General features: G+C 73.6%; 65 protein-coding genes and 1 tRNA gene (1 of these 66 only partly in view). 39 read left to right on the top strand and 27 right to left on the bottom strand.

What is annotated here, in order from left to right:
- From F8568_RS26545 to F8568_RS26555, 3 genes are all read right to left on the bottom strand, one after another.
- A partial coding sequence (locus tag F8568_RS26545) for a DUF222 domain-containing protein (RefSeq protein WP_151596427.1) occupies window positions 1-349 on the bottom strand: 349 nt, incomplete at its 3' end.
- A gap of 1035 nt (window positions 350-1384) precedes the next feature.
- Complete coding sequence (nucS, locus tag F8568_RS26550) at window positions 1385-2065, bottom strand: endonuclease NucS (protein ID WP_151596428.1); 681 nt, start codon at window positions 2063-2065, stop codon at window positions 1385-1387.
- A gap of 40 nt (window positions 2066-2105) precedes the next feature.
- A complete protein-coding gene (locus F8568_RS26555) occupies window positions 2106-3314 on the bottom strand; it encodes a HEAT repeat domain-containing protein (RefSeq protein WP_151596429.1) in 1209 nt (402 codons plus the stop codon).
- A gap of 168 nt (window positions 3315-3482) precedes the next feature.
- Between F8568_RS26555 and F8568_RS26560 the strand changes: the two genes are divergently transcribed.
- Together F8568_RS26560 and F8568_RS26565 are read left to right on the top strand one after the other, a co-directional pair.
- Window positions 3483-3671, top strand: a complete 189-nt coding sequence (locus tag F8568_RS26560; protein WP_151596430.1) for a hypothetical protein — start codon at window positions 3483-3485, stop codon at window positions 3669-3671.
- A 130-nt stretch (window positions 3672-3801) separates the two neighbouring features.
- The gene (locus tag F8568_RS26565) at window positions 3802-4188 is read left to right on the top strand and encodes an SCO5389 family protein (protein WP_151596431.1); all 387 of its coding nucleotides are present in this window, start codon (window positions 3802-3804) and stop codon (window positions 4186-4188) included.
- A 67-nt stretch (window positions 4189-4255) separates the two neighbouring features.
- On the opposite strand, the gene F8568_RS26570 is transcribed toward F8568_RS26565, so the two are convergent.
- Window positions 4256-5242, bottom strand: a complete 987-nt coding sequence (locus F8568_RS26570; protein WP_151596432.1) for an LLM class flavin-dependent oxidoreductase — start codon at window positions 5240-5242, stop codon at window positions 4256-4258.
- Between the two features lie 55 nt (window positions 5243-5297).
- On the opposite strand from F8568_RS26570, the gene F8568_RS26575 reads away from it, so the two are divergent.
- The 4 genes from F8568_RS26575 (at window position 5298) to F8568_RS26590 (ending at window position 8873) form a co-directional block, all read left to right on the top strand.
- The gene (locus F8568_RS26575) at window positions 5298-6869 is read left to right on the top strand and encodes a 3-hydroxyacyl-CoA dehydrogenase family protein (protein ID WP_151596433.1); all 1572 of its coding nucleotides are present in this window, start codon (window positions 5298-5300) and stop codon (window positions 6867-6869) included.
- A 13-nt stretch (window positions 6870-6882) separates the two neighbouring features.
- Entirely contained in the window at window positions 6883-7200 is a 318-nt protein-coding gene (locus F8568_RS26580; RefSeq protein WP_151596434.1) for an LIM domain-containing protein, read from the top strand.
- A 42-nt stretch (window positions 7201-7242) separates the two neighbouring features.
- The gene (locus tag F8568_RS26585; protein WP_151596435.1) at window positions 7243-7965 is read left to right on the top strand and encodes an alpha/beta hydrolase; all 723 of its coding nucleotides are present in this window, start codon (window positions 7243-7245) and stop codon (window positions 7963-7965) included.
- 116 nt (window positions 7966-8081) lie between these two features.
- Window positions 8082-8873, top strand: coding sequence for an alpha/beta fold hydrolase (locus F8568_RS26590; protein WP_151596436.1), 792 nt, complete (start codon window positions 8082-8084; stop codon window positions 8871-8873).
- Between the two features lie 13 nt (window positions 8874-8886).
- On the opposite strand, the gene F8568_RS26595 is transcribed toward F8568_RS26590, so the two are convergent.
- The 3 genes from F8568_RS26595 to mce form a co-directional block, all read right to left on the bottom strand.
- Window positions 8887-10404, bottom strand: coding sequence for an AI-2E family transporter (locus tag F8568_RS26595; protein WP_151596437.1), 1518 nt, complete (start codon window positions 10402-10404; stop codon window positions 8887-8889).
- A gap of 155 nt (window positions 10405-10559) precedes the next feature.
- Window positions 10560-11897 carry a DivIVA domain-containing protein gene (locus F8568_RS26600; RefSeq protein ID WP_151596438.1) on the bottom strand — a complete coding sequence of 446 codons (1338 nt, stop codon included), beginning with the start codon at window positions 11895-11897 and terminating at the stop codon, window positions 10560-10562.
- 402 nt (window positions 11898-12299) lie between these two features.
- On the bottom strand, window positions 12300-12722 hold the full coding sequence (gene mce / locus F8568_RS26605; protein WP_151596439.1) for a methylmalonyl-CoA epimerase: 423 nt from the start codon (window positions 12720-12722) through the stop codon (window positions 12300-12302).
- A 106-nt stretch (window positions 12723-12828) separates the two neighbouring features.
- On the opposite strand from mce, the gene F8568_RS26610 reads away from it, so the two are divergent.
- Window positions 12829-14019, top strand: coding sequence for an acetyl-CoA C-acetyltransferase (locus F8568_RS26610; protein ID WP_151596440.1), 1191 nt, complete (start codon window positions 12829-12831; stop codon window positions 14017-14019).
- Window positions 14020-14044: 25 nt separating this feature from the next.
- Here F8568_RS26610 and F8568_RS26615 read toward each other — a convergent pair whose 3' ends face one another.
- Window positions 14045-14740, bottom strand: coding sequence for a DUF4230 domain-containing protein (locus F8568_RS26615; RefSeq protein ID WP_151596441.1), 696 nt, complete (start codon window positions 14738-14740; stop codon window positions 14045-14047).
- Between the two features lie 35 nt (window positions 14741-14775).
- Complete coding sequence (locus tag F8568_RS26620; protein WP_202125373.1) at window positions 14776-15573, bottom strand: DUF2127 domain-containing protein; 798 nt, start codon at window positions 15571-15573, stop codon at window positions 14776-14778.
- Window positions 15574-15707: 134 nt separating this feature from the next.
- Between F8568_RS26620 and F8568_RS48620 the strand changes: the two genes are divergently transcribed.
- Window positions 15708-16022 (top strand): DUF3817 domain-containing protein, encoded by a 315-nt coding sequence (locus F8568_RS48620; RefSeq protein ID WP_328601030.1) that lies wholly within the window; start codon window positions 15708-15710, stop codon window positions 16020-16022.
- A 47-nt stretch (window positions 16023-16069) separates the two neighbouring features.
- Here the strand turns inward: F8568_RS48620 and F8568_RS26630 are convergent, their stop codons facing one another.
- Both F8568_RS26630 and F8568_RS26635 read right to left on the bottom strand, forming a co-directional pair.
- Window positions 16070-17416, bottom strand: a complete 1347-nt coding sequence (locus tag F8568_RS26630) for a hypothetical protein (protein WP_202125375.1) — start codon at window positions 17414-17416, stop codon at window positions 16070-16072.
- Window positions 17409-18602, bottom strand: coding sequence for an ATP-binding cassette domain-containing protein (locus tag F8568_RS26635; protein ID WP_328601031.1), 1194 nt, complete (start codon window positions 18600-18602; stop codon window positions 17409-17411). The genes F8568_RS26630 and F8568_RS26635 overlap by 8 nt, the downstream gene beginning before the upstream one ends.
- A 480-nt stretch (window positions 18603-19082) precedes the next feature.
- Here F8568_RS26635 and F8568_RS26640 point away from each other — a divergent pair, with 480 nt between their 5' ends.
- From F8568_RS26640 to F8568_RS26650, 3 genes are all read left to right on the top strand, one after another.
- Window positions 19083-20048, top strand: a complete 966-nt coding sequence (locus F8568_RS26640; protein WP_151596444.1) for a tetratricopeptide repeat protein — start codon at window positions 19083-19085, stop codon at window positions 20046-20048.
- A gap of 55 nt (window positions 20049-20103) precedes the next feature.
- Window positions 20104-20802 carry a cytidylate kinase-like family protein gene (locus tag F8568_RS26645; protein ID WP_151596445.1) on the top strand — a complete coding sequence of 233 codons (699 nt, stop codon included), beginning with the start codon at window positions 20104-20106 and terminating at the stop codon, window positions 20800-20802.
- Window positions 20803-20906: 104 nt separating this feature from the next.
- On the top strand, window positions 20907-22310 hold the full coding sequence (locus tag F8568_RS26650) for an NAD-dependent malic enzyme (protein WP_151596446.1): 1404 nt from the start codon (window positions 20907-20909) through the stop codon (window positions 22308-22310).
- 133 nt (window positions 22311-22443) lie between these two features.
- Here F8568_RS26650 and F8568_RS26655 read toward each other — a convergent pair whose 3' ends face one another.
- The gene (locus F8568_RS26655) at window positions 22444-22833 is read right to left on the bottom strand and encodes a hypothetical protein (RefSeq protein WP_151596447.1); all 390 of its coding nucleotides are present in this window, start codon (window positions 22831-22833) and stop codon (window positions 22444-22446) included.
- Here F8568_RS26655 and F8568_RS26660 point away from each other — a divergent pair.
- From F8568_RS26660 to F8568_RS26680, 5 genes are all read left to right on the top strand, one after another.
- Window positions 22823-23161 carry a hypothetical protein gene (locus F8568_RS26660; protein WP_151596448.1) on the top strand — a complete coding sequence of 113 codons (339 nt, stop codon included), beginning with the start codon at window positions 22823-22825 and terminating at the stop codon, window positions 23159-23161. The two genes, F8568_RS26655 and F8568_RS26660, sit on opposite strands and share 11 nt — an antisense overlap.
- A gap of 104 nt (window positions 23162-23265) precedes the next feature.
- The gene (locus F8568_RS26665) at window positions 23266-23841 is read left to right on the top strand and encodes a YqgE/AlgH family protein (RefSeq protein WP_151596449.1); all 576 of its coding nucleotides are present in this window, start codon (window positions 23266-23268) and stop codon (window positions 23839-23841) included.
- A gap of 4 nt (window positions 23842-23845) precedes the next feature.
- A complete protein-coding gene (locus F8568_RS26670) occupies window positions 23846-24115 on the top strand; it encodes a DUF3039 domain-containing protein (RefSeq protein ID WP_151546083.1) in 270 nt (89 codons plus the stop codon).
- 214 nt (window positions 24116-24329) lie between these two features.
- A complete protein-coding gene (locus tag F8568_RS26675; protein WP_151596450.1) occupies window positions 24330-25322 on the top strand; it encodes a zinc metalloprotease in 993 nt (330 codons plus the stop codon).
- Window positions 25323-25358: 36 nt separating this feature from the next.
- On the top strand, window positions 25359-27098 hold the full coding sequence (locus F8568_RS26680; RefSeq protein ID WP_202125387.1) for a DEAD/DEAH box helicase: 1740 nt from the start codon (window positions 25359-25361) through the stop codon (window positions 27096-27098).
- Window positions 27099-27116: 18 nt separating this feature from the next.
- Here the strand turns inward: F8568_RS26680 and F8568_RS26685 are convergent, their stop codons facing one another.
- The 3 genes from F8568_RS26685 to F8568_RS26695 form a co-directional block, all read right to left on the bottom strand.
- Entirely contained in the window at window positions 27117-27659 is a 543-nt protein-coding gene (locus F8568_RS26685; RefSeq protein WP_151596452.1) for a gluconokinase, read from the bottom strand.
- A gap of 2 nt (window positions 27660-27661) precedes the next feature.
- Window positions 27662-28243 carry an isochorismatase family protein gene (locus tag F8568_RS26690; RefSeq protein ID WP_151596453.1) on the bottom strand — a complete coding sequence of 194 codons (582 nt, stop codon included), beginning with the start codon at window positions 28241-28243 and terminating at the stop codon, window positions 27662-27664.
- A gap of 88 nt (window positions 28244-28331) precedes the next feature.
- Window positions 28332-29651: a nicotinate phosphoribosyltransferase gene (locus F8568_RS26695; RefSeq protein WP_328601032.1), complete on the bottom strand. Its 1320-nt coding sequence runs from the start codon at window positions 29649-29651 to the stop codon at window positions 28332-28334.
- A 200-nt stretch (window positions 29652-29851) separates the two neighbouring features.
- Here F8568_RS26695 and clpS point away from each other — a divergent pair, with 200 nt between their 5' ends.
- The 17 genes from clpS (at window position 29852) to F8568_RS26780 (ending at window position 41623) form a co-directional block, all read left to right on the top strand.
- Window positions 29852-30148 carry an ATP-dependent Clp protease adapter ClpS gene (clpS, locus tag F8568_RS26700; RefSeq protein WP_151596455.1) on the top strand — a complete coding sequence of 99 codons (297 nt, stop codon included), beginning with the start codon at window positions 29852-29854 and terminating at the stop codon, window positions 30146-30148.
- Between the two features lie 84 nt (window positions 30149-30232).
- A complete protein-coding gene (locus F8568_RS26705; protein ID WP_151596456.1) occupies window positions 30233-30757 on the top strand; it encodes a DUF2017 domain-containing protein in 525 nt (174 codons plus the stop codon).
- Between the two features lie 168 nt (window positions 30758-30925).
- The gene (locus tag F8568_RS26710; RefSeq protein WP_151596457.1) at window positions 30926-31858 is read left to right on the top strand and encodes an MEDS domain-containing protein; all 933 of its coding nucleotides are present in this window, start codon (window positions 30926-30928) and stop codon (window positions 31856-31858) included.
- A gap of 19 nt (window positions 31859-31877) precedes the next feature.
- A complete protein-coding gene (locus F8568_RS26715) occupies window positions 31878-32729 on the top strand; it encodes an MEDS domain-containing protein (protein ID WP_151596458.1) in 852 nt (283 codons plus the stop codon).
- On the top strand, window positions 32726-33778 hold the full coding sequence (locus F8568_RS26720) for an anti-sigma factor RsbA family regulatory protein (RefSeq protein WP_151596459.1): 1053 nt from the start codon (window positions 32726-32728) through the stop codon (window positions 33776-33778). Before F8568_RS26715 ends, F8568_RS26720 begins: the two co-directional genes overlap by 4 nt.
- Before the next feature lie 34 nt (window positions 33779-33812).
- Window positions 33813-34232, top strand: a complete 420-nt coding sequence (locus tag F8568_RS26725; RefSeq protein ID WP_151596460.1) for a Mov34/MPN/PAD-1 family protein — start codon at window positions 33813-33815, stop codon at window positions 34230-34232.
- 21 nt (window positions 34233-34253) lie between these two features.
- Entirely contained in the window at window positions 34254-34427 is a 174-nt protein-coding gene (locus F8568_RS26730; protein WP_160573767.1) for a hypothetical protein, read from the top strand.
- Window positions 34428-34509: 82 nt separating this feature from the next.
- Window positions 34510-34782: a MoaD/ThiS family protein gene (locus F8568_RS26735; protein WP_151596461.1), complete on the top strand. Its 273-nt coding sequence runs from the start codon at window positions 34510-34512 to the stop codon at window positions 34780-34782.
- Window positions 34783-34804: 22 nt separating this feature from the next.
- Window positions 34805-35752, top strand: coding sequence for a PLP-dependent cysteine synthase family protein (locus F8568_RS26740; protein WP_151596462.1), 948 nt, complete (start codon window positions 34805-34807; stop codon window positions 35750-35752).
- A 157-nt stretch (window positions 35753-35909) separates the two neighbouring features.
- Window positions 35910-36710 (top strand): thioesterase family protein, encoded by an 801-nt coding sequence (locus tag F8568_RS26745; RefSeq protein WP_151596463.1) that lies wholly within the window; start codon window positions 35910-35912, stop codon window positions 36708-36710.
- Window positions 36711-36878: 168 nt separating this feature from the next.
- Window positions 36879-37781: a glutamate racemase gene (murI, locus tag F8568_RS26750; RefSeq protein ID WP_151596464.1), complete on the top strand. Its 903-nt coding sequence runs from the start codon at window positions 36879-36881 to the stop codon at window positions 37779-37781.
- 40 nt (window positions 37782-37821) lie between these two features.
- A complete protein-coding gene (locus F8568_RS26755; protein WP_151596465.1) occupies window positions 37822-38571 on the top strand; it encodes an MBL fold metallo-hydrolase in 750 nt (249 codons plus the stop codon).
- Window positions 38572-38601: 30 nt separating this feature from the next.
- The gene (rph, locus tag F8568_RS26760) at window positions 38602-39336 is read left to right on the top strand and encodes a ribonuclease PH (RefSeq protein ID WP_151596466.1); all 735 of its coding nucleotides are present in this window, start codon (window positions 38602-38604) and stop codon (window positions 39334-39336) included.
- The gene (gene rdgB / locus F8568_RS26765) at window positions 39333-39968 is read left to right on the top strand and encodes an RdgB/HAM1 family non-canonical purine NTP pyrophosphatase (protein WP_151596467.1); all 636 of its coding nucleotides are present in this window, start codon (window positions 39333-39335) and stop codon (window positions 39966-39968) included. Before rph ends, rdgB begins: the two co-directional genes overlap by 4 nt.
- Window positions 39969-40078: 110 nt before the next feature.
- Complete coding sequence (locus F8568_RS26770; protein WP_151596468.1) at window positions 40079-40588, top strand: hypothetical protein; 510 nt, start codon at window positions 40079-40081, stop codon at window positions 40586-40588.
- 13 nt (window positions 40589-40601) lie between these two features.
- Window positions 40602-41114: a SigE family RNA polymerase sigma factor gene (locus tag F8568_RS26775; RefSeq protein WP_151596469.1), complete on the top strand. Its 513-nt coding sequence runs from the start codon at window positions 40602-40604 to the stop codon at window positions 41112-41114.
- Window positions 41111-41623, top strand: coding sequence for a hypothetical protein (locus F8568_RS26780; RefSeq protein WP_151596470.1), 513 nt, complete (start codon window positions 41111-41113; stop codon window positions 41621-41623). Before F8568_RS26775 ends, F8568_RS26780 begins: the two co-directional genes overlap by 4 nt.
- A gap of 13 nt (window positions 41624-41636) precedes the next feature.
- On the opposite strand, the gene F8568_RS26785 is transcribed toward F8568_RS26780, so the two are convergent.
- From F8568_RS26785 to F8568_RS26805, 5 genes are all read right to left on the bottom strand, one after another.
- Window positions 41637-41960, bottom strand: a complete 324-nt coding sequence (locus F8568_RS26785) for an STAS domain-containing protein (protein WP_151596471.1) — start codon at window positions 41958-41960, stop codon at window positions 41637-41639.
- A 5-nt stretch (window positions 41961-41965) separates the two neighbouring features.
- Entirely contained in the window at window positions 41966-42883 is a 918-nt protein-coding gene (locus F8568_RS26790; protein ID WP_151596472.1) for an anti-sigma factor RsbA family regulatory protein, read from the bottom strand.
- Window positions 42883-43812, bottom strand: coding sequence for an MEDS domain-containing protein (locus F8568_RS26795; RefSeq protein WP_151596473.1), 930 nt, complete (start codon window positions 43810-43812; stop codon window positions 42883-42885). The genes F8568_RS26790 and F8568_RS26795 overlap by 1 nt, the downstream gene beginning before the upstream one ends.
- An 80-nt stretch (window positions 43813-43892) precedes the next feature.
- Window positions 43893-44873, bottom strand: a complete 981-nt coding sequence (locus F8568_RS26800; RefSeq protein WP_151596474.1) for an anti-sigma factor RsbA family regulatory protein — start codon at window positions 44871-44873, stop codon at window positions 43893-43895.
- 130 nt (window positions 44874-45003) lie between these two features.
- Entirely contained in the window at window positions 45004-45657 is a 654-nt protein-coding gene (locus tag F8568_RS26805; RefSeq protein ID WP_236009180.1) for a TetR/AcrR family transcriptional regulator, read from the bottom strand.
- Window positions 45658-45731: 74 nt separating this feature from the next.
- Between F8568_RS26805 and F8568_RS26810 the strand changes: the two genes are divergently transcribed.
- Window positions 45732-47270, top strand: a complete 1539-nt coding sequence (locus F8568_RS26810; RefSeq protein WP_151596475.1) for an MFS transporter — start codon at window positions 45732-45734, stop codon at window positions 47268-47270.
- A gap of 73 nt (window positions 47271-47343) precedes the next feature.
- Here F8568_RS26810 and F8568_RS26815 read toward each other — a convergent pair whose 3' ends face one another.
- From F8568_RS26815 to F8568_RS26825, 3 genes are all read right to left on the bottom strand, one after another.
- The gene (locus F8568_RS26815) at window positions 47344-47589 is read right to left on the bottom strand and encodes a hypothetical protein (protein ID WP_202125378.1); all 246 of its coding nucleotides are present in this window, start codon (window positions 47587-47589) and stop codon (window positions 47344-47346) included.
- A gap of 66 nt (window positions 47590-47655) precedes the next feature.
- Complete coding sequence (locus F8568_RS26820; protein WP_151596476.1) at window positions 47656-49062, bottom strand: amidase; 1407 nt, start codon at window positions 49060-49062, stop codon at window positions 47656-47658.
- A 79-nt stretch (window positions 49063-49141) separates the two neighbouring features.
- Complete coding sequence (locus F8568_RS26825; protein WP_202125379.1) at window positions 49142-49915, bottom strand: GntR family transcriptional regulator; 774 nt, start codon at window positions 49913-49915, stop codon at window positions 49142-49144.
- Window positions 49916-50250: 335 nt separating this feature from the next.
- On the opposite strand from F8568_RS26825, the gene F8568_RS26830 reads away from it, so the two are divergent.
- Window positions 50251-50334: transfer RNA gene (locus F8568_RS26830), tRNA-Leu, on the top strand.
- A 50-nt stretch (window positions 50335-50384) separates the two neighbouring features.
- Here F8568_RS26830 and F8568_RS26835 read toward each other — a convergent pair.
- Entirely contained in the window at window positions 50385-50813 is a 429-nt protein-coding gene (locus F8568_RS26835; RefSeq protein ID WP_160573768.1) for an ATP-binding protein, read from the bottom strand.
- Window positions 50814-51098: 285 nt separating this feature from the next.
- On the opposite strand from F8568_RS26835, the gene F8568_RS49805 reads away from it, so the two are divergent.
- The 3 genes from F8568_RS49805 to F8568_RS26850 are packed head-to-tail and all read left to right on the top strand — an operon-like array spanning window position 51099 to window position 51897.
- The gene (locus F8568_RS49805; RefSeq protein WP_151596478.1) at window positions 51099-51503 is read left to right on the top strand and encodes a Scr1 family TA system antitoxin-like transcriptional regulator; all 405 of its coding nucleotides are present in this window, start codon (window positions 51099-51101) and stop codon (window positions 51501-51503) included.
- Window positions 51504-51514: 11 nt separating this feature from the next.
- Complete coding sequence (locus F8568_RS49810) at window positions 51515-51742, top strand: Scr1 family TA system antitoxin-like transcriptional regulator (protein ID WP_328601041.1); 228 nt, start codon at window positions 51515-51517, stop codon at window positions 51740-51742.
- Window positions 51739-51897: a DUF397 domain-containing protein gene (locus tag F8568_RS26850; protein ID WP_151596479.1), complete on the top strand. Its 159-nt coding sequence runs from the start codon at window positions 51739-51741 to the stop codon at window positions 51895-51897. Before F8568_RS49810 ends, F8568_RS26850 begins: the two co-directional genes overlap by 4 nt.
- Before the next feature lie 28 nt (window positions 51898-51925).
- On the opposite strand, the gene bcp is transcribed toward F8568_RS26850, so the two are convergent.
- On the bottom strand, window positions 51926-52393 hold the full coding sequence (bcp, locus tag F8568_RS26855) for a thioredoxin-dependent thiol peroxidase (RefSeq protein ID WP_328601033.1): 468 nt from the start codon (window positions 52391-52393) through the stop codon (window positions 51926-51928).
- Window positions 52394-52517: 124 nt separating this feature from the next.
- Between bcp and F8568_RS26860 the strand changes: the two genes are divergently transcribed.
- Entirely contained in the window at window positions 52518-52817 is a 300-nt protein-coding gene (locus F8568_RS26860) for a DUF3618 domain-containing protein (protein ID WP_151596481.1), read from the top strand.
- On the opposite strand, the gene F8568_RS26865 is transcribed toward F8568_RS26860, so the two are convergent.
- Window positions 52768-53115: a zf-HC2 domain-containing protein gene (locus F8568_RS26865; protein WP_160573770.1), complete on the bottom strand. Its 348-nt coding sequence runs from the start codon at window positions 53113-53115 to the stop codon at window positions 52768-52770. The two genes, F8568_RS26860 and F8568_RS26865, sit on opposite strands and share 50 nt — an antisense overlap.
- 32 nt (window positions 53116-53147) lie before the next feature.
- Window positions 53148-53568, bottom strand: partial view of an SIMPL domain-containing protein gene (locus F8568_RS26870; protein ID WP_151596482.1) — the 3' portion only. 248 nt of this gene lie beyond the right edge of the window; only the last 421 of its 669 coding nucleotides appear in the window; its start codon lies off the right edge, out of view — the gene reads right to left on this strand; it ends in the stop codon at window positions 53148-53150.

A 53568-nucleotide genomic window follows, 5' to 3' on the forward strand; every position in this document is an offset into this window, starting at 1 on the left:
CCCCGGCGGCCAGCCGCTCGGCGACCTGCGGGAGGCGGTGGCGTTGCCGGGCCAGGGTGAGGCGCTCCTTGGCGCGGCTCTCCCGCATCCCCAGCCGGGACCGCAGCCACGCCCGCGTGGAGGGATATCCCCACCGGGCCTGCTCACCGGCGGCGTCGACGCGGCCGATGAATCCGGCCAGCGCGCTTTCCTGCATATCGGATGCGGCGGCGAGGGTTTCGGTGAGTTCCAGGCAGACGGCGGCCGAGTCGGGTGCTTCGCGTTGGGCGAGTTCAGTGGCGATGACCGAGAGCGCGTTCACCAATTGTGTGGTGGACGCGGCCTCAAGGTCGACCGTCACTGAATGCATACCTGAATACTACCCGATGTGACCGGCATTTGCGAGTGGAAAGCGGCGATCGGGGGCCAGATATTTCGTCGCTTCGTGGGCCGGTCGACCGATTGGGCGACCCTTCTTGAATATGTTTCATGTTGGTTTTTCCATCGACGCGGGGGGTGGGCCGCTCGATTGTTGGTTGTCTTGGTTGGTTGCGGAGGGGGGTGGTGGGGTGGCGCGACCCGGGGGCGGGGGGGGGGGGGGGGCCCCCGGGGGGGGGGGCAGGCGGAGCCTGCCCCTATCACCTGCCCAGGGGCCGCAGAGGCTCCAAAGTCCAGGGTGGACGAAGTCCATCGCGTAGCGACGCCGAAGGCGCCCTTGACTTTGGAGGGGCGGCCCCGTACGCAAGCGCCACCCCACCACCCGAACACCCCTCTTGCCAATCAAGCAACACCCTCTTGAATTTTCTACCTGACACACCTGGCCAAGTCTTCCCTGGATTGAAGCCAAAAAACCCGGTCCGTCTAGCTTTATTCGTATGAGTCTTGATCTCGCAACCGCGCCGATACGACCTGCCAGACCAATGCAGCCGCGGCCACTGAAATGCCAGGACCGGGACCTGGAAAGGTGAGACAAGAGCCACGTCGGCCCAATCATCAGCTCGGGTACGAGCGGGCTGGCCTGATCAGCGGTTGAGCGGCCCTGGAGGTGGCTGTTCGTGGTCCGGTATGAGGCGCGGGGCGAGGACGCCGCCCGTCGTTCATGCCCAGGGCATTGGCGTACAGGTCGCGCTTGCGTTTCGGCGGCTGCGGGAGACGCTCGGCAAGGCCGGGTTCATGCTCGCCGACGGCGTCCGGATACGGCGTTCACGGTCGGCCTGTGTTGACGGTCGGCCTGTGTTGACGGTCGGCCTGTGTTGACGGTCGGCCTGCGTTGACGGTCGGCCTGCGTTGACCGGCGACTACGACGCCGTCACCGCCGAGTGTGCGGCGCGCGATCGTCGTCCGGTCGGGGTCGACGCCTGAAGGGTGCTTCCTGGGGATCGAGGGGGAGCCGTGCTGCGGCGGCTCAGAACAGCGTGCCCTCGTGCTCGATGCCGCGGAGCGCGTCGTAGTCGAGGGTGACGCAGTTGATGCCGCGGTCCGTGGCGAGCACGCGGGCCTGCGGTTTGATCTCCTGCGCCGCGAAGATCCCGCGGACCGGCGCCAGGTGCGGGTCCCGGTTCAGCAGCTCCAGGTACCGCGTGAGCTGCTCGACGCCGTCGATCTCGCCGCGCCGCTTGATCTCGACGGCGACGGTGGCGCTGTCGGCGTCCCGGCACAGGATGTCGACGGGGCCGATCGCGGTCGGGTACTCGCGGCGGATCAGCGACCAGCCGTCGCCGAGCGTGGTGATGTGCTCGGCGAGCAGCTCCTGCAGGTGCGCCTCCACGCCGTCCTTCTGCAGTCCGGGGTCCAGGCCCAGCTCGTGGCTGGTGTCGTGCAGGATCTCCTCGATGGTGAGGATCAGCCGCTCGCCCGACTTGCCGTGGGTGACCGTCCAGCGGGCGATCGCGCCGTTCTCGCCGTAGGGCTCCTCGCGCAGGGAGCACGGCGGGTTCATCCAGTTCAGCGGCTTGTAAGCGCGGTCGTCGGCGTGGATGCTCACGCTCCCGTCCGACTTGATCAGGACGAGCCTGGGGGCCATGGGCAGGTGGGCGGTGAGCTTGCCGGCGTAGTCGACGCTGCAGCGGGCGATAACGAGACGCACGCTGCCCCACCTTAGTTCCGCCGCGGACGTGGCGTGGCCGTCATGCGAGACCCGCGTACGCGCGGAGGTCGTCGCGGTCGGTGGGAAGTCCCCAGTCGCGCAGGACCTCTAGGAGGTTGCCCCACTGCCAGCTGTCGTCCGGGAGCTCGGCGATGACCCGGACGGTCCGCTGCTGGAGGGGCGTGAGGTCGGCGTGCGGCGGTGCCGGGGACGGTTCGCCGAAGGTGAGCCGCAGCGCGGCGGCGGCCATGGGGAAGGACGCGTCGTCGGACGTGCGGGACAGCCCGTCGAGGACGGCGTGGACGGCCTCGGCCGGGGCGTCGTCCATCGCGGCGAGGCAGGTGGCCGAGTAGAGGCGCAGGTCGCCGTTCAGGAAGGCGACGGGCGGGCCCGGCGTCTCGGGCGGGGTGACGCTGGTCGCGGCGAGTTCGGCGATGACCGGCCGTTCGGTGACGCCGAGCCGCGTGAGCGCGACGGCGGCGGCCCAGCGCAGGAGCGGTTCGGTGCCGGCGAGGTGCTCGCGGAGCCGGGGCACCAGATGGCGGCCGTCGAGGAGGCCGGCGGAGACGAGGGCGTTCGCGGTGACGGCGGGGTCGGTCTCGGCGGCGAGCAGCGCCTGCAGCGCGGGCAGCGAGGCGGCGGCCTCCTCGGGGAACCAGCCGAGCGCGTAGGCGGCCGCCGCGCGGACGTGCGCGTCGGCGTCGGTGAGCAGGGCGCGCAGGACGGGCAGCCCGGACCGGACGGCGTCGTAGGCGGCCAGTGCGGCTTCGGCGTCGAGCAGCAGGTAGCCGGCGTCCACGAGTTCGCGGTGGCGCCGCCTGGCGGAGCGCTCGGCGGGATCGGCGGCCTCCTCGACCCAGGCGTCCAGGCGGCGTTCCGCGTCGGCGGGGTCGGACGAGCGCAGCCGGGCGACCTCGCGCCGCCACGCGGCGATGTCGACGCCGGACGGCAGGTGCGACTCGTCGAATCCGATCGCCATCCCGGCGGCGAGGTAGAGCAGGTCGTCGCGGTCGGGGGTGGCGGGGTCGGCGGCGAGGGTCAGCAGGAAGGGCACCGCGGGCCCGGACGCCTGGTAGCGGCTGCCCTGGTGGTAGATGCTCGCGTGCAGCATGTGCAGGGCGTGCCGGCGGTCCTCCTCGCCCGGGGCGCGGAGGGTCCGCAGCAGGTCCGGGACGTCGTCGGCGGAGCCGTAGGCGTGGCCGAGGCCGGCCCAGTCGATGTCGTCGAGGCCTGCCAGGAGTTCGTCCATGGCGGGGGATTCTGCCAGCCGCGTCCGACATCGCCGCGACCTGGATAAGGCGCCCTAAGACCCCGGGATGGCCCGATATAGGGAGTCGTCCCGATGTCGGGGCGGGGGCCTTAGGACGAACCTCTTGGATGTCGGGTCGTTTCCGCGGCCCGCGACGGAGGAGGGGCCGTGTACCACCACGACATCATGCGGTCGATCATGCAGGAGCGGGCCCGCGAGCGGCGCGCGGAGGCGCGGGCGGCGCGGAACGCGGCGCTGGCGCGGCGGGCGCGCGAGTTCTGGGAGGACCGGGCGCAGCGGGGCGCGCGCCCGGTGCGGCGGCCGTCCGGGCGGCGCGGAGCGGCGCCGGCCGGCTGACGATCGGCGGCTCCCGGCAGGGCGGGCCTCGTATGGCCCATGTAAGGATCTCTGTCAAGCCTGGAATTGTCGGGATGCCGTGATTAGCGTCGCGGGTGGTGGGTTTCATCCGTCTGCGAAAGGACCCGCGATGTCCCTCGACGTGACCCCGGAACTTCTGGAGACGGCTCGGCAGGGCGAGATCGGCGACAAGGAGTTCGTCGAATGCATCAGGACGTCCCTCCCGTACGCCTGGGAGATGGTCAGCGGTCTGGTGGCGCGGCTGCAGGTGGACGGCGGTGAGTTCGCCGACAACCTGACGCCGCCGCCGGACGAGCGGGCGCGGGGCCAGTTGCTGCGCCTGCTGGCGAGCGATGCGATGCGCGGGACGCTGGAACGCTACTTCGGGGTGAAGCTGGCGTTCCAGAACTGCCATCGGGTCGCCGTCTTCCCGTCCGGTGATTCGGCGGCGTACCGCACGTTCGTGACGCCGCGCGAGCAGATTCTGAACCAGTCTCCGGAACTGCGCGACTGCTGATCCGGCGGGCCTCGCCGAATCGCTGCCGGACGCGCCGCCCTTCCGTGAAGGGCGGCGCGTCCGCTCGTCAGGAGAGCGCGGCGCGGGTTCTCGGGAGGACCTCCGCGCCGAGGCGGGCGATGTTCTCGAGCGTCGCGCGGCGCGAGCCGGCGGCCTCGACCAGCAGGACGAGGTGCCGGATCCCGGTCCGCTCGGCGGTCGCGGCGAGCGCGGCGGCGCAGTCGCCGGGGGAGCCGACGGGGTGCAGGTCGCAGAGCCGGCGGGTGTAGGCGGCGGGGTCGCGGGACGGCCGGGGCCGGTCGTCGACGGGCAGGTATCCGTCCAGGCCGGGGCCGAGCCAGCGCGGCATCTCGGCGAGCAGCGTCCGGACGGCGGCGTCCCGCGAATCGGCGACCTGAGCGAGGTGGACGGAGATGTGCGGCGCGTCGGGATCGCCGTGCCGGGCGACGGCGGCGGCCTTCTCGTCGTCGCCGACGTGCATTCCGAGGAGCATCGGCAGGCCGCGTCCGGCGGCGATGGCCTCGGTGGCGGGAGAGGTGCACGCGACGGTGACGGGCGGCGGGACGTCCGTTCTCGGCACGACCGGGACTTCGCGGAACGAGAAATGCTCGCCCTGCCAGCCGAGCCGTTCCGAGCGCAGCCAGGCGAGGAGCAGGTCGAGCGATTCGGCGAATCCCTCCTCGTAGCGGCGGAGCCCGGTTCCGAAGACCTCGAGATCGCGCCATGGGCCGCCGCGTCCGACGCCGAGCCGGAAACGCCCGCCGGAAAGCAGCGACAGCATCGCCGCCTGTTCCGCGAGCGCGACGGGATGCTGGTCGGAAAGGACGCTGACCGCCGTTCCGACGTGAATGCGGCTGGTCGAGGCGAGAATGTGGCCCGCCATCAGCGTCGCGGACGGGATGACGCCGTAGGACATGAAGTGGTGCTCGGCGAGCCACACGTCGTCGAATCCGGCGCGTTCCGCGGCGAATGCGGCCTCGACCGTGCGGGTCAGGGCGGCGGCGTCGTCCTGACCGGGGTAGCGGGCGGCGAGCAGGAAGATTCCGAAGCGCACGTCCCGGTCGTACCCGGCATAAGGCCAGGCCGAGCGCTCTGGGAGACTGCGGTGCATGACTGATGGTTCGTTCAGCAGGGTCGGGGTCGTCGGACTGGGCACCATGGGCGCGGGCATCGCCGAGGTGCTGGCGCGCGGCGGCCTGGCGGTCGTCGGCATCGAGGTGAACCAGGACGCGCTGGAGCGCGGCCGCGGCCACCTGGAGAAGTCGACGGGGCGCGCGGTGAAGCGCGGGAGGCTCACCGAGGACGCGCGGCGGGAGATCCTCGGCCGGGTGGCGCTGTCCACCGACTTCGCCGACCTCGGCGACTGCGACCTGGTCATCGAGGCGGTGCCGGAGCGCCTCGAGCTGAAGCGCAAGGTGTTCGCGACGCTGGACGGGGTGTGCCGCGCCGACGCGGTGCTCGCCACCAACACCTCGTCGCTGTCGGTCACCGACATCGCCGTCACCACCAAGCGGCCCACCAAGATCGTCGGGGTGCACTTCTTCAATCCGGCGCCGGTGATGAAGCTGGTCGAGGTCATCCGCACGGTGCTCACCGAGCCGGAGGCCGTGGACCGCGTCGCCGCGCTGGTCACGGGGCTCGGCAAGACCCCGGTGACCATCGGCGACCGCGCCGGGTTCGTCGCGAACCGGCTGCTGTTCGGCTACCTCAACCAGGCCGCCGGGATGCTGGAGTCCGGGCACGCGACCCGCGACGACATCGACACCGCGATGACGGCGGGCGCCGGCCTGCCGATGGGCCCGTTCACCCTCATGGACCTGATCGGCCTCGACACGTGCCTGGAGGTGCTGGAGGCGATCCACGCCGAGACCCGCGACCGGCGGCACGCGCCGTCCCCGCTGCTGCGCGAACTGGTCACCGCCGGGCTGCTCGGCCGCAAGACGGGCCGCGGCTTCTACGACCACGGTGCGCCGAAGGTGGAGGCGCCGGCGCCGGCGGACGCCCCCGCGCCCGTCGTCGGCGTCCTCGGCACCGGCGCCCTCGCCGACGCGTTCGCGGCGATCTGCGACCGCGCGGGCGCGCAGGTTCGCGACGCCACCGCCGGCCTCGCGGACTGCGACCTGATCGTCGAGGCGTCCGGGGACGCCGATGCGGGACGGGAGCTGCTCGCGGCGGCGGCGCAGGCCGCCGAGCCCGGCGCGGTCCTCGCCGTCACGTCCGCGACGGTCCCGGTGGCCGAGGCGGCGATGGCGTCCGGACGTCCCGCCGACGTCGTCGGCCTGCACCTGCCGGACACGGAAGGCGCGCTCGCCGAGATCGCCGCGACCGTCGCGACCGGCCCCGGCGTCGCGGACCGCGCCGCCGAGCTGGCCGGACGGCTCGGCCTCACCGTCGTCCGCTGCCGCGCCCGCGCCGGCTTCATCGTGGATGCGCTGCGCTTCCCCTACCTCAACGACGCCGCCGCGATGCTCGGCGCCGGCTACGCCGACCCCGACTCGATCGACGCCGCGATGACGCTCGGCTGCGGCTACCCGACCGGCCCCATCGCCGACCTCGACCGGCTCGGGATCGACCGCGCCGTCGCGGTGCTGCGGGCCCTGCACGCCGAGACCCGCGAGCCCGCCCTCGCGCCCGTGCCGCTCCTCACCGAGCACGTCACCGCGGGCGTGCCGATCCGCTGAATATCCTTAAGGCATGAGCCCCCGCAAGAACCGCCGCGCCGTGTCCGGGAAACCGCCGCAGGGCGGCGGCGGGGGCTGGGCGCAGCGGACGGAGGACGGCCCGGACGGCGAGTGGATCGTCCGGTCGATCGCGGGGGCGGCCGCGACGAAGGCGTACCGGTGCCCGGGCTGCGACCAGGAGATCCCGCCGGGCGTCCCGCACGTGGTCGCGTGGCCGGCGGACGAGCGGGGCGGCGCCGACGACCGGCGGCACTGGCACCGCCCCTGCTGGCAGGCGCGGGCCCGCCGGGCGCCGCGCGTCCAGCGGAGCAGGAACGCGCCGCGCTACTAGCGATGAGCGATGAGCGCGGGGCATCACCGAGTGAGGGAGTCGATGGCGGAGATCAGGGCGGCGACGGTGCTGCCGGCGCGGCGCGAGGAGATCACCCTGCACACCTCCGACGGGCTGCGGCTCGTCGGGGAGCTGGCGCTGCCGCCGGACCGGCCCCCGGTCGCGACCCTGGTCTGCCTGCATCCGCTGCCGACCGCCGAGGGCATGATGGACAGCCACGTGCTCCGCAAGGCGTCCTACCGGCTGCCCGCGCTCGCCGGCCTCGCCGTGCTGCGCTTCAACACGCGCGGGACGACGTCGGCGCGCGGCACCAGCGAGGGCGAGTTCGGTGAGGGCGAGACCGAGCGGTTCGACGTCGCGGCGGCGCTGGAGTACACCGAGTACCACGACCTGCCGCGGCCGTGGCTGCTCGGCTGGTCGTTCGGCACCGAGCTGGCGCTGCGCTGGGGGCTGGACCCGCTGGTCGAGGGCGCGATCCTGCTGTCGCCGCCGCTGAAGCGGGCCGGGGACGCCGACCTGGACGCGTGGGGCGCCGACGGGCGGCCGCTCGTCGCGCTCGTCCCGGAGTTCGACGACTACCTGCGCCCGGCGGAGGCGCGGGAGCGGTTCGCGCGCGCGCCGCAGGCCGAGGTGATCGGCGTCGACAACGCCAAGCACCTTTGGGTGGGGGAGCCGTACGTCCGGACGGTGCTGGACGAGATCGTCCGGCACGTCGCTCCGGATGCGTATCCGCTCCCCACAGAATGGGATGAATCGGACAGATAAACGCGCACGGCCGATCGCGGCCACACCCGTCCCACCGCCCCCGTTCGCGGGTAACGATTGTCTGGCCGCCGCGTTAACGCGGCGGCGCTTCGCGGACGCGGACGTGAGGGAACCGGATGACCGTGCAGCTGTACGCCAGGGACGTCGGGACGGGGACACCGCTCGTCCTGCTGCACGCCTTCCCGCTCTCCTCGGCGATGTGGCTCGAGCAGCGGCAGGGCCTCGCGAACCGGTTCCGCGTCGTCACCCCGGACCTGCGCGGCTTCGGCGGCTCCCGGCTCGGCGCCGACGACCCGTCGATCGACGCGATGGCCGACGACGTCGCGCACCTGTTCCGCGGCCTCGGCGTCCGGCGCGCCGTCGTCGGCGGCCTGTCCATGGGCGGGTACGTCGCGATGGCGCTGTGCCGCCGCCACCCCGACCTCGTCCTCGGCGTCGTCCTCGCCTCGACCCGCGCCGCCGCGGACACGGGCCCCGTCCGGGAGAACCGGCTGCGGCAGGCGGAGGCGATCGACCGCGACGGCACCGTCCGGGTCCTGCTGGACGAGCTGCTCCCCGACCTCGTCGGCCCGACCACCTACCGGCAGCGCGCCCTCGTCTACGGGCGCGTCCGCGGGCTGGTGCAGGCGACGCCGGCGCCCGCCGCCGCGTGGGCGCTGCGGGCGATGGCGGGACGTCCCGAGGCGTTCGAGACGCTGCGCGGCCTCAAGGTGCCCGCGCTGGTGATGGCCGGCGACGAGGACGTCCTCGCCACGCAGGACGAGGCCCGCGCCATGGCCGACGCCCTCCCGAACGCCGAACTGCTCGTCATCCCGCGCGCCGGTCACCTGTGCGCCGTCGAGCAGCCCGACCTGTTCAACCAGGCCGTCGCCGAGTTCGCCGCCGCGCTGGCCCGCACCACCCGCTGACGCGGCGCCCCCGTCAGAGGGTCTCCTGCCTCGGCAGGACCACTTCGCGGATCAGCAGCGAGATCGCCGCCGCCGTCGGGATCGCCAGCAGCGCCCCGACCACGCCGAGCAGCGCCGCGCCGACCAGCGCCGCGACGATCGTCACCGCGGGCTGGACGTCCACCGTCCGCTTCATGACCCGCGGGTACACCAGGTAGTTCTCCACCTGCTGGTACACCACGTAGAAGATCACGCAGACGATGAGGTCGGTGGTGTCCCCGGTGAGGAACGCGACCAGGCACACGATCACCGCGCCGATCGTCGCGCCGATCAGCGGCACGAGGTCCGTCACCGCGACGATCAGCGCCAGCGCCAGCGCGTACTTCACCCCGAGGATCGACAGGAAGATGTACGAGCACAGCCCCGCGATGAACGCGATCGTGAACTGGCCGGCGACGTACCCGCCGATCCGGTCCAGGATCTCGTCGCCGAGCAGCGCGACGCGGGCCCGCCGGGAGCGCGGCGCGAGCTGGTAGAAGAACGTCTTGATCTGCGGCAGCGAGCTCATGAAGTAGAGCGTCAGGATCAGGATCGTGACGGTCTGGAACACGCCGTTGATCGCGACCTTGCCGATGCCGGTGGCGGTGTCGGTCAGCCCGTTCTGGAACCCCGGGCTGTTGACGGCCTTCTCCGCGCGGTCGAGCAGCCCGTAGCGCTTGTCCCAGTCGGCCAGCGTCTTGTTGTTCTGCAGCTGGTTCACGAAGTCGGGGATGTTGTGCCGCAGCTCGGTGACCTGCTCGGTGACCGGCTGGACGAGCGAGGCGACGAACCCCGCGAAGAACAGGATCACGATCAGGAACACCGTGCCGACCGCGGCGCCGCGCGGCAGCCCGAACCGGCGCAGCCGCTCCACCGCCGGGTTCAGGCCGACCGCGAGGAACATCGCCACCACGATCATCACGAGCACCGACTTGGCGTTCGTCGCGGCCTTCACCAGCATCCACGCGGTGATGACGCCGAGCGCGGCGGTGAACCCGAACACGAACGGGTGGGCGCGGCCGAGCGGCTGCCCTGGCCGGCCGAACGGGAACAGCGGGTTCACGCCGGCCTCGCGGCGGCGCTGCTCCACGTCGTGCGCCGGGTCGGGCGCGTCCGGGTCGGGCGCCGCTCCGCCGGGCGCCGGCGCCCGCTGGACCGCCGGTTCGACCTCCGCCGGGGCCGGGCGCGTCCGCGGGCCGCCGGTCGCCGGATCGAGTTCCCGGGCGGGCCCCTCGTCCAGGGTCTCCGGGTCGAGCGCGCCGGTGGGCACCCCGGCGTCCTCGGCACCGTCCCCGCCCGCGGCGCTCTCCGCGCCTTCCGCGTCCTTCGCGGGCTCCGCGTCCTTCGCGGGCTCCGCGTCCTTCGCGGGCTCCGCGGCTTCGGTGTTCGCGCCGGCGTCGTCGTCCGTGGTGTCGGCGGGGGGCGCGGGGGCGGGGACCTTGCCGGCGGTGCCGGTCTGCGCCTTCCGCGGCGCCCCGTCCGGCCGGTCCTCGCTGGGGGTGTCGTCGGGCACGCCGCTCTCCTTCGCCGTCCTGCCGTCGTCGTCCACGGGTCCGGACGGAGGGCCGCCGACCACGCGTTACGGGGGTAGACGACGGAAAGCCCGGAGACGTTTCCGCCTCCAGGCTCTCCGTCTGGACACTCCGGGCCGTCAGCCGGCCCGGCGGGTCACTCCTGCCACCAGTCCTCGTCGTCCTCGTCGGACTTCTTGGCCTGGGCCTGCTTGGCGGCCGCCGCCTTGGCGGCGGGCTGGGCGGGCTGCTGCTTCGGCTGAGCCTGCTGCGGCGCGGGGGCCGGCTTCGGCTCGGCGGCCGGGATGGCGGCCTTCTCCGGCGGCGCGGCGAGCTCCGGCTCGCCGCCCATCGCCGGGGCGACGCCGCCGATGAGCTGGCGCAGCTGGTTGAGGTGGCTGGTGATGCTGTCGCGCTGCCGGGTCAGCTCGTCGACCTGGCGCTGCGCGGCGGTGCGGACGCGGTCGGCCTCGGCCTTGGTCTCGGCGAGCAGCTGCTCGGCCTGCGACTTGGCCTCGGCGATGACGTTGTCGGAGTTCTTGCGCGCGTTGGCCATGAGCTGCTTGGCGTGCGAGTCGGCCTCGCGGCGCGTCTGCTCGGCCTGCTGGGTGGCCTTGGCGGCGCGCTGCTCGGCGGACGCGGCGCGCTGCTCGGCCTCGGCGACCAGCTTCTGGGTGGCGGCCTGCGCGGCGGCGTGCCGCTCGGCGTCCTGCCGGTCGGCCTCCTCGCGGCGGGCGGCCAGCTGGATCTCGAACTCGGCCTCGGCCTGCGCCCGCTGCGCCTCGCTCTCCTCCAGGATGCGCTGGGCCTGCGCGCGCATCTCGTCGGCCTGCCGCTTGGCGGTGGTGAGGATCTCGTCGCGCTCGCGCTTGGTGGACGCGCGCAGCTGCGCGACCTCGCGCTCGGTGGTGGTGCGCAGCTTGGCGATCTCGCGCTCGGCGCCGGCCCGCTTCTCGGCGACCTCGTGGTCGGCGGTGGCGCGCAGCTTGGCGACCTCGCGCTCGGTGGTGGAGGTCAGCTCGTCGGCCTCGCGGCGGGCGGAGGTGCGCACCTCCTCGGCCTCGCGCTCGGCGGCCTGGCGCATGTCGTCGCCCTCGCGCTGGGCGGTGGCGCGCAGCTCGGCGGCGTCGTTCTCGGCGGTGGCGCGCTGCTCGGCGGCGTCGACCTTCGCGGCGGCCTTGATCTCGTTGGCCTCGGACCGGGCGGCCTGGACGAGCTCGGTGGCCTGCTCCTCGGCGAGCCGCAGCAGCTGCTCGATGCGGGCGCCGAGGCCGGAGTAGGTGGGACGTTCCTGCTCCTGCAGCTGCCGATGGGCGTCCGACAGCTCCCGCTGCAGGGCCTGGGACTGCTCGCGTGCCTGCCGGCCCTCGTTCTCGAGCTGTTTGATGTGCTCGTCGACCTGGTGCCGGTCGTAGCCACGGAGCACCACGTCGAAATCGCGCGGGGGCGTGTCCTCGAAGAAGTTGCTGAGCTGGGCGTCGATGTCGGACTGCATAGGGCTCAATCCTGATGTGACGGGGCTACGGGTGGTTCCGGGGACCGGTTGATCGCCTGGCATGGACGGCCGCCATGAAAGGGCGCGGTGCCCCAGACCTCTTCCGGTGGATGAAGCGTACTCCGGACACTGCCGTGTTGGGGGCTCATCTTGACGCGCTGCGTGGTTTGTCCCAGTTTGCGGCTACGGCCTCGGGTGCCCCAGGTGCCCAGGTACGGGGGCCGCAAATGCACCAGATGTGTCTGAATGCTCACAGAGCGGCGGTCTTGCACCCCGCCGCCCCGCGAGGTGATATCGAACGCGTCACGATCCGATCGCGCTTGCGCGGCGCGCGCGCGAGAGCGCGCCGGCACGCGCGACGCGCCGCGTCCCGCCGGGCCTCGTGGCCCCCGCTCCCGCCGGTCAGGCCTTCTGGACCAGCTCGGTCAGCACGCCGTGGCAGTCCTTCGGGTGCAAAAAGTTGATCAAGGAACCCATGGAGCCCTTCCTCGGCGTGTCGTACAGCACCCGGACGCCCTTGCCGCCGATCTCCGCCGCCTCGTCCGCGACGGCCTGATCGGTGCCGAACGCGATGTGGTGCACGCCCTCGCCGTTCTTCGCCAGCCACTTGGCGACCGCCGAGTCGTCCCGGATCGGCTGGATGAGCTGCAGGTAGCTGGCGGCGCCGTCGCCGGTCTCGTTGATCTTGAGCATGCACTCCCGGACGCCCTGCTCCTCGTTGACCTCGAAGTGCGCGTCGGTGAAGCCGTAGGTCGCCTTGTAGAACTCGACGGTGGCCTCCAGGTCGTGACAGGCAATGCCGATGTGGTCGATACGGGTCAGCATGGGCTTTTCTCCCTACGGACGGCCAGACGGGGGCGAACGGAAGCGTGCGCCGCCTCCCTGGGTATGGTGGCAAACGTCGCCGCAGCACCATCCTGGAGGCCCCCTCATGACCGCCACGTCCGTGATCGTCGCCGGAGCGCGCACCCCCGTCGGGCGCCTGCAGGGCGCGCTGAAGGACTTCTCCGCAGCCGACCTCGGCGCCCACGCGATCAAGGCGGCGCTGGAGCGCGCCGGCCTGTCCGGCGACCAGGTGCAGTACGTGATCCTCGGCCAGGTGCTGCAGGCGGGCGCGGGCCAGATCCCGTCCCGGCAGGCGGCGGTCAAGGCCGGCATCCCGATGAGCGTCCCGTCCGTCACGATCAACAAGGTCTGCCTGTCCGGGCTGGACGCGATCGCCCTCGCCGACCAGCTCATCCGGGCCGGCGAGTTCGACATCGTCGTGGCCGGCGGCATGGAGTCGATGACCCAGGCGCCGCACCTGCTGCCGAAGTCCCGCGCCGGCTACAAGTACGGCTCGATCGAGGTCCTCGACCACATGGCCTACGACGCGCTGACCGACGCGTTCGACGGCATCGCCATGGGCGAGTCCACCGAGCACCACAACGCCAGGCTGGGCATCTCCCGCGAGGAGCAGGACGAGTTCTCCGCCCGCTCCCACCAGCGCGCCGCCGCCGCCATCAAGAACGGCGTGTTCGACGACGAGATCGCGCCGATCGAGGTCCCGCAGCGCAAGGGCGACCCGATCGTGGTCGCCAAGGACGAGGGCGTGCGGGCCGACACCACCGCCGAGTCCCTCGCCAAGCTGCGCCCCGCGTTCAGCAGGGACGGGACGATCACCGCCGGGTCGTCCTCGCAGATCTCCGACGGCGCCGCCGCGGTCGTGGTGATGTCCAAGGCCAAGGCCGAGGAGCTCGGCCTCACCTGGCTCGCCGAGATCGGCGCGCACGGCAACGTCGCCGGCCCGGACAACTCGCTGCAGTCCCAGCCGTCCAACGCCATCAAGCACGCCCTCGGCAAGGCGGGCCTGACCGTCGACGACCTCGACGTCATCGAGATCAACGAGGCGTTCGCCTCGGTCGGCATCCAGTCGATGCGCGACCTCGGCGTCGGCCCCGAGAAGGTCAACGTCAACGGCGGCGCCATCGCGCTCGGCCACCCTGTCGGCATGTCCGGCGCCCGCATCGTGCTGCACCTGGCCTACGAGCTGAAGCGGCGCGGCGGCGGCGTCGGCGCGGCCGGCCTGTGCGGCGGCGGTGGCCAGGGCGACGCGCTGATCCTCCGCGTCCCGACCGCGTAACGCGGGAGGCGCGGGAAGCGGGAGGCTACTGGGCGCTGGGCTGCTGGACGATGACCGTCTTGAAGCCCAGCGCCTTCAGCATGTTCTCCAGCATCAGCCTGGTGTTCGCGTCCGCCTGAGCGGTCAGCCGGCTCTGCTGCGCCGCCGTCTGGATCTTCTGGCTCGCCAGCACGTACAGCTGCTGCTGGTTGCCGGGGTTGCTGCTGAAGAAGTCGCCGAACCGGTCGAACAGCCCGCGCTCGGTCGCGTAGACGTAGCTGCGCTTGGTGTCGAGGTTCGTCGGCTCGAGCCGGGCGTGCGGCAGCGTGATCGTCGCGGACGTCCGGTCGGAGTTCACCTTGACGGCGCCGGACCCGATCGCGGAGAAGTCCACGTAGGCGTCGACGGAGCCGTTGCCCACGAACAGGGTCCGCTTGCCGCGCAGCGACGACGGCAGGAACCTGGCGTCCTTCTCCAGGTCCACGACGACCTGGAAGTCGCCGCTCGCGGCCTCGTACCGCTTCAGGTCGCGGATCGACTGCAGCAGCACCGGGCCGCTGCGGTCCTTGGTCTCCTCGTGGAACGGGTTCAGCCAGTGCGGCAGGCCGTCCACCGCCCGCTGCACGACGATGACGACCGCGACGGTCGCCACGACGAGCAGCAGGGCGGTGAGGAGACCGCGCCGTGGGACGGGTCGCACGCGCTGGGGGGCGGGCTCGCGGGCCGCGTCGTTGTTCGGCATGTCCCCCACATTCCCGGACTTACCGCCCCCTCACCTCACCCGGGGGACCCGGCGGCGGGGCGCGGCGACCGCGCGACGTCCGGATCGGCCGCCGCGTGCTCCACCTCTATCAGCGACTCGCTGCGCAGATGCGCCTCGTGGGCGGCCCGGCCGCCGCGCACGCCGAACAGCCGCTTGGTGACGATGATGTAGACGATCAGACCGATGTTGATGACCAGCGCGCCGATGCGCAGCACGGTGACCTTCTCCGCCAGCTCGTAGATCTCCACCGGCAGGCCGAAGCAGGTCGCGACGACCGCGAAGTACTCGCCCCAGCGCTGCAGCAGCCACAGCCCGACCGCCTCGATGATCTCGACCGACGCGTACACCAGCAGCCCGATCGCGAGCCAGCGCAGCGTCTTCTCCTCCAGCCCGAACACGTGCCGGATCGAGGTGACGATCTTGGAGTGGTCCAGGTCCCAGCCGAACTGGTCGGCGATCGGCCGCAGCAGCGGGATCTCCTTCTCGAAGACCTCCTCGATGGAGCCGCGGCTCTGCGCGAACCGCCACACCCCGTACGCGGCCACCGCCACGATCAGCCCGCGGATCAGCCGCTCCACCGCGAAGAACCGCATGATGAAGGCGTCCCGCAGCTCCTTGCCGCGCTTGACCAGCGGCGCCCGGTCGGCCGGGCCCGACCCGTGCGGATCGCCGTGCACGTACGCGCCGCAGCGCAGGCACCGCCACGCGTCGCCGACGGGGGACGACACCACCAGCCGCTCGCGCAGCGGCCGCTCGTCGGGGGCGTAGGTGATGTGCCCCTTGCGCGCACAGGTCAGCAGGCTCCAATCCATCCGCACACCTTATTGTCTGCATTGCCCCTGGTGTCAGGCGCTGCGGCGCCTTGCCCCAACGCGCGTGTGAGCAGGGCCATAGCGGTGCGGGAAACCCGGAACGGGGGCGGGGCGTTGAGGGGTTCGTGGACATCGTGCGCGCATTCCGTGTCGTCTCCATCGCCGAGGCGGCCTCGTTCCTGGTCCTGCTGCTGATCGCCATGCCGCTGAAGTACGGCGCGGACCTGCCGGCGGCCGTCCAGGTGATGGGGCCCATCCACGGGATCCTGTTCCTCGCCTACGTCGGGCTCGCGTACGTCACCGGCGAGAAGCTCGGCTGGGGACTCAAGCGCACCGTGCTCGCGCTCATCGCCGCGGTGCTGCCCGTCGCGCCGTTCTTCGTCGAACGGCACTGGGCCAGGCCGTCCGCCGCCGCCCGTCCCGAGGCGCAGCCCGCCGGACGGGCCTGACCTTCGACTTCCGCGTGGCCGCGGCCGGGATGGGGGTTCCGCCGCGGTCACGCGGGGGACCGCGCGTACCCCAGCTCCCGCGGCCGCATCGGGACGGCCCGGTGCACGTCCCGCGTCACCCGTCCCGTGTCCCGGTGGACGCGCCGCGGCGCCGGCCGGAAGTCCGCCGCGCCCAGCGCGCACGACCGGTAGCCGGCGAAGTGGCGGCGCAGCCAGAGGCGCCGCCGGTCGTCGTCCCATGAGCCGAACCGGCGCGCCGCCACCGCGTCGCGGATCGCCGGCGGCTGCTCGCCGAGCAGCCACGCGTCCACCAGCGAGCCGTAGCCGCGCCGCCGGCCGGGCAGCGCGCACGCGCCCGCGTTCAGCAGGCCGTCCCGGATCTGCCGGACGGCCCGCTCCTGGTAGCCCGGCGCCAGGTCCTCGTCGAGGTGGATGCCGGCGACGCCGTTCGCGACCCCGCCCGGCGCCCAGCCCGGCACCTGCTCCACGCGCGTGAACGCGCCCGGCGTGCCGCGCAGCCGCGCCGCGAGCGGCGTCACGGCCGCCATCAGCGAGGGCAGCGCCGCGCGCAGCGCCGGATGCACGCAGACGGTCAGCGGCCATTCCCGGCACACCCGCTCCGCCGGCGCGGGCGCCACCGTCCCGCCGGCGTCGCGCAGCCCGAGCGTCGCGCCGCCGGTCGCCGCCAGCGCCAGGGCCAGCGGCAGGACGAGCAGCGGCCGCCGCGTCGCCCACAGCACGTACGCCAGGACGAGCGCCGCCGTCAGCCCCGACGCCCACAGCACCTGGTAGCCGAGCACGCCCGCGCGCAGCGTGGTGAAGAGGTCGATGCGGCTGAACGCGGCCGGGGGCAGCAGGCTCAGCCACGACGTCCCCGGCACGCGCAGCGCCGCCCACAGCGCCGTCACGGCGAGCACCACGGCCGCCGTCGCCCGGTGCGGGACGACCCGTCCGGCCAGGTACCCGGCCGCGACGTGCAGGACCAGCGCGCCCGCCCCGGCCACCACGCCGAGCGGATGCGGGTGCCCGGCCTCCTGCCGCAGCAGCGTGACCGCGACCACCAGCGCGGCCACCACCAGGTAGGACGCGAGCGCCGCCGCGGACAGCAGCAGCAGGTCGAGCAGGGCGCCCGTGGCGGGCGAGCGCGCCGTGAGGTCGCGCAGGTAGTCGAGCGGGCGCTCCCGCACGGCCGTCCACGCGGCCAGCCCGGCCGCGGCCGGGCCGAGGAACCGCACCGCGTCGAGCAGCGCGACGACGGAGTTGTCCCAGTACGCGACCGAGGGCAGCAGCGGCGGTCCCGCCGCCGCAGTCCCGACCGCGGTGAGGATCGGCACCGCGACCAGCAGCGCCGAGCGGCGGGCGTCCAGCCGGAGCACCCGACCGAGGTCAGACACCGGCGCCGCTCCCCGCGGCCGCCCGCCTCGCCCGCAGCCTCGACACCGGCAGCGACACCTGCCGCAGCGCCGCCGCGGGGCCCAGCACGGCCGGCCGCAGCACGGCGGGCCGCAGCCTGACCTGCGGCAGCGCGAGCCGCGCCGGGCGCCGCTTCGGCCCGCTGCGGCGCGGCCGGCCCGCGGCACCGCGCGCCCGCTTCCTCTTCGGCGTGTGCGCGGACGCGTCCTCGGTGCGCGGCGCGCCCTCGCCCGTCGCGCCTCCGCGAGTCGCGGCGGCGGCGCGGTGGTCCGCGCGGGGCCGGCCGGCTCCGGCCCGCGGATCGGTCCCCATCAGGCGTCCGCCCGTGCCGCTCTGGTCGGCGGGACGTCCCGCCCGCGTGTCGAGGCCGGCCCCGGCGGGCGGCGTGGCGGGCGGCGTGGCGGGCGGGGCGGCGGGCTCGTCGGCGGGGCGCCGGGCGGCGTCCGGCCGGTGCCCGGGAACGCGCCGGTCCTCGGACACGCGCCGGTCCGCCGGAACGCGCCGGTCCGCGGCGGACCGGCCCCGGCGGGCCGCCGCGGAGTGCGTGGGCTGCTCGCTCAGCCGGCCGCGGGCCAGCGTGAGCAGCCGGTCGCACCAGCCGGTGAGCGTCTCGGTGTCGTCCGCGCTGACCAGGACGGTCGGCGCCAGCGACCGCAGCACCGGGACCAGCTCGGCCATCGCGGCCGAGTACGCGGACCCGCCCGGGCCCGCCGCGCCGGTCGGCCACGGGTCGGCGGCGGCCCGCAGGTCGCCGAACGGGTCGTCCAGCACCAGCAGGTCGGGGCCGTGCACGCACGCGGCGGCGAGGCCCGCGCGCAGCCGGACGTCCGGCGGCAGCAGCGACAGCGCCGTCCCGGCGGCCTCGGCGAGGTCCAGCCGCTTCATGATGGACCGTGCCACTGCAGTGCTCGTGCGCTTGTAGTACGCCGCGTACGCGACGAACTCGCCCGCCGTCATGCTCTCCGCGCGGTCGAACCGGGCCGGCAGGTAGCCGATCCGTGCCCGTGCGGCGCGCAGGTCCGCGGTGTTCGCTATGTCATGCCCGAGAATGTGCAGCACGCCGGAATTAGGCCGGCGCAAGGTCGCGAACGTGGCCAGCAGAGTGGATTTACCGACACCAGGTGGACCGGCGAAGCCGACCACGCCTTCGGTCACGCCGAAGGTCACCGGGCGCAGGAGCCACCGCCCCCCGCGGCGGACACCCATTCCTCGGGCCACGATCGCGGAATGCTCCGCGATCACTTGTTTCCCCCCGTTGCTCGTCATGCGAGCGCGACGGTCGTCCGAGCCGGGCCGGTGGCCGCTCCAGGCGCCACGCGGCGCGCGTGCGCCCGGACCGGCCGAATCGGCGGGGCCCGGGGCACCGGATCTCTTTTGCCGTCGCACGATGCATCGACATCGCGACTATAACCGGGCTTGGTGATGGCTGTCAGCAATCTTTTTGCCTTTACGGCAGGACGCCTGGATTCTTTGCCTCCCGGCCGAAGGTGCGAATTCCAAAAAGGCGGACAATTGCGTTGGCATCCCTCGCAACGGGGCGTCGCGGTCGCCCGCCGGCGGCGGCGCCGGCGGGCCCCGTCCCGCCGGCCGGTCCGCTCCGAGCGGACGGGCGCACGGACCGGGCCGGTCATGGGGCAGGATGGACCCATGCCTTCTCGGGACTTTTCGTTGCACGGGGCCATCGACCTGGGGGCTCGCCAGGCGGCCGCCAGGAAGCAGCAGGAGCGCCGGGCGCAGGCCGGTGCCGCGCCCGCGGGCGGCCCGGCCGGCGGCGCGCCCGCCGGCGGCCCGTACGTCGTGGACGTCACCGACCAGACCTTCAACACCGAGGTCGTGGAGCGGTCGCAGACCGTCCCCGTCCTCGTCGACTTCTGGGCCGACTGGTGCGGCCCGTGCAAGCAGCTCGGCCCGATCCTGGAGAAGCTCGCCACCGAGGCGGCCGGCAAGTGGATCCTCGCCAAGGTCGACATCGACGCCAACCCGCAGCTCGGCGCGTACATGCAGCAGATGGGCGTGCGCGGCATCCCGTTCGTCGCGGCGGTCGTCGCCGGGCAGCTGCTGCCGTTCCTGAACGGCGCGGCCCCCGAGCCGCAGGTCCGGCAGGCGATCGACCAGCTCTTCGAGGCGCTGCGCCAGGAGGGCATCCTGCCGGAGCCGCCGCCGGGCGAGGAGGCCGCCGCCGGCGAGGGCGCGCCGCAGGCCGGGTCGGTGTACTCCGAGGCCGAGGACGCGCTGCAGCGCGGCGACCTCGACGGCGCGAAGGCCGCCTTCGAGCGGATCCTCGCCCGCGACCCGCGCGACGGCCAGGCCAAGCAGGGCCTCGCGCTGGTCGAGCTGAGCCTGCGGGCGGACAAGCTGGACCCCGACCGCACCCTCCAGGAGGCGGCGGACAAGCCCGGCGACGTGCAGGCCCAGATCCACGCCGCGGACGTCGAGATGGTGTCCGGCCGGATCGAGGACGCGTTCGGGCGGCTGCTCACCGCGGTGCGCGGCAGCGCGGGCGACGACCGCGACGCGGCCCGCACGCACCTGCTGTCGCTGTTCGAGCTGCTGCCTTCCGACGACCCCCGCGTCACCAAGGCCCGCCGCTCCCTCCAGGCGGCGCTGTTCTGACGAGTCCCTGGGGCCGTGGTTGCGAGAACACGGCGGAAACGGGCATGTGGCGGGTGTGAGCGCTCGTGTCGTGACCATCTCCGCCGCGTTCGGCGCGCGGGGCGACGCGGTCGGCCCCGCGGTCGCCGAGCGACTCGCGCTGCCGTTCGTCGACCGGGCCATCCCCGTGCAGGTCGCCGGCGAGATCGGATGCACGCTGGAGGAGGCGCTCGCGCACGACGGGCGCGCCGAGCGGGGCATCGGCCGCATCCTCGCGGGCGCGGCGCGGCTGCCGAACGTCGCGCTCGGCGCCATGGACGTCTACCTCCCCGAGCAGGCGATCATCCGTCCCGAGGAGTTCGTCGAGCACACCGAGCGCGCCATCCACCGGACGGCGGAGCAGGGCGGGGGCGTGCTGCTCGGCCGCGCCGCCGCCGTCGTGCTGGCCGGGTACCCCGGGGTGCTGCACGTCCGGCTGGACGGGCCGCGGGAGCGGCGGCTGGCCGTCGCCGCCTACGAGCTGGCGAAGGCGGCCGAGGCCGGGGCGGCGGAGCGGGGCGGCCGGGCGCGTGGCCCGCGTGGCGCGACCGGGACCCCGGACCGCGATGTTGAGCGTATGCTCGATGACAACGACCGCGCCCGCACGGCCTACGTGAAGCACTTCTACGGGGCCGACCCCGCCGATCCGCGGCTCTACCATCTCGTGATCGACACCACGAGGCTGCCCGCGTCCGCCGCCGTCGACCTGATCGCGGCCGCGGCGTCGGCGCTGTGAGCCGCAGGCGGAGCGGGCGGCGGCCCCCGGGCGTCCCGAGCCCCCATGGGACGTGGCGGCCGGGACGAGGACGTACCCGGTAGCACACAAGGGAGCAGGTTGTCGTGGCGAGCGTGCCCAGCGTTTCGTACTCCATCACCGTCCGGCTGGAGGTCCCGGCCGGCGGCAAGGCGGTCAGCCAGATCACCCACGTGGTCGAGAACGCCGGCGGCATCGTCACGGCCCTCGACGTCAACACGGCGGGGCACGAGACGCTGCGCATCGACGTGACGATCGCCACCCGCGACACCCAGCACGCCGAGGCGATCGCGAGCGCGCTGGAGAAGATCGACGCGATCAAGATCCACAAGGTCAGCGACCGGACCTTCCTGATGCACCTCGGCGGCAAGATCGAGATGCAGTCGAAGGTGCCGCTGCGCAACCGCGACGAGCTGTCGATGGCCTACACCCCCGGCGTCGCCCGGGTGTCGCTCGCGATCGCGCGCAACCCCGAGGACGTCCGCCGGCTGACGATCAAGCGCAACAGCGTCGCGGTCGTCACCGACGGGTCCGCGGTGCTCGGCCTCGGCAACATCGGCCCGGAGGCGGCGCTGCCGGTCATGGAGGGCAAGGCGGCGCTGTTCAAGCGGTTCGCCGGCATCGACGCGTGGCCGATCTGCCTGGACACCCAGGACACCGACGAGATCGTCCGGACGGTGCAGATCCTCGCGCCCGCGTTCGGCGGCATCAACCTGGAGGACATCTCCGCGCCGCGCTGCTTCGAGGTCGAGCGGCGGCTGCGCGAGCTGCTGGACATCCCGGTCTTCCACGACGACCAGCACGGCACCGCGATCTGCGTGCTGGCCGCGCTGACCAACGCGCTGCGGGTCGTCGGCAAGGACATCGGCTCGGTCCGCATCACGATGGCGGGCGCGGGCGCCGCGGGCACCGCGATCCTGAAGCTGCTCATGCACGCCGGCGCGCGCGACCTGATCGTCTGCGACTACCGGGGCGCGGTGCACAAGGGCCGCGACGACCTCGACGACTCGCTGCGCTGGATCGCCGACCACACCAACACCGCCGGCTACTCCGGCGACCTGCGCGGCGCCGTGAAGGACGCGGACGTGTTCATCGGCGTGTCCGCGTCCGGCATCCTGGACGGCGACGACATCGCGACGATGAACGACGGCGCGATCGTGTTCGCGCTGGCGAACCCGGAGCCGGAGGTGTCGCCGGACGAGGCGCGCGAGCACGCCGCCGTCGTCGCGACGGGCCGCAGCGACTACCCGAACCAGATCAACAACGTGCTGGCGTTCCCGGGCGTGTTCCGCGGGCTGCTGGACGCGCAGGCCGACGGGGTCACCGAGGCGATGCTGGCGGCGGCCGCGAAGGCGCTGGCCGAGGTGGTCACGCCGGGCGAGCTCGGCCCGAACTACATCGTGCCGAGCGTGTTCCACCCGGAGGTGGCGTCGCGCGTCGCGGGCGCCGTCCGCGAGGCGGCCGGCGGCCGCGCCCGCACCGAGGCCTGACCGCCCGCCCCCCGCGCCCGGGCCGGGTGACCACACCCTGTCGGCATTGGTCCGTGGAAGGGCCGCGGTCTTCGGCCTCTACGGCCCGACGCCGCGCCTCACCCTCCCCTCGGCGGCGCCGAGCCCGGCTAGGTCAGTCGGTCTTCTTCGCGAAGACCTGGTCGCGGCGGCGGGGCCAGATCCCGCCGTACCAGAAGATGACCACGCCGGTGAGCATCACGCCGACGCCGGTCGCGGCCCGGGCCCACAGGACGGTGTCCGGGCCGGTGTGCGGCAGCTTGCTCGGCTTGGTCCTGTGCGGCGCGGCTCCCGCGTGCTTGCAGTTCGCCGTGAGCGAGCGCGTCTCGATCTGCTTGTTGGCCCAGTCGACCTGGACGAGCGTCCGCCGGTCCTCCTTCAGCTCGACCGTCACGGTCTTGCTGTCGTGCGCCGCGACCGCCGCGGGGACCGTGGCGGAGTCGTCGTTCTTGAGGACGGTGAAGTCCTCGCGCTGCGTCCCGGTGTTGCGGACGGTGACGCGCACCGACCGCGACGGGCACGACACCGACCCGATGGTGGCGGTGACGGGCTGCGGCGCGGCCGTGCTCGTCGGCGTCTTCGACGGCTTGTGCGTCGTCTTCTTCGTCGGGGTGGGTGAGGTCGTCGTGCCGCTGGGACTCGGACTCGCCGACGTGGAGGTGGTGGAGGACGCTTGCGCGCCCGAGCCCGACGACTTCATCAGCGCCGGTACGGCGATCAGTGCGCCGATGACGAGAAACACGGCGGCGATGATGACCCTGGGCAACTGCATCGCTGTCCTCCTGGCCCGTGGGGGGCTGAGCGGGCGCCGGGTGATCCGGGATCATTCTTAACCTAGGCGGTTGTGGTGCCGATATCCCCATCGCTAGGAATGCCTAACAGGCTAACGAGCGGGGAGACGTGCCGTGGGAGGTCCGCGCAACGCATGATGGAACCCATGGAAGACGGCATCAGGGTGGGGCTTCTGCTGGTCGCGACACCTCAGCTGGAGGACCCCAACTTCAGGCGCAGCGTCGTCCTGGTGGTGGAGCACGACATCGACGGGGGCACCCTGGGGGTTGTCCTGAACCGGCCGACCGAAATTCCGGTCGACCGGGTGCTGCCGCCGTGGGCCGAGCTGGTGACGGGCCCGTCGGTGGTGTTCCAGGGCGGCCCGGTCGCGCTGGACAACGCGCTCGCCCTGGCCCGTCTGCCCGGCGAGGACGAGCCGCTCGGCTGGCGGGCGCTGGAGGGCGGCTCCGAGGTCGCCCGGGTCGGCCTGGTCGACCTGGAGGCCCCGCCGGGGCTGCTCGCGCCGGAGGTGCTGCAGCTGCGCGTGTTCGCCGGGTACGCCGGCTGGTCGGCCGGGCAGCTGCGCGGCGAGATCGAGGACGGCGCGTGGTACCTGGTGCCGGCCGAGGCGGGCGACGTGTTCGCCGGGGACCCGGACCGGCTGTGGCAGCAGGTGCTCCGCCGGCAGGGCGGCGACCTGGCGTTCGTCTCCACTTTCCCCGAGGACCCGACGCTGAACTAAGGTGATGGACGTGAGTACGAAGATCCTTCCCGAGAGCGACACCCAGCAGGACGTCCGGCCGGACCTCTCGCACGGTGACGGCGACCACGAGCGGTTCGCCCACTACGTGAAGAAGGCCAAGATCACCGAGAGTGCGGTGACCGGCACGCCGGTGATCGCGCTGTGCGGCAAGGTCTGGGTGCCGAACCGGGATCCGAAGAAGTACCCGGTCTGCCCGGAGTGCAAGGAGATCTACGAGTCCATGCAGCCGGGCGGGGACAAGGGCGACGAGTGACGGCCGGCTGAGAGCCGGATGAGGGCGCCGGGCCGGGGGTCCGCATGCGCCCGTGACGGTCCCGCGGTCGGGGTTCGCCGGCAGGGCGGACGCGCCACCGCGGGGCCTTCGCGTTTCGCTTTCCAAACGGGGATAGTACGGGGGACAGATGCGGCGGTTCGCCGGGGTTTCGCTGTGCGCACTGGCGGTCACGGTGTGTGCGGTGTCGAGTTCGATGAGTGACGGCCCGCGCGCGCGGGCCAGGACCGTCCGGCCGGCCGGCGCCCTCGCGGCGGGTAAGGACGGCTGCGAGCAGGGGGCCGCGGCCCGGGTGGCCCGGACGCGCGACCCGGACGGCGAGCTGAGCCGCGCCCAGGCCGTCGCGATGCTCGAAGATCTGAGCAGGACGCTCCGCGACCGGTACGGGACGTCGGACGAGCGGCGGTTCGACACGGCGCGCCGGCGGGCGCTGGTCATCCCGGTGCGCTTCCACGTCCTCGCCGCCGGACGCACGGGACGCCTGTCCAAGGCGGCCGTCAAGGGCCAGATCGCCACGCTGAACGCGGCGTACAGCGGGCGGACGGGCGGCGCCGACACCGGCGTGCGGTTCCGCCTCACCGGCTACGACGTCACGAACAAGGCCGCCTGGTTCCACCACCCGCGCAAGTACCAGAGCCGCATCAAGCACAGGCTGCGCCGGGGCGGGCGCGGCACCCTCAACCTGTACACAGCCGCCGTGGGCAGCGACGTCCTCGGGTTCTCCACGTTCCCGCAGTGGTACCGGAAGAGCCCGCGGATGGACGGCGTCGTCGTCGACTACCGGAGCCTTCCGCACGGCTCGTACCGGCGCTTCAACCACGGCTACACGGCCGTCCACGAGATCGGGCACTGGCTGGGGCTGCTGCACACGTTCCAGGGCGGGTGCACGCCACCCGGCGACGGGGTGTCCGACACCCCGTACGAGGCGAGGCCCGCGCAAGGATGCCCGCACTACAAGGACACCTGCCCGCAGCGCGGCGACGACCCCGTCCACAACTTCATGAACTACGGGTTCGACTCCTGCATGCGGAACTTCACCCCAGGTCAGGGCCGCCGGATCCGTGCGGTGTGGGCCGCGTACCGGGCGCCGGGCCACAGGCGCGAGCGGAGCCGCGCACGCGCGACGGGCAGTGTGGATCGCGGCACAGGAGGGGCGGGCGCGGCACGTTCTGTCGGTGGGCGTCGGTAACCTGCTATGACCGTGAGCACCTTCGCCGCATCGAGCATGCCCCCCGCGTTCCCCGAGCGGGCCGCCTGGGGGACCGCGCAGTGCCTGCGCGCCTGGCAGCAGCAGGCGCTGGAGGCTTACTTCGGCGTGGACGGGCAGCAGCCGGGTCCGCGTGACTTCCTGACCGTCGCGACGCCCGGCGCCGGCAAGACGACGTTCGCGCTGCGCCTCGCCCGGGAGTTGCTGGAGCGCAGGATCATCGCGGCGATCACGATCGTCTGCCCGACCGAGCACCTCAAGCGGCAGTGGGCCGAGTCCGCCGCCCGCGTCGGCATCAAGATCAACCCCGAGTACCAGAACGGCGACGGCCCGGTCGGCAAGGACTTCCACGGCGTCGCCGTCACCTACGCGACCGTCGCGGCGCGCCCGGCGCTGCACCGCAACCGCACCGAGTCGCGCAAGTCCCTGGTGATCTTCGACGAGGTGCACCACGCGGGCGACGGGCTGTCCTGGGGCGACGCGGTCCGGGAGGCGTTCGAGCCCGCGACGCGGCGGCTCGCGCTGTCGGGCACCCCGTTCCGCACCGACATCAACCCGATCCCGTTCGTCCGCTACGAGGAGGGCCCGGACGGGATCAAGCGCAGCCAGGCCGACTACACCTACGGCTACGGCCCCGCGCTCGCCGACGGGGTCGTCCGCCCGGTGATCTTCCTGGCGTACGCGGGGGAGATGCGCTGGCGCACCCGCGCCGGCGACGAGATCACCGCGACGCTCGGCGAGCCGCTCACCCAGGACCAGACCGCGCAGGCGTGGCGCGCCGCGCTCGACCCCAAGGGCGACTGGATCAAGCAGGTCATCGCCGCCGCCGACCGCCGCCTCAGCGAGCTGCGCCGGGTCATCCCGGACGCGGGCGGGCTCGTCATCGCCACCGACCACGAGGCCGCCCGTGCCTACGCCAAGATGCTGCGCGCGGTCACCGGGCAGGGCGCGACGATCGTGCTGTCGGACGACCCGACCGCGTCCAAGAAGATCAAGGCGTTCAGCGAGACCGACGACCGGTGGATGGTCGCGGTCCGGATGGTGTCGGAGGGCGTCGACATCCCGCGGCTGTGCGTCGGCGTGTACGCCACGTCCACCAGCACGCCGCTGTTCTTCGCGCAGGCGATCGGCCGTTTCGTCCGCGCCCGCAGGCGCGGCGAGACGGCGTCGGTGTTCCTGCCGTCGGTGCCGACGCTGATGGGGCACGCCGCCGAGCTGGAGGAGGAGCGCGACCACGTCCTCGACCGGCCGGTCCGCGAGGACGGCCTCGACGACGACCTGCTCGCCGAGGCCAACCGCCGGCAGGACACCCCGGACGTCGGCGAGGAGCTGCCGTTCGAGACGGTCGAGGCGTCCGCGACGTTCGACCGCGTCCTGTACGACGGCGGCGAGTTCGGCATGCAGGCCCAGCCGGGCTCCGCCGAGGAGGAGGAGTTCCTCGGCATCCCGGGGCTGCTGGAGCCCGAGCAGGTGACGCAGCTGCTGCGCAAGCGGCAGGCCGACCAGATGGCCAGCGAGCGCCGCCGCAAGACCGGCGACCCGCGCGCCGACCGCACCGCCGCCGAGGACCTGCACGCCCTGCGCAAGGAGCTGAACGGCCTGGTCAACGCGTGGAACCACCGCACCGGCCAGCCGCAGGGCGTGATCCACAGCCAGCTCCGGTCGGCCTGCGGCGGGCCGCCCGTCCCGCAGGCCAGCGCCGAGGAGATCCGCAAGCGGATCGGCAAGATCCGCGAATGGGCCGCCAAGCGCGGCTGACCTCGGGGGCGTCGCGGGTCAGTGCAGCGGCGGCAGGTCGAGGGCCTTGACGATGCGGTCCACCGTCTCCTCGGGGGTGCCGGTGATGGGGACGGTCAGGACGTGCTCGTCCGGGGCGGGCCGCTCCAGGTCGGCGAACTGGCTGTCCAGCAGTCCGGCGCCGAAGAAGTGGCCGTGCCGCCTGCGCATCCGCTCGGCGATGACGTCGCGGTCGCCGTCGAGCAGCACGGTGCGGACGGCGGGCCGGCCGCCCGCCAGCTGGACGCGGTAGGCGCGCTTCAGCGCCGAGCAGCTGACGACGCCGGGCCGCCCGGAGGCGAGCCGGTCGTCGATCCACGCGGCGATCGCGCGCAGCCAGGGGGCGCGGTCGGCGTCGGTCAGCGGGTGCCCGGCCCGCATCTTGGCGATGTTCTCCGCGGAGTGGAACGCGTCGGCCTCGGCGTAGTCCCAGCCGAGCCGCTCGGCGAGCAGGCCGCCGACGGTGGTCTTGCCGCTGCCGGACACGCCGGCGACCAGGACGACCTCGATGGCGGGGGGCTCGTTGTCGGGGGGAGTGCTCACGTTCAGCCGCTCACGACCGGGTCGCCGGACAGGGTGACGCCCTCGCGGCCGAGCTCGTCCAGGGCGCGGTCGACGGTGGCCGTGCCGACGCCCGCCGTCAGGTCGAGCAGGACGCGGGTGCGCAGGCCGGCCCGGGCCGCGTCGACGGCGGTCGCGCGGACGCAGTGGTCGGTGGCGATGCCGACGACGTCGACGGCGTCGACGCCGCGGGAGGCGAGCCAGTCGCCGAGCGGGACGTCGTCGTCGGAGGCGCCCTCGAAGCCGCTGTAGGCGGCGGCCTCGCGGCCCTTGCTGAACACCGCCTCGATCGGGGCGAGCGCCAGGTTCGGGTGGAAGTCGGCGCCGGGGGTGCCGATCACGCAGTGCGGGGGCCAGGTGTCGACGAAGTCGGGACGGTCGGAGAAGTGGCCGCCGGGGTCGAGGTGGAAGTCGCGGGTCGCGACGATGTGCGCGTAGCCGCCGCCCTGCGCGGCGACATGGCCGGAGATGGCCGTGGCCACGCCCGCGCCGCCCGCGACGGCGAGCGATCCGCCCTCGCAGAAGTCGTTCTGCACGTCCACGATGATCAGAGCCTTCTTGCCCATGACCGCTCCTCTGCCGGTGTCTCCCCGTCGTTGACGCTACCCCAGCGGTGCCCGTGCGTTTCCGGGCCCCGGCCGGGAACGGCGCCGGTCAGGCGCGCGGGCCGCCCACGACGAACTCGGTGGGCAGGGCCGGCTCGCCCTTGGACAGCTGGAGCGCGGTCGCGGGCAGCTCCGCGACGGACCGGACGTGCCGGTCCCGGGCGTCCCGCAGCGACTCGCGCCCGACGATCTCCCCGTCGCGGACCAGCGGCACGTGCAGGACGCGGTCGCGCCGGCCCGGCACCGGCTCGCCGACCGACACCGTCTCGGCGTAGGCGGTGCCGTGCGCGTCGATCCGCCGCACGGCGCTCTTGCGGCCGCCGCGGCTGGGCTTGCCGGCCGACCGCTTCGCGACGGGGCGCATCGCGGCGCCCTCGCCGGGGGCGTCGGCGCGGGCGACGAGCTTGTAGACGAGCGAGGCGGTCGGCGCGCCGGACCCCGTCACCAGGGACGTCCCGACCCCGTACCCGTCGACGGGCGCGGCGGCGAGCGCGGCGATGCCGTACTCGTCGAGGTCGCCGGTGACGACGATGCGCGTGTCGCGGGCGCCCAGCGCGTCGAGCTGCTCGCGGACGCGGCGGGCCATCACGCCGAGGTCGCCGCTGTCGATGCGGACGGCGCCGAGGGACGGCCCGGCGAGCTCCACGGCCGTCCGGACGGCGCGTTCGACGTCGTAGGTGTCGACCAGCAGCGTCGTCCCGTCGCCGAGCGAGGCGAGCTGCGCCTCGAACGCGTGCCGCTCGCCGTCGTGCAGGAGGGTGAAGGAGTGCGCGCTCGTCCCGGCGGTGGGGACGCCGTAGCGGCGGCCCGCCTCGAGGTTCGAGGTGGTGGTGAACCCGGCGATGTAGGCGGCGCGGGCGGCGGCGACGGCGGCGCGCTCGTGCGTGCGCCGCGACCCCATCTCGATGATCGGCCGGTCCTGCGCGGCCTGCACCATCCGGGACGCGGCGGACGCGATCGCGCAGTCGTGGTTGAGGATCGACAGCACGAGGGTCTCCAGCAGTACCGCCTCGGCGAACGTCCCCTCGACCACCAGGATCGGCGATTCCGGGAAGTAGCAGTCGCCTTCGGCATATCCCCAGACGTTCCCGGTGAAGCGGTACTTCTCCAGCCACTGCGCCGTCGGATCGTCCACGATCCCCTTCGCGGTGAGGAACTCCAGCTCCGCGGTGTCGAACCGGAACGCCTCGATCGCGTCCAGCAGCCGCCCGACGCCCGCGACGACGCCGTACCGGCGGCCGGCGGGCAGGCTGCGCGCGAACACCTCGAAGACCGCGCGCCGCCCGGCCGTGCCGCTGCGCAGCGCGGCCTGCAGCATGGTCAGCTCGTACTGGTCGGTGAGCAGGGCGGTTCCGTCGTCAGCGTCCACAGGTGGAACCCTAAGGGCAGGTGCGGGCACCATGGAGGGGCGGGCCGCCGCACCCGGCGCGGATCACACGGGTCGCAGTGAAGATCGCCCCGGACGGGGCGCGGGCGCATAGCATCGGGTGCGGTGGGCGGACCGACAACGCGGGGAAAGGGGGAGACGCGGCCGATGAGCGTCACGAGCAGGGCGAGCGGGGCGCGGTCATGAGCACGGCGCCCGCACCCGTCGAGCTGGAGCGGCCCGGCACCGAGGAGGACGTGCGCGCCGACCGGCCTTGGCTGGCGATCGTCTGGAACGACCCGATCAACCTGATGTCGTACGTCACGTACGTGTTCCAGACCGTCTTCGGCTACCCCAAGAGCAAGGCCGAGAAGCTGATGCTGGACGTCCACCACAAGGGTCGCGCCGTCGTGGCCAAGGGCACCCGCGAGGAGATGGAGCGGGACGTGGAGATCCTGCACTCCTACGGGCTGTGGGCCACCGTGAAGCGGGACGACTGAACCGATCCCGAAACGGCGTTCCGGGGGCGCGGGGCCGCCGTCCCCCCTCGGGAGCCACCGAAGCCTTCTGGGCGGAGCGATCCGATGAGCAACGTGAAGAAGACCCGCAAGGGCGTCGTCGTGCGGCTGGAGCCGGAGGAGGCGGCGCTGGTGCGGGCGCTGATGGAGCAGCTGGTCACGCTCCTCGGGGACGTCCCGGGCGGGGACGGCGAGCTGGCGTCCGTCGGCATCGCCGAGAACGCCGTCAAGCCGGACGATCCGGTGCTGGCGCGGCTGTTCCCCGACGCCTACCGCGAGGACGGCGAGGCGGCGGGGGAGTTCCGCCGCTACACCGAGATGGGGCTGCGCGACGGCAAGCGCGAGGCGGCCCGGACGGTGCTGGACGCGCTGAAGGAGCCGGGCGCCGACATCGTCCTCGACCAGGAGCGGGCGCAGATCTGGCTGCGCGCCCTGAACGACGTCCGGCTGGCGCTCGGCACCCGGCTGGACATCAGCGAGGAGTGGTACGAGGAGGCCGAGCGGCTCGACCCGCGCGACCCGCGCACGCCGATGTTCGCCGCCTACGACTGGCTGACGATGCTGCAGGAAGGGCTCGTCCGCGCCCTCTGAAAGCCGCTCGATCGGCTGCCGTGCGAGCAAATCCCGGCCGCACCCGGCCATCGGCGACATCACCGATTGTCGGGACGCGGACGCCCTGAGTGGTGTCCACTGGGGGGCGAGGGGACGCCGCCAGACCCGCCGCGGTAGAGGCGGGGCCTACGCCAACCGGAGGCCGCGATGCCGGCAGGGACCGGTCACAGCAAAGCCGTCGGCTCGATGCAGCTCGGCGACCACCTGTGCCTTTTCTTCGACAGCGACGCCGAACGGCGGTCCGTGATGGCCGCCTACGTCCGCGACGGGGTGCGCGCGGGCCACAAGGTGATCTACATCTCCGACGCGGTGCCCGCGCGGGACGTCGCCGCCTGGCTCGGCGGGGGGGACGGCGGGCCCGACACCGTCGGCCCGCCGCGCGAGGACGCCGGCTTCGACTTCGCCGCCGCGATGGACGCCGGGCACTTCGTCGTCCGCACCGCCGAGGAGACGTTCCTGGCCAGCGGCAGGTTCGACCCGGACGAGAGCCTGGCGCTGATGGCCACCGAGATCGACCTCGCGCTCGTGCAGGGCTACTCCGGGGTCCGGATCGCCGGGGAGGCGCGGTTCTCGCTGCGCCGCTGGCCCGGGACCGAGCGGCACGGCGACTTCGAGCGCATGCTCGACCAGGTCTTCATGACCACCGACCTGAAGGCGATGGCGATCTGCCAGTTCGACCGCCGCTGGTTCGACGAGGAGCGGCTGGCCGAGCTGGAGGCCGGGCACATGGGCCGGGTCCGGGCGAACGACCACTACGACGACGGCGCGCTGCGCATCGCGCCGACGTTCACGCCGCCGGGCGCGGCGCTGACCGGGGTACTGGACGCCGAGACCGGCCCGGCGGCGGAGAAGGTGCTGGCGTCGGTCGCGTCCACGGCGGGGCTGCTCTGCCTGGACCTGCACGGCCTGACCGGCTGGGACGAGACCGGGCTGCGGCTGCTGGCCGACGCCGACCGGCCGGCCCTCGGCGCGAACCGCGGCCTGCTGCTGCGCGGCGCGGCCCCCGAGCTGGCCGGGCGGCTGCGCGAGTCGGGTCTGCTGACCCGGTCGGGAGTGTCGATCGAGGAACGGACAGGCTGAGCGGAGGGACGGTTCGCGCATGGCGGTCGGGCACCCCGCGGCGGTCGGCGGAATGCGCTTCGGCGACCATTTCTTCCTCGCCTACGACAACGGCGCCGAACGGTACGCCGTCCTGGCCGCCTACCTGCGCGCCGGGCTGCGGGCCGGGCACGCGCTCGTCCACCTGGCCGACGGCGAGTCCGCGGAGGCCGTGCGGGACCGGCTGCGGGCGCTGTTCGCGGCGGACGCGCCCGACCTGCTCGCGGCGGTCAACGACGGCCGGGTGGCGGTGCCGGAGGCCGCCGGCCGCCCGGCCGCCGAGGTGATCGCCTCGGCCGCCGGGCCGGACCGTAGCGCGGGCGTCCGGGTGAGCGTCGAGGCGTCGCCGTCGTCGCGCGGCTGGCCCGGCAGCGCCGGGTTCGCGGCGTTCGAGGACGCCGTGGGCCGGGCCGTGGCCGCGGCCGGGGACGCGATGGCGCTGTGCCAGTTCGACCGGCAGTGGTTCGGGGCCGGCCGGCTGGACGCGCTGGAGGCGTGCCACGGCGGGCGGGCCGGCGCCGACGCGGTCTTCGACGACGGCGTGCTGCGGATCGACCCGCTGTTCGCGCCGCCGGGCCTGCGGCTGTCCGGCTCGATCGACGAGTCGACGCTGCCGGGGCTGCTGGCGGCGCTGCGCGGGCTGGACGACCGCGCCGCGCACGTCTGCCTGGACCTGGCCGGCGTGGAGTTCTGCGACCTGGCGGGGCTGCGCGCGCTGGTCGGCGTGAACGAGTGGAGCATCGTGCCCGACCGGCTGGTCGTCCTGCGGTCGGCGCCCCGCTGCGTGGAGATGATGATGCGCGCGTCCGGCTGGGAGGGCGCGCCCGGGATCGTCCACGAGGGGGTCCGGTGACCGCCCCCGGGGCCGGCCCGCCGCAGATGCGGGGGCTCGTGCCGGACGCGCCGCCGCGGGCGGGCGGCGGTGACGTGCTGGTGCACCGGGCCGTCCCGTACGGGTGGCCGCGCGAGCTGGCGCTGACCGCCGTCCCGTACCTGGAGGCCGGGTGGAGCGCGGGCGACGCGGTCGTGGTGATCGCGTCCGAGCCGGTCCGGGTGATGCTGCGGGAGCGGCTCGGCGCGCGGGTCCGCGAGGCGATCGAGTTCATCGACGCCGCCGACTGGTTCGGCGGACCGATGCGGGCGCTGGCCGGCTACCACGACCGGATGCGCGCCGACTGGTGGCCGCGCGGGCGGCTGCGGCTGCTCGCCGAGCCGGTGTGGGACGGGCTGACCCCGCTGGAGACGCTCGAGTGGCAGCGGCACGAGTCGCTGCTGAACGTGGTGTTCGCCGGCACCCCGACCATGATCATGTGCGCGTACGACGCGGTGGCGCTGCCGCCGCCGGTGCTGACCGCGATGGCCCGCACGCATCCGGAGCTGGCCGGCCCGGACGGCCCGCGGCCGAGCCCCGAGTACACCGACCCCGCCGAGTTCTACGCCGAGTGCAACGCGGGCGCGCTCCCGCCGCCCCCGCCTACCGCCGCGCACCGGCCGTTCGGCGCGGGCGGGCTGCCGTCGCTGCGCGGGTTCCTCACCGCCGAGGCCGCGCGGCTCGGGCTGCCGGAGGCCCGGACGCTGCCGTTCGTGCTGGCGGTGAACGAGGTCGCCACGCTGATCATCCGGGCCGGCGGCGGGCGCGGCTCGGCGGCGCTGTGGGCGGGCGAGGGGGAGCTGGTGTGCGAGGTCGCCGATCCGGGCCGGATGCTCGCCGACCGGTTCCTCGGCTACTCCCCGCCGCCGCCCGGCCCGTCCCCGTCCGGTCAGGCCGGGCAGGCAGGTCAGGGCGGGCAGGGCACCGACGGCGCGATGTGGGCGGTGCGCCGGCTCTGCCACATCGTGCAGATCAGATCCGGCGCGGACGGCACCCGCATCCGGATGCACGTCCGCCTGGACCACGGGTGAGGGGCGCGCCGGCCGGGGCGGTAGCCTTCGGGTCATGCTGACGATCGAGCGTGCCCTGGTCGAGAAGATCGTCGCGCATGCGCGCGCCGACCATCCGGACGAGGCGTGCGGCATCATCGCCGGCCCGATCGGGTCGGACCGGCCCGTCCGGTACGTCGCGATGACCAACGCCGAGCGGTCCCCGACGTTCTACCGGTTCGACTCGCAGGAGCAGCTCAAGCTGTGGCGGGAGATGGACGACCGCGACGAGGAGCCGGTGGTGATCTACCACTCGCACACCGCGACCGAGGCGTACCCGTCCCGCACCGACATCTCCTACGCGTCCGAGCCGAACGCGCACTACGTGCTGGTGTCCACCCGCGATGAGGACACCGAGGAGTTCCGGTCATACCGGATCGTGGACGGCGAGGTGACCGAGGAAGAGGTCCGCGTCGTCGACTCCTACGACGCCTGATCGCCAGGGGAACCTAGCCGGATGGCGGCGGGGAACGGCCGGGGCGCGGCCGGTAAACTGGTCGACATGTGGACGAGCGGGGACGTGACGGGCGTGCGGCGCCGCGTCCCGTGCTTCGCGGTGCCACCCGTACAGAGCTTCCTGTTCGGGCATTCGCGGGCCGAGGTCGTCTACGACTGTTCGCCGATGCGCTGATCCTGCCCGGAATTCCCCCGCTGCCCGCCCGGTTGTGACGCAGAGGGCGGGGAGCCCCGTACGACCGAAGGAGATCATCGCGATGGCGATCGAGGTCCGGATCCCGACGATCCTGCGCAACCTCACCGACGGCGCCAAGGCCGTCGAGGGCAAGGGCGGCACGCTCGACGAGCTGTTCGCCGACCTGGACACCCGCCACCCCGGGCTGCGCGACCGGCTGGTGGACGACAAGGGCCTGCGCAAGTTCGTCAACGTGTACCTCAACGACGAGGACGTCCGGTTCCTCGGCGGCCTGGAGGCGCCGGTCTCCGACGGCGACGGCGTGACGATCCTGCCGGCCGTCGCGGGCGGCTGAGCCGGGCCGGGGACGAGCGCACATGCGATTCGACTCGCTGCTGGACTCGCTCGGCGGCACCCCGCTGGTCGGGCTGCCGCGGCTGTCGCCGAGCGGGGACGTCCGGCTCTGGGCGAAGCTCGAGGACCGCAACCCGACCGGGTCGGTGAAGGACCGCCCCGCCTTCTACATGATCGAGAAGGCGGAGAAGGACGGCCTGCTGACGCCGGGCTGCACGATCCTGGAGCCGACGTCCGGTAACACCGGCATCTCCCTCGCGATGGTCGCCAAGCTGCGCGGCTACCGGATGGTGTGCGTGATGCCGGAGAACACCTCGGCGGAGCGCCGCCAGCTGCTGGAGATGTGGGGCGCGCGGATCATCCCCTCGCCCGCGGCGGGCGGGTCGAACGAGGCCGTCCGGGTGGCGAAGGGCCTGGCGGCCGAGAACCCCGACTGGGTGATGCTGTACCAGTACGGGAACGAGGCCAACGCGCTGGCGCACTACGAGACGACCGGGCCGGAGATCCTCGCGGACCTGCCGTCGGTGACGCACTTCGTCGCGGGCCTCGGCACCACCGGCACGCTGATGGGCGTCGGCCGGTACCTGCGCGAGCAGGTGCCGGACGTGAAGATCGTCGCGGCGGAGCCGCGGTACGGCGAGCTGGTGTACGGGCTGCGCAACATCGACGAGGGCTTCATCCCGGAGCTGTACGACGACTCGGTCCTGACGACGCGGTTCTCGGTCGGGTCGCGGGACGCGCTGCGCCGCACCCGCGAGCTGCTGGAGCAGGAGGGCATCTTCGCGGGCATCTCCACCGGCGGGGCGCTGCACGCCGCGATCGGCATGGCGAACAAGGCGGTGAAGGCGGGCGAGCGCGCCGACATCGTGTTCATCGTCGCCGACGGCGGCTGGAAGTACCTGTCCACCGGCGCGTACGGCGGCACGCTGGAGGAGGCCGAGGCGCGCCTCGAAGGCCAGCTCTGGGCCTGACGCCGCCGTACCGGGCCTGCTCCCGGGCACCGGCCGGGGCGGCGTGATCCCGGCCACGGCGCGCCTCCCGGCCGGCGCGGTACAGTTCGTACTCGAACGAGATTCTAGAACTGTGCCGGCCGGGTGGACGCCCGCCGGACGCCCCGGGAGATGACGGATGAGCGGGTTCGAGGCGGCCACCGCGGTGCAGCGGGTCGAGGACGGCCGGTACGAGGTCGACCTGGACGGCGACTTCGGCTTCGCCGAGGCGCTGAACGGCGGCTACCTGATGGCCGTGCTGGACCGCGCCGCCGTCGACGCCTCCCCGCACGAGCACCCCGTCTCCACCGCGGCGTCGTTCCTGCGTCCCGTCAAGCCCGGCCGCGCGGAGGTGGTCGTCGACACCCGCAAGACCGGCCGCACCGCCGCGACGGCGCTGGTCGGCCTCGTCCAGGACGGGCGTCCCGCGGTGGAGGCGCTGATCACCACCGGCACGCTCGGCGCCGCCGCCGAGCCCGCGTTCGCCGGCCCCGCGCCCGCCGTCCCCGTCCCGCCGCTGGAGGAGTGCTCCGGTGAGCTGCCGCACGAGGGCACCGAGGGTTTCGCCGGCCGGGTGGACATGCGCTTCGACCGCTCCACGATGGGCTGGCTGGACGGCACGCCGAGCGGCCGGCCGGAGATCCGCGCCTGGTTCCGGCTGCGCGACGGCCACGTCCCGGACGCCTTCGCCCTCGCCCTCGCCGTCGACGCGCTGCCGCCCGTCGCGCTGAACCTCGGCTCCAAGGGCTGGGCGCCGACCGTCCAGCTCACCTGGCACATGCGGGCCGTCCCCGCGCCCGGCTGGCTCGCCGTGCACGGCACCGGCCGGCTGCTGTCGGACGGCTGGTTCGACGAGGAGGTCGAGGTGTGGGACTCCGCCGGACGCCTCGTCGCGCAGAGCCGGCAGATCGCCCGGGCGGGCATCGGCGTCAAGAAGTGACCCGAGCGCCCGGGGCGACCCGGGTGACACGCCTGACCGGCGTTTCGCGCGCCCGGCGACGGGATCGCGCGCACATCCCGTGAACTGGCGCGTTTTCCCATGGGTGACGGTGTGATGTCCAACGCATGACGCACCTCGGCGGGGGTAAGTCGCCTAGCCTGTAGGACCATGTCAGCGACCGGCGACCTCGACGCGACGGACCTGTCCTCCGGTGGCCGGTCGGACCTTCCGATCGGGATCTTCGACAGCGGGTTCGGGGGCCTCACCGTGGCCCGCGCCATCCTCGACCAGCTGCCGAACGAGCCGATCATCTACCTCGGCGACTCGGCCCGCCAGCCGTACGGGCCGCGTCCCATCGCCGAAGTCCGCGCGTTCGCGCTGGAGATGCTGGACCGGCTCGTCGACGAGGGCGTCAAGATGCTGGTGATCGCCTGCAACAGCGCCAGCTCGGCGATGCTGCGCGACGCCCGCGAGCGCTACGACGTCCCGGTCGTCGAGGTGATCAACCCGGCGACCCGGCGCGCCGCCCGCGCCACCTCCAACGGGCGGGTCGGGCTGATCGCGACGAACGCCACCGTCACCAGCCGCGCCTACGACGACGCGTTCGCCGCCGCCCCGCACATCGAGCTGGTCAGCGCGGCGTGCCCGCGCTTCGTCGAGTTCGTCGAGGCGGGTGTGACGATGGGGCCGGAACTGCTGGACGCGGCGCGCGGGTACCTGCGGCCGATCGTGGCCGCGGGCTGCGACACCCTCATCCTCGGCTGCACGCATTACCCACTGCTGACCGGCGTCATCTCGTATGTCGTCGGCGACGGGGTCACACTGGTGTCAAGCGCCGACGAGACCGCCAAGGACGTGTATCGAGTGCTGCACGACCAAGGGCTGGCCCGTGACGAGGGGACGCCCCGGCCACGGCACCGGTTCCGCGCGACCGGTGACCCCGCCGTGTTCGCCGAACTCGGCCGCCGCTTCCTCGGGCCGGAGATCGACGCGGTGGAGACCGCCCCCGACACCGGCGGAGCCGACTCGGGCGGCACGGGGCCGGTGCTGAACACGGCTCTCACCACCTGAGACCACCTGATTCCTCGGGGACACAAGAGGAGGAGTGAGCGTGCGGGTCACAGTGATCGGCTGCTCCGGCAGTTTCCCGGGGCCGGACAGCCCCGCGTCCAGCTACCTGATCGAGGCCGACGGCTACGCGCTGGTGCTCGATCTCGGCAACGGCGCGCTCGGGTCGCTGCAGCGCTTCCGCTCGTTGCAGGAGATCGACGCGGTGTGCATCTCGCACCTGCACGCCGACCACTGCCTGGACCTGTGCGGCTTCTGGGTGGCGCGCACCTACCACCCGGACGGCCCGCAGCCGCGGCTGCCGGTGCACGGCCCCGAGGGGACCGCGGTGCGGATGGCGAAGGCCTACGACCTCGAACCCGAGCCGGGGATGTGCGAGACGTTCGACTTCCACGTGCTGCGCCGCGGCCCGTACGAGATCGGCCCGTTCCGGGTGACGACCGCGCTGATGCCGCACCCGGTGGAGGCGTACGCGTTCCGCATCGAGCACGGCGGCCGGGCCCTCGCCTACTCCGGCGACACGGGCGTGTCGGACACGCTCGTGGAGCTGGCGCGCGGCGCCGACCTGTTCCTGTGCGAGGCGTCGTTCCTGGAGGGCCCGGACCTGCCGTCCGAGCTGCACCTGACCGCGCGGGAGGCGGGCGAGCACGCCGCCCGCGCCGATGTCGGCCGGCTCGTCCTCACCCATCTGGTGCCGTGGAACGACCAGGACACCTCGCTGAAGGAGGCCCGGACGAGCGGGTACGGCGGCGAGATCGAGCTCGCCCGGGTGGGCGCCTCCTACGAGCTGTGACCGCGTCCGGCGGGCACTAGGGTGGTGCGCATGCCACGCCCCGATGATCGCGCGTCAGACCAGCTCCGTCCCGTCCGCATCCAGCGCGGATGGCTCGACCACGCGGAGGGGTCGGTGCTCGTCGAGTTCGGCCGGACGCGGGTGCTGTGCGCGGCCTCCGTGCAGGATTCGGTGCCGCGCTGGCGGCGCGACTCCGGGCTCGGCTGGGTGACCGCCGAGTACGCGATGCTGCCGCGCGCCACCAACACCCGCAACGACCGCGAGTCCATCAAGGGCCGGGTCGGCGGCCGCACCCACGAGATCTCCCGGCTGATCGGCCGGTCCGTGCGGGCCTGCCTGGACTTCAAGGCGCTCGGCGAGAAGACCGTCCAGCTGGACTGCGACGTGCTGCAGGCCGACGGCGGCACCCGCACCGCCGCGATCACCGGCGCGTACGTCGCGCTCGCCGACGCGGTGTCGTGGATGCGCGAGCGCAAGATGCTGCGCGGGAACCCGCTGGTCACCTCCGTCGCGGCGGTCAGCGTCGGCGTCGTCGCCGGGGAGGCGCGGCTCGACCTGTGCTACGAGGAGGACTCGGTCGCCGGCACCGACATGAACGTGGTGTGCACCGGCGACGGGAGGTTCGTCGAGGTGCAGGGCACCGCCGAGGGCGCCCCGTTCGACCGCGCCGAGCTGGACGCGCTGCTCGACCTCGCCGCGGGCGGCTGCGCCGAGCTGACCCGGCTGCAGAACGAGGCACTGCAGAAGGAGACGCAGGCCCGGTGACGCGGATCGTGCTGGCGACCCGCAACGCGGGCAAGATCGCCGAACTGGAGCGGATCCTCGACGGCATCGCCGTGGCGGGCCTCGCGGAGTTCCCGGACGCCCCCGACGTGCCCGAGACCGAGCTGACCTTCGAGGGCAACGCGCTGCTGAAGGCCCGCGCGATCGCCGCGCACACCGGCCTGCCCGCCGTCGCCGACGACTCCGGACTGTGCGTGGACGCGCTGAACGGTATGCCGGGCGTGCTGTCGGCCCGCTGGTCGGGCCGGTTCGGCGACGCCACCGGCGACAAGGACGCCGCGAACCTGCGGCTCGTGCTGGACCAGCTCGGCGACGTCGCCGACGGCCTGCGCGGCGGAGCGTTCGTGTGCGCGGCGGCGCTGGTCGTCCCGGCGCACGGCGACCGCGGCGCGGTCGAGCACACCGTCGAGGGCCGGATGCGCGGGACCATCGTCCGGGCGCCGCGCGGCACCGGCGGCTTCGGCTACGACCCGGTCTTCCTCCCGGACGGCGAGACCCGCACCACCGCGGAGATGGCGCCGGAGGAGAAGGACGCGATCAGCCACCGGGGCAAGGCGTTCCGCGCGCTGGCCGGGCTGCTGCCCGACGCGCTCGCCGCCGCCGGCCGCCCCTAGCGCGGGGGCTCGCGGCGGCCTCGGGGAATTCCTCGGGTTCCATGACAACCCGGCGGCCTCCGGCGGAGGTTCTGACGGGTGTACGGACACCGTTCCCCCCGAGGAGCAACATGATCGACAAGGGTCGCATCCGCCGCGGGCCGATGCTCGCGCTGGCCGGCGTCGCGGGCGCCGGCGCGCTCGCCGCCGGGATCTGGGCGGCCGCCGGCTCCGGCTCGTCACCGCACGTCAGGACGGTCTCGGAGCGGAACGCGCTGACGCACACCGCGACGCCCGCGCCGGTGTCCGCGCGGCCGTGCGCGTCGCCGCGGCCGTCCACCCGCACCCCGGCGCCCGTCCCGCCGAAGGCCGCGCGGCCGACGGAACCGCCGGTCCCCTCCGCGAGCCCGCGCCGCCTCCCGCCGCGGCCCGTGCCGTCGCCGACGAAGGCGCGCCCCCACCCCGTGCCCTCGAAGGCGCGCCCGCACCCGGTTCCCTCGAAGGCGCGGCCGGTGCCGTCCCCGACGCACTGCGGTGCCCGGCAGGGCGCCCCGCGCCCGAGCCGCACGCCGACGGCGCGGCCGGTGCCGTCAACGCCGCCGACGGCGGCGACGCCCGTTCCCTCGGCGAGCCGGAGGTAGCCGCCTGTCCACGATGAGCGCCCAGGAGATCCGCGGGGCGGAGATCACGTTCGACGAGTTCGTGACCGCCACCGCGGGCCGGCTGCTGCGCACCGCCGTGTTCCTCGTCTACGACCGGCACCTCGCCGAGGACCTGCTGCAGACCGCATACGAGCGGGTCGCCCGCAAGTGGAAGCGGGTGTCGGGCGGCAACCCGGAGGCGTACGCGCGCCGGGTGCTGGTGAACCTCGCCATCGACGAGAACAAGCGGCGCGCCCGCCGCCGGGACACTCCGGTCGGCTCGGTGGCGGACGTGGAGCGCCTCGCCGGGCCGCCCCCGGCGGCGGGGGTCGCCGGGGGCGACCTGGACGAGGTGCTCCGCGCGCTGCCCGCCAAGCAGCGCGCGGTGGTCGTGCTGCGCTACTGGTGCGACCTGGAGGAGAAGCAGATCGCCGAGACGCTCGGGATCTCCCGGGGAACGGTGAAGAGCCACACCGCGCGGGCCATGGCGGCGCTGCGGGAGCACATGAAGGAGGGCCGGGCGTGAACGACGAGCTCGAAGCCCTGCTGCGCGGCCACTACCGGTCCGCCGCCGACCACATCACGGCGGGCCCTGGCACGGTCCGCAGGTTCCAGGACGCGGGCCGGGCCGCCCGCCGCACCGGACGCGGCCGGTGGCGCTGGGCGTTCCCGGCGCTGGCGGCGGCGGTGACCGCGGCGGTCCTGGTGACGATCGCGCTGTTCCTGTGGCCCGGCGGCGGGACGCCGGCGAAGCCGCGGCCGATGGCGCCGCCCGCCTCCGTGCCCGTCCCGGCGACGAGGACGCCCGCCCCGACGTCACCGCCGCGCCCGTCGGCGTCGCCGACGCGGATCCCGGCGCCGGGCATACCGCAGAGACGGTCCGGCGCCGACCCGACGCCCCGGCCGACCGGCGCGCGCGACCCCCGGACGCTCCCGCCCACGCACGGCGGCGCCATGCCGTCCCCGTCGTCGAGCGCGATGGGCCCCGTGGCGAAGGGGCCGCGTGCGACCTCCAGCCCCGCCGGCGGGTACTAGGCGTTCTGCTCGACTAGGCGGGGTCGCCGAAGCACAGGCCGGGGACGCTGCCCCAGCCGACCGTCTCCAGGACGGCGCGCATCTGCGGCGGCGTCCGGTCGAGCACCACGGGCGCGCCGCACGCGCGGCTCCACGCGGCGTCGCCGAGCAGGGCGATCCCGCCGAGGTCGATGAAGTCGAGCCCGCCGAGGTCGAGATGGAACTCGCGGTCGGGCGGCAGCTCCGCCAGCGCCGCCTCCAGCGCCGCGACGAGCATCGCGTGCCGGGCGGAGTCCAGCTCGCCGATCAGCGCGAGACCGGCGGGCTCGTCCGTGCGGACGATCCTGAGCGGTTCCACGCCGGCTACCTGATGTGCAGCCGGACGAAGGTGCCGTCCCAGCCGGCCCGCAGCTCCACCAGGTCGACGAGGAGCCGGACGGTCCACAGCCCGAACCCGCGCTGCAGCGCCGTGTCGGGCGGGATGAAGCCGGTGAACGGGGTCGGCGCGGGGCGCCACAGCCCGTTGTCGCCGACCTCGCAGAGCAGCTCGGGGCCGTCCCGCCAGATCCACATGCCGACCGGGGGGCAGCCGTGCTGCAGCGCGTTCGCCGCCACCTCGTTCACCGCGGTGACGAGGTTCTGCGCGGGCCGCTTGGCAAGGCCGTGCAGCAGCGCCCGCTCGGCGACGAACGAGCGCAGCGCGTGCAGGTCGTCGTCCTCGACCGCGAAGTACTCGGCGTCGCCGGGGCGGGCGAAGCACAGGCCGCGGTCGCAGTTCGCGCCGAACGTCACCGGGTCGATGTAGTCGCCGCTGGCGAGCGCGGGGCCGTCGGTCACCATCTTCGGGTGGGTGCGCCGCGCCTCCGCCAGGATCAGGGGCGACAGCGCCTCGCCGTCGTAGGGGCACAGCGCGCACGCCCCGGAGTCCTTGAACACCTCGTTGATCAGCGACTCGTAGCGGATCCACTCCAGGATCTGCCGGTCGTCCAGGTCCCGCCACACCGGCTCGCCCAGCGCGCACACGGTCCGCGGCGCGAACCTGTTCAGCAGGGCCTGGTAGTCGCGCAGGGTCCGGACGGGGTGCAGGTAGAACGTCGCCGCGTCCACCCACTCGATCTCGGCGTCGTCGCCGAACAGGTCGCGCAGCGCCGACAGGTTGGGCTCCTGCGCGACGGCGACGACGGCCTGCCCCGCCTCCAGCCCGGAGCGCAGGAACGGCTCGGTCACCGCCAGGAAGTGGTCCGTGCCGTCGTACACGAACCCCCTGTGCTCCAAGCTCATCAGAGGTTGCCTTCCGTCTCCGTGACCGGGCGTTCGCGGCCGCGTTCGAGACCGGGCAGCCGGTGCCAGCCGACCATCTCGATGACGTTCTCCACGTCGGGCGGCAGGTGGTCGAGCACCAGCGCCTCGTCGGCGGGCAGGCTGGTGGCCTGCTGCGCCAGTAGGTTCAGCCCGCCGAGGTCGATGAAGCCGAGGTCGGTGAAGTCGAGGTCGGTGAAGTCGAGGTGGACGCGCCGCCGGGCCAGGCACACCTGCGCGAGCTGCTCGGCGAACACCTGGTGCCGGGCGGCGTCCAGCTCGCCCTCGACCCGCAGCCCGTTCGGCTCGAAGGTGCGGACGATCTTCAGGATGCCGTCGTCGAACTCGGGGTCGACCTCCACCAGCACCTCGTGCGTGTCGCGCAGGGCGGCGAGCTCGTCGGGCGGGCAGGCGTGCCGGTCGATCTGGCAGATCGCCATCGCCATCGTGCTGGGCGACACGGCGTCGCCGACACCGTGCTCGCAGCCCAGCATCTCGGCGATGTCGGAGCGCCCCGGCTCGCTGAGCAGCCAGCTGTAGTCGGTGGTCAGCCGGACGGCGCGGAACCCCTCGCCGAACGCCGCGTCCACCTCCCGGCCGATCGTCTCCAGCATCCGGCCGGGCTCGAAGGCGCCGCGCCGGTCGAGGCAGGCGTCGGCGCGGGGGATCACCCGCAGCTGGCCCGTCCTGCTGAAGGCGTGCACGTCCGCCCGGTGCCGGGGGCCGATGCCGGGCAGCAGCTCGGCCGGGGCGTCGGTCACGTAGACGACCTTCTCGTTGTTGTCGAGCGCCTCCCGCACGAAGGGGCCGATGACCCTGTCGCGCTCCTCCAGGCCGCTGTAGGCCAGCCAGCTGTGGTCGCCGGGCCGGATGTCTTTGACGGGTCGCTTGGCGAACCAGGGTGTCTCCATGGCCTGCCCATCGAGGTCGGTTCGGATTCGTTCAGCGTACGCCCGTGGAAGCTTATTGGAAGCCCAACGCATCGAGTTCCTCACACTCCGTTCACCGCGGCCGGGACGGCGGGCAGCCGCAGCCGCAGCCGCACCGTGCTGCCGTCGCATCCGGTCCGGATCTGGACGATCGAGCAGAGCAGCCGTACCGCCCACAGCCCGAACCGGCCGCCGGTGGCGGTGCCGGACGGGCGGGGCGGGACGAGCCCGTAGCCGGAGCCGGGCTCCCAGCTGCCCTTGTCGGTGACCTCGCACACCAGGGCCGGGTCGGCGCCGGACGGCTCGGTCCACATCCGCAGCACGATCGGGGGCGCGCCGTGCCGGAGCGCGTTGGTGACGACCTCGGTGACCGCGACGAGCAGGCGCCGCAGGTCCTCGTCGGGCAGCGGAGTGCGGCGCGCGTACTCGGTGACGTAGGCCCGCAGCCAGAACAGGTCGGGCCGGTCGATCTCGAGCTCGTCGGCGTCGGCGGGCCGCGGGGGAAGGGGCTCGCCGTCGCATTGCGCGCTGTAGGCCCACGGGTCCATGTAGAGGGGGTTGGCCATGGACCTGGCGCCGCGCACCGTCTCGGGGTGGGTGCGGCGCCCCGCCGCGACCACGCCGGCCGGCAGGGACGAGGAGTAGGGGCACATGATCGCGGCGCCGGTGCCGCGGAACGCGATGTTCACCATGGCCTCGGCGCGCTGCCATTCCAGCACCTCGAGCGGCGGGCGCGCCGCCCACACGACCGGTTCGCCGAGGACGCGCAGCCGCCGGCCGCGCCAGGCGACGTCGTCGGCGTCGCTGAGGCAGTCGGCGAGGGTCCGCGCGGGGTGGGTGTACCAGGTGCCCGGCTCGACGAACTCGACGGAATCGGCGGTGGGGCCGAGCGCCTCGCGCAGCAGCACCTCGCGGGCGACCCCGCAGACGGCCAGGACGCGGTCGCCGGCGTCGGCGCCGTCCCGCAGGAAGGGAAGGGCGCCGCCGAGGAAGTCGTCGACCCCGTCGTACGGCAGAACGCAGTGGGTGAAGGATTCGCTCACGGCGGCCCCAGGGTGCGTTTTCGGTCCCGGCGTTCCCCTAACGCCCGCCGCGGCGCCGGCGGACCCATCAAGGGTAGGTCGGCCGCCCGGCGGCGCGCCGGGCCGTGCGGCGATTGCCGCGACCGGTTTTTCACATAGTGCGACGGACTGCCGGGCGTGTCCGCCGGTACAGGACGGCGCGGAGGCCCGGTGCGAGGGCGGCGATTATTTCATCGGCGGTCATCGAGGCGAGCGGTTCCACGGCCAGGATGTAGCGGCCGAAGATCACGCCGGCGAGCTGGGCACCGACCGCCCCGGCGCGGTGCCGCGCGTCGGGGCCGCCGACGTGCTCGGCGATCCGGTCGATCATCTCGCGGCCGACGACGTCGCGCAGCAGCCCCATCAGCTCAGCGTCCTGCGTCGCGGCGCGCACCATGAAGACCAGCTGGCCGCCGCGCTCGGGGTCGTCCCAGGTGCCGAGCATCGCGCGCAGGACGCGTTCGGGCAGCGTGGCGGGGTCGCCGGGGAGCGCCGCGGCCAGCACGTCCGGCGGGTTGGCCAGCAGTCCGAGGACCGCGCCGAACAGGCCCTTCTTGGAGCCGAAGAAGTAGCTGATCAGGGCGGCGTCGACGTTCGCCTCGGCGGCGATCGAGCGCAGCGTGACCTTGGCGTACCCGTCGGCGAGGAACCGGCCGCGGGCCACCGCGAGGATCTGCGCGCGGGTGTCGGGGCTGCCGCGCCGCCGGCCGCGCGACGCCCGCCTGGCCGCCGCCTCCGGTGCGGCGGCCCCGGATTTATTCATCATGGTTGAAATGTAGTGCCCGCAGGCCCCAGATTCGAGGTGTCACAGCGAAGAGATCCCGCACCGAGGAGGCCCCGATGGCCACCACAGGAACGGCGCCCGGAGGGCAGGTCCACCGGGCCGTGCTGCCGGCCGTCATGCTCGCCCTCGCCACCGTCGTGTCGGCGGTCGCGTCCCTCAACACCGCCATCCCGTCCATCGCCCGCGACACCCGCGCCACCCAGACCCAGCTGTCCTGGATCATCGACGCCTACGCGCTGGTGTTCGCCGCGCTGCTGCTCCTCGGCGGCGCGATCGGCGACCGCTACGGCCGGCGCCGCGCGCTCGCCGCCGGGCTCGCGATCTTCGGCGCCGGGTCGGCCGCCGCGATGTTCGCCGGCGACCCCGAGTGGCTGATCGCGATGCGCGGCGTCCTCGGCGTCGGCGCGGCGCTGGTGATGCCCGCGACGCTGTCCACCATCACCTCGACGTTCCCGGTACGGCAGCGCACCCGCGCGGTCGGCGCCTGGGCCGGCGTCGCCGGCGCCAGCGCGATCTTCGGCCTGCTGGTCTCCGGCAGCCTGCTGGAGCAGTGGTCGTGGCGCTCGGTGTTCCTGCTGAACATCGTGCTCGCCGTGCTCGCGTTCGCCGCGACCCTCGCGGTCGTCCCCGAGTCCGCCGACCCGGACGCGCCGAGGCTCGACCTCGTCGGCGCGCTCATCACCGTCCTCGGCCTCGGCGCCGGCGTCTACTCGATCATCGAGGCGCCCACCGAGGGCTGGACCAGCGCCCGCACGCTCATCGGCCTCGCCGCCGCGGTCGCCGTCCTCGCCGGGTTCGTCGGCTGGGAGCTGACCCGCCGCGACCCGCTGCTCGACCCCCGGCTGTTCAAGCACCGCGCCTTCTCCGCCGGCACCCTGTCGATCACCGTGCAGTTCTTCGCCTTCTTCGGCTTCGTCTTCACCGTCCTGCAGTACCTGCAGCTCGTGAAGGACCACGGCCCGCTGCTCGCCGCCACCTGCCTGCTGCCGATGGCCGCCGCGATGATGCCGTCCGCCCGCGGCATCGCCCCCCGCGCCGCCGCGAAGGTCGGACCGCGCCGCGTCATCGTCGCCGGCCTCATCCTGGTCAGCGTCGGCCTGCTGGTGCTGTCCCTGCTGGACACGGGCAGCAGCTACTGGGTCATGCTCGGCGGCCTCATCCCGCTCGGTGCCGGAATGGGCCTCGCCATGACGCCCGCGACCGCGTCCATCACCGACGCCCTCCCGGCCGACAAGCAGGGCGTCGGGTCGGCGATGAACGACCTGGCCCGCGAGCTCGGCGGCGCCCTCGGCATCGCCGTCCTCGGCAGCCTCCTGCAGTCCGGCTACCGCTCGAACCTGGACACCGCCGGGCTGCCCGGACCGGTCGCCGAGCACGCCAGGACCTCGCTGGCGATGGCCGTGCACGCCGGCCCGCAGGTGATGCGGCAGGCGCAGGCGGCGTTCGCGGACGGCCTGCACACCGCGCTGCTGTCCGCCGCGATCGTCCTGGCCGTCACCGCCGTGCTGGTGGGCGTCCTCTACCGCCGTCCCGCCGCGGCCGCCGCCGAGACTCCCGCCGGGCAGGAGACCGCCGCCGCGGAGCCGGCGAATTGACCGCCCGCCACCCGCGATCACACCGTCACGCGAAAGGGCCCCCGCAGGACGCGGGGGCCCTTCCCTGTACGGCTCAGGCGGCTGTCCAGTCGGTCATGCGGGCGTCGGCCCGGAACCGCAGGGCCGGATCGGCGTACCGGGCCTCGGGGACCGCGTACAGCGCGTCCACCCCCGCCTGCTGGAGCGGGTACGAGGCGGCGAGCTCCGCCAGCTCGGCCGCCGACAGCGGCAGCCCGGCACGGGAGACCAGCAGGCCCACCTCCGCGATGACGCGCGGGTCGTCCGCGGGAGGCGCGGGACGCAGGACGTTCTCGGTCAAGGTTCCTCCAGGGTTCGCGATGCCCGGCCGCTCCGGGCACGGGTCGGACGGTCGTCGCCGCGCGGGTCAGACGGCGACGAGGGCGGGGACGCGGCGGTGCCAGTCCGTGACCCGCTGGAAGGCGTCCGCCGCCCGCAGCACCCCGGCCTCCCCGAACGCCGGGCCGGCGAACTGGATCGACAGCGGCAGCCCGGCGGCGGTCGCGCCCATCGGGGCGGCCAGGACGGGGTTGCCGACGCAGTCCCAGTACTGGGTGAAGATCGTGCGGAACAGGCCCTCGATGTCGAGCCGGCCCGCCCCGTCGGTCAGCTCGTCGAAGCGCGGCGCGCCGACCGCCGCGGTCGGGCAGACGATCACGTCGAGGTCCTCGAACATCCGCGCCACCGCGTCCTGCGCGACGTGCCGCACCCGCTGCGCCTGCACGTAGTCGGCGCCGGTGACCAGCGCGCCGCGCGCCAGCATCAGCCGGGTCGCCGCGAAGTAGTCGCGCCAGCGCTCCACCAGGTCGTTGCGGTGGTAGGCGAACGCCTCGGCGCACATCGTGACGAGGTTGGCGGTGAGCATCTCCGTCCAGAACGGCAGCTCGGCGTCGATGAGCGTCGCGCCGAGCCCGGACAGCGCGCCGAGCGCCGCGTCGAAGGCGGGCCCGAGCGCCGGGTCGGCCTCCGCCGGGAAGTGCCCGGCCCGGACGACCCCGATCCGCACCCCCTCCAGCGACCCGTCGAGCAGAGGCTGCTCGTACGGCAGGCCGACGCTGTCGGGGTCGCTCGCGTGCGGACCGGCGATGACGTCGAGGACGGCGGCGCAGTCGCGGGCGCTGCGCGCCAGCGGGCCGACGTGGTCGAGGCTGTAGCCGAGCGGCGCCACGCCCGACTTCGGCACCCGGCCGAACGTCGGCATCAGCCCGGTGACCCCGCAGAACGCCGACGGGATGCGGATGCTGCCCGCGGTGTCCGTGCCGAGCCCGGCGAAGAACAGCCCGGCGGCGACGCCGTTGCCCGTCCCGGAGCTGGAACCGCCCGGCCACGTCGCGGTGTCCCACGGGTTGCGCGGCATCGGGAACGGCTTGGACGGATCCGGCATCCCGCACGCGAACTCCATCGTGGTGACCTTGCCGGTGATCACCGCGCCCGCCTCCTTCAGCCGGGACACCACCGGCGCGTCCCGTCCCTGCGCCCAGGCCCGGTCGAGGACCAGGCTCTGCGCCGTCGTCGGGCCCTCCGCCATCGCGATGATGTCCTTGACGCCGAACGGGACGCCCTGCAGCGGGCCCCGGTCGATCCCTTCGGCCAGCTCCCGGTCGGCGCGTTCGGCCTGCTCGAGGGCGTAGTCGTCGAAGCGCGCCAGGTAGGTGCCGAGCTCGCCGTCGTGCCGGTCGGCGGCGGCGAGGGCCTCCTCGGTCAGCCGGACGCTCGTCACCGCGCCGGCGCGCAGCGCCTCGGCGGCCTCGGTCAGGGTGAGGGGTGTCTCCATGGTTCTCCTTGAGGGCATGCCGCGGCCGCCGTCCCCGCCGCGAGGACGGACGCCTTGATCGGTGCGGTGGAAGTGCGGTTCAGCCGCGCGCGGACGCGCGCGGGAGGCGGGAGACCAGCAGGAACCGGTCTCCCCGGTGCTGGATGTGCGCGAGGTCGAAGGGGCGGCCGCCGGGACCTCGGATGACCTGCTCCAGGGTGACGACCGGCGCTCCGGCGGCGAGGCCGAGCAGTCCCGCCGTGCCGGTGTCGGCGGGCAGGCAGCCGAGGACGAACTCCGACTCGCCGAGGGCCACGCCCGCCTCGGCGAGCAGCGCGTACCAGTCCGAGACGAACGGGACGTCGCGGAGCCGCTCCGCCTCGGGGAACAGCACGTAGTTGGTCGCGACGGCCACCGGTACGTCGCCGAGCAGCGCCACGTACTCCATGCGCAGGCACGGCTCCGCGGCCCGGGCGCCGAGCCGGTCGGCGGCGACCTCCGGCAGCGGGATCACGGAACGGTCCAGCACGCGCGGCCGCATCCGCCGGTCGAAGACGCTGCCCGCGCCGGGGTCGGCCGCGCCGTGCGCCTCCGCGAGCGGGGCGAGCACGGCCTCGACGACCGCGTGGGTGCCGACGCCCTGCCTGCGGTCGACGAGCCCCTCGGCGCGCAGCAGCGCGAGCGCCTCGCGCACCGTCGCCCGCGTCACGCCGTGCGCGGCCATCAGCTCGGGCTCGCCGGGCAGCCGGCCGCCGGAATAGGCGCCGCGCAGGATCGCCGACCGCAGCAGGTCCCGCAGCCGCCGCACGTCCGCCCCGGTCGGCGTCCCCTGCGTTTCGGGTGCGCCCCTGCCCCGGGACCTGGTCGCCGTCATGTGCCGGGACGGTAGGCGCACGCCGTTGCGCCCGCATGTTCCGGTGGTTGCCGGTGTGTTACGTTCCACGACCGCCATCGCACCTCCCTCTTCCGCCTCCGCCGACGTCCAAGGACGCTAGGCAGGAGTCGTTGCGGGAGCATGTCGCCGCCGTTGCGCCAGGTTACGCCGCGTCCCCGCCGCCGTCCTCGCGCTCCTGCCTGCGCGGACGCCGGCCCGGCCCGGCGATTCGCCGAGTTGCGCCCGGCAACGCCGTCCATGGGGCCGGGCGCCGGTAATCGGCCGACATGCCGACCAGCCAGGACGCTAAGCTGAACGCACTCCGTACGGAGCGCGCGGGCGTGGCGAAGTAGGCATACGCGGCAGGTTTAGGTCCTGCTGGTGGAGACACCGTGGGGGTTCGAGTCCCCCCGCCCGCACCCATCGGACGTCCACGTCGCGGCGTGCTGCGCGACTCAACGCGACCGGGTCAAGGCTTGAGGCGAGCCCAGACCCACTTGCCGCCGGACGGGTCGGGGGTGTGGCCGCACTCGACGGCGAGCGCCGCGACGATCGGGCGGCCCCGGCCGCCGTTGTCGTCCCGGTGCCCCTCGGACACGTCGAGGGCGTCGCGCGCGGTGCCGGCCACCGGACGAGGCCGCGGCCTGGCCGTGCTCGCGTCCCACACCGCGATGACGACGCCTGCGACGTCGCGACTGACCTGCAGACGGATCTCCTCCCCGGGCGCCGCGGCCGCCACCGCATTGGTGACCAATTCCGAAACGACCAGCACCGCATCGTCCGAAATATGCATATAGCCCCAGTTGTGCAGCCGTGTTTTGGTGAGCGTCCGCCCGAGGCCCGGTGCCGCTTTAGAGGCCAACATGGGGATTAGCAGGCAGTCCGGCGTCGTCATCATCGGTCGTCGCGTTCCTCCCTGGAGTGATTCACGATCTGTACTCCAAGAATCACGACGGGTTACTAGGCTGTGGTGTATTCGCAAACATCTCAACCCCCGGGAGATATCGATGAGCGCCGCCGACGAACTGGACCCCATGTCCTCGCTCTACGCCTGGCTGGCCTACGACCTGCGCTTCTATCGCCAGAAGAGAGGGCTCACCGGTACCGAGGTAGGCAAGATCATCAATTGCGTCCGGTCCGGTCCCATGTTGCGAACTTGGAAGCCGGTCGGGCCTGCATTGACATGGACCAGGCGAAGGCCCTGGGCACGGCATGGGGCACCGGAGGGCACTTCGAGCGGCTGCTGACGTTCGCGCGATCCCTCCACAGCCCTGACTGGTTCCGCAAGAGCGTCGAGTATGAGGTGAAGGCCAGAATCCTCCGCATCTATCAAGGGCAGGGCATCCCCGTCCCGCTTCAGACCGAGGGCTACGCCCGGGCCGTCCTGTCGATGGCGCGCATCGATGACGTCGAGAAGGCGCTGACGGAGCGTATGGCCCGGCAAGAGTTGATCATCGGCCGGGAGGATTGCCCGCTGATGCTGGTTCTCCTCGATCAGGATGCGGTGGACCGTCCAGTAGGGGCAGCCGAGGTCATGAGGGCTCAACTTCGACGGCTGCTGGAGAGCTGGGGGAGCGTCCGGGCCTGAGCATTCGCGTTATCGCACGGTCGGTCGGCTGGCATCTCGGGTTGACCGGGCCATTCCAGATCATGAGTCTGGAGCGCAAGGACGTCGCCTACACCGGTGCGTTCCACGGCGGCCGGTTGGTTCAGGACGCTGCCGAGGTTCGTCAGATCACCATAGACTTCGAGTTGATCGGGACGAAAGCCTCGTCCGAAGGCGAATCCCGTGCCCTGATCGAAAAGGTCATAAAGGAGTTCGCATGAGGATCGACTGGCGCAAAAGCTCGTACAGCGGCAGTTCCACTGACGAGATGTGTGTGGAGGTCGGCGAGCTGATCGGCGGTGTCGCCATCAGGGACTCCAAGGACCCGGACGGCTCGTTGAGTTGTGGCGTGTCGTCGTTATACGAGCCGTCATAACGACGACACGCCACAGCTCAACTGAGGGTCAGAGGCCCAGGTCGCGGCGCAGGCGCTCGACGTGGCCGGTGGCCTTCACGTTGTAGTAGGCCTTCTCGATCTTCCCGTCGGCGTCGATGATGAAGGTCGAGCGGATCACGCCGACGACGACCTTGCCGTACAGCTTCTTCTCCCCGTAGGCGCCGTAGGCCTGCAGAACCTCGGTGTCCGGGTCGGACAGCAGCGGGAAGGTCAGGCCCTCCTTCTCGCGGAACTTCGCTAGCTTGGCGGGCTTGTCCGGGGAGACGCCGACGACGGCGACGCCCGCTGCCTCCAGCTCGCCCAGGCTGCTCTGGAAGTCGACCGATTCCTTGGTGCAGCCGGGGGTCATGGCCGCCGGGTAGAAGTACAGGATCACCCGCCTGCCGCGGAACGAAGCCAGCGAGACCGGAGACGCGTCGGCGTCCGGGAGCTCGAAATCGGGGGCGACGTCGCCCGGCTGCAGCCGCTCTGACACCCTGTGCCGCCTTTCGCTCGGATGGTGGCTCCAACGGTACCGCTCGGGGTACGGCGGGCGTCCGGCGGGAAGACCTGCAACACTGTTCGGATCATGCTTCGCTCGACACGACAAGGACAACGGCATGGCTGACCGCGACCCGGAGGCGCTGGAGCGGGAGATCGAGCGCACCCGCCTGGAACTCGCGCGCACGATCGACGAGCTGGCCGAGCGGGTCAACCCGAGGAACCTTGCCCACAAGGGCACCGAGCGGATCAAGGAGGAGGCCGGGCAGCTCGCCCGGGCCGTGAACGCGATGGTGCGGCCCGAGGGCGAGGACGGCGAGCCGGGCCGGCTCGACAAGCGCGTCGTTTACGCGGGCGCCGCGGCCGCGGTCACCCTGACCGCCCTCGTCCTGTGGCGCCGTAAGCGCAAGCGCCGCTGAACCCGCCCGTCACGGAGGCGCCGGACCGCGAACCGCGGCCGGCGCCTTCGCGTCTTCCGGCCCGGACGGCCCGCGGGTCGGCGGTGGCGCGGGCTCGGCCTGTGGTGCGGGGACGGGCGCCGGCGCGGGCCGTCCGGGCGAGGAGCTCGGCGACGCCGCGCAGCTCGGCCAGCTCGGCGCGGCACGGCGGGCAGCCGCGCAGGTGCGCCGCCAGCGCCTCGGCCTCGGCCCCGGCGAGCCGCCCGAGGGCGTAGACGCCGAGGCCGGGCCGGTACTCACCGCAACCGGAACCCTCCACACCCAGCAGTACGGCGACGGGGGTCGAGTCGTTCAGCCGAGGTCGGGGGCGGTGGCGGTGAAACGGGCCTCGACGGCGGCGCGGACGACCTGGGTCTCCGGCTCCAGGTCGATCGGCTCGGGCTCGCCCGCGCCTCCGGGTGCGGGGCTGAACGCGCCGGCCAGCGCGACCGGCTGCCCCATGCTCTCGTCGCGGCCGAGGCCCTCGTCGGACAGCTCGACCAGGCCGGTCAGCCGCGCGCCGAGCGCCTCCGCGTACCGGCGGGCGCGCGCGACGGCCTCCTGCGCGGCCTGCTCGGCGGCCCGCCGGTAGACGTCGCTGTCGCGGCGCAGGTCCCAGTCGGGTCCGTCCACCCGGGTGCGTTCGAGGTCGCCGAGCCGGGTGACCAGCTCGCCGAGCACGGTGAAGTCCGCGACCGTCACCTTGATCAGCACGGTCCCCTGGTAGGCGCGG

The sequence above is a fragment of the Actinomadura physcomitrii genome (genome assembly GCF_008923205.2).
Lineage (GTDB): Bacteria > Actinomycetota > Actinomycetes > Streptosporangiales > Streptosporangiaceae > Spirillospora > Spirillospora physcomitrii.

What these genes read in the sequence shown, in the direction of transcription:
- F8568_RS26740 (WP_151596462.1), top strand. Translation starts at nt 34,805, where the DNA reads ATGCGATTCGACTCGCTGCTGGACTCGCTCGGCGGCACCCCGCTGGTC.
- F8568_RS26590 (WP_151596436.1), top strand. Translation starts at nt 8,082, where the DNA reads ATGACCGTGCAGCTGTACGCCAGGGACGTCGGGACGGGGACACCGCTC.
- F8568_RS26705 (WP_151596456.1), top strand. Translation starts at nt 30,233, where the DNA reads ATGAGCAACGTGAAGAAGACCCGCAAGGGCGTCGTCGTGCGGCTGGAG.
- F8568_RS26565 (WP_151596431.1), top strand. Translation starts at nt 3,802, where the DNA reads ATGTCCCTCGACGTGACCCCGGAACTTCTGGAGACGGCTCGGCAGGGC.
- F8568_RS26810 (WP_151596475.1), top strand. Translation starts at nt 45,732, where the DNA reads ATGGCCACCACAGGAACGGCGCCCGGAGGGCAGGTCCACCGGGCCGTG.
- F8568_RS26825 (WP_202125379.1), bottom strand. Translation starts at nt 49,915, where the DNA reads ATGACGGCGACCAGGTCCCGGGGCAGGGGCGCACCCGAAACGCAGGGG.
- F8568_RS26790 (WP_151596472.1), bottom strand. Translation starts at nt 42,883, where the DNA reads ATGAGCTTGGAGCACAGGGGGTTCGTGTACGACGGCACGGACCACTTC.
- F8568_RS26610 (WP_151596440.1), top strand. Translation starts at nt 12,829, where the DNA reads ATGACCGCCACGTCCGTGATCGTCGCCGGAGCGCGCACCCCCGTCGGG.
- F8568_RS26820 (WP_151596476.1), bottom strand. Translation starts at nt 49,062, where the DNA reads ATGGAGACACCCCTCACCCTGACCGAGGCCGCCGAGGCGCTGCGCGCC.
- F8568_RS26580 (WP_151596434.1), top strand. Translation starts at nt 6,883, where the DNA reads ATGAGCCCCCGCAAGAACCGCCGCGCCGTGTCCGGGAAACCGCCGCAG.
- F8568_RS26665 (WP_151596449.1), top strand. Translation starts at nt 23,266, where the DNA reads ATGGAAGACGGCATCAGGGTGGGGCTTCTGCTGGTCGCGACACCTCAG.
- F8568_RS26835 (WP_160573768.1), bottom strand. Translation starts at nt 50,813, where the DNA reads ATGATGACGACGCCGGACTGCCTGCTAATCCCCATGTTGGCCTCTAAA.
- F8568_RS26600 (WP_151596438.1), bottom strand. Translation starts at nt 11,897, where the DNA reads ATGCAGTCCGACATCGACGCCCAGCTCAGCAACTTCTTCGAGGACACG.
- F8568_RS26710 (WP_151596457.1), top strand. Translation starts at nt 30,926, where the DNA reads ATGCCGGCAGGGACCGGTCACAGCAAAGCCGTCGGCTCGATGCAGCTC.
- F8568_RS26555 (WP_151596429.1), bottom strand. Translation starts at nt 3,314, where the DNA reads ATGGACGAACTCCTGGCAGGCCTCGACGACATCGACTGGGCCGGCCTC.
- F8568_RS49805 (WP_151596478.1), top strand. Translation starts at nt 51,099, where the DNA reads ATGGACCAGGCGAAGGCCCTGGGCACGGCATGGGGCACCGGAGGGCAC.
- F8568_RS26675 (WP_151596450.1), top strand. Translation starts at nt 24,330, where the DNA reads ATGAGTGACGGCCCGCGCGCGCGGGCCAGGACCGTCCGGCCGGCCGGC.
- F8568_RS26715 (WP_151596458.1), top strand. Translation starts at nt 31,878, where the DNA reads ATGGCGGTCGGGCACCCCGCGGCGGTCGGCGGAATGCGCTTCGGCGAC.
- F8568_RS26770 (WP_151596468.1), top strand. Translation starts at nt 40,079, where the DNA reads ATGATCGACAAGGGTCGCATCCGCCGCGGGCCGATGCTCGCGCTGGCC.
- F8568_RS26690 (WP_151596453.1), bottom strand. Translation starts at nt 28,243, where the DNA reads ATGGGCAAGAAGGCTCTGATCATCGTGGACGTGCAGAACGACTTCTGC.
- F8568_RS26725 (WP_151596460.1), top strand. Translation starts at nt 33,813, where the DNA reads ATGCTGACGATCGAGCGTGCCCTGGTCGAGAAGATCGTCGCGCATGCG.
- murI (WP_151596464.1), top strand. Translation starts at nt 36,879, where the DNA reads ATGTCAGCGACCGGCGACCTCGACGCGACGGACCTGTCCTCCGGTGGC.
- F8568_RS26680 (WP_202125387.1), top strand. Translation starts at nt 25,359, where the DNA reads ATGCCCCCCGCGTTCCCCGAGCGGGCCGCCTGGGGGACCGCGCAGTGC.
- mce (WP_151596439.1), bottom strand. Translation starts at nt 12,722, where the DNA reads ATGCTGACCCGTATCGACCACATCGGCATTGCCTGTCACGACCTGGAG.
- F8568_RS26735 (WP_151596461.1), top strand. Translation starts at nt 34,510, where the DNA reads ATGGCGATCGAGGTCCGGATCCCGACGATCCTGCGCAACCTCACCGAC.
- F8568_RS26850 (WP_151596479.1), top strand. Translation starts at nt 51,739, where the DNA reads ATGAGGATCGACTGGCGCAAAAGCTCGTACAGCGGCAGTTCCACTGAC.
- F8568_RS26775 (WP_151596469.1), top strand. Translation starts at nt 40,602, where the DNA reads ATGAGCGCCCAGGAGATCCGCGGGGCGGAGATCACGTTCGACGAGTTC.
- F8568_RS26640 (WP_151596444.1), top strand. Translation starts at nt 19,083, where the DNA reads ATGCCTTCTCGGGACTTTTCGTTGCACGGGGCCATCGACCTGGGGGCT.
- F8568_RS26620 (WP_202125373.1), bottom strand. Translation starts at nt 15,573, where the DNA reads ATGGATTGGAGCCTGCTGACCTGTGCGCGCAAGGGGCACATCACCTAC.
- F8568_RS26745 (WP_151596463.1), top strand. Translation starts at nt 35,910, where the DNA reads ATGAGCGGGTTCGAGGCGGCCACCGCGGTGCAGCGGGTCGAGGACGGC.
- F8568_RS26730 (WP_160573767.1), top strand. Translation starts at nt 34,254, where the DNA reads ATGGCGGCGGGGAACGGCCGGGGCGCGGCCGGTAAACTGGTCGACATG.
- F8568_RS26860 (WP_151596481.1), top strand. Translation starts at nt 52,518, where the DNA reads ATGGCTGACCGCGACCCGGAGGCGCTGGAGCGGGAGATCGAGCGCACC.
- F8568_RS26795 (WP_151596473.1), bottom strand. Translation starts at nt 43,812, where the DNA reads ATGGAGACACCCTGGTTCGCCAAGCGACCCGTCAAAGACATCCGGCCC.
- F8568_RS26585 (WP_151596435.1), top strand. Translation starts at nt 7,243, where the DNA reads ATGGCGGAGATCAGGGCGGCGACGGTGCTGCCGGCGCGGCGCGAGGAG.
- clpS (WP_151596455.1), top strand. Translation starts at nt 29,852, where the DNA reads ATGAGCACGGCGCCCGCACCCGTCGAGCTGGAGCGGCCCGGCACCGAG.
- F8568_RS26575 (WP_151596433.1), top strand. Translation starts at nt 5,298, where the DNA reads ATGACTGATGGTTCGTTCAGCAGGGTCGGGGTCGTCGGACTGGGCACC.
- F8568_RS26805 (WP_236009180.1), bottom strand. Translation starts at nt 45,657, where the DNA reads ATGATGAATAAATCCGGGGCCGCCGCACCGGAGGCGGCGGCCAGGCGG.
- F8568_RS26670 (WP_151546083.1), top strand. Translation starts at nt 23,846, where the DNA reads ATGGACGTGAGTACGAAGATCCTTCCCGAGAGCGACACCCAGCAGGAC.
- F8568_RS26615 (WP_151596441.1), bottom strand. Translation starts at nt 14,740, where the DNA reads ATGCCGAACAACGACGCGGCCCGCGAGCCCGCCCCCCAGCGCGTGCGA.
- rph (WP_151596466.1), top strand. Translation starts at nt 38,602, where the DNA reads ATGCCACGCCCCGATGATCGCGCGTCAGACCAGCTCCGTCCCGTCCGC.